Below are 57,671 nucleotides of genomic sequence, written 5' to 3' on the forward strand. Positions count from 1 at the left end.
TAGCTCCAAACCATGATGGTCCCTCTAAACCAACATAAATACCTGTTACAAGTCTTGAAAAAACATCAATTATAGCATAAACTACAGGCCTACCTATAATCCTATTTCTATCTAAAGAACTAACTAAATAAATGTCTGCAATTGTAGCATCCACCTGGAATCTTGTACCCGGTCCATCTGTTTCAATTGTTGAGTTACTAAGCAGTTCTCTATTTTTTAATTCAAATTCCTTCGCACTTTCTCTTAAAACTATATCCTTCTTTGGATCTTCATTTTTTTTGAACCAATAATAAAATTGGTCATAGGTAGGTATTCTTAACTTATCCCATACTATAAAACTTTTCTCGCCATCTTTTATAACTACATCAGAAAAAAAATCTCTTAAAATATAATTATAAGTATCCATAATACTTACTTTTTTATTATTTCTATAGTACTTATTTACTGCTAATTCAAACTGCCTTTTTAGATCTTTAGTAACATTTACGCCTTCCTTTGCCTCTTCTATATAGCTTATTTTTTTAGGTCTACCAACCTTACTATCTGATGGATTTCGTTCTTTTCCCTTACCTCCGGAATTTTTATAATCTGGCAACAAAGAATTTTTATTCATCCCTCTTTGCCAAAACCTATTTAAGAGTCTTCTTAAGGTAATAACAGTGATATTTAAAGAGCTTGATACCTCCTTCAAAAGCGTGCTCCTTGTTCTTCTATCTAAAAGTTCTATTTTTCTATCCTCCCACACTTTAGTTATTATGGGCCAATATAAATCTCGCTTTTCCTTTTCAACCATTGAAATCTTGCTTTCATCTACACTTTTTAAATATGGATCATTTATCTTTACCAATATATTATTTTTAATTTCTTCCTCTAATTTATCCAAGTTTTCCATTTTTGGAGTACATAAATTAATATCTAAATTCACGTAAAATACCTTACTATTCTCGCTATCAATATAAACTACTCTAATTCTTTCTCCTTTTTCATCAAAATACTTAAATATCTCATTTTCCATTATCATGATATATTAAACTCCTTATGCAGCAGATTTTCAGATAAATTAATTTCCATTTTTTTATTTATATTAATAGCTTCTAAAAGATCAGTAAAAATAATTTTCTTGGCTAATAAATGCTTAAATATTGCTATACCTGTACCCTTTTGAAGACTCATATCCTTATCAAAAATTGAAGATACCTCTCTAACTGAAGCTTTTGCATCAACTATCCTTTTTATATATTCTAGAATTGGGTCTTCAAATTCTGCTTCATCAATATCTGCAAAGGAATCCAGTTCATCAATATTATAGTAGCCATGAAAAAAGCTTATATTTTTAGTAAGCACTTTATCTATTTCTTGATCCGTTACTATTCCCCAATCAATTTTTCTTCTTTCCCAATAAACACGCTCAATTTCAAATTTTTCAATTACTCTTTTATTCATGAGCATATCCTTTGGTTTTATGGTTCTTGCTATGTTAATCGTTTTGCCTTGGACTTCTTTAGTTACTAAAAAATCCGTTGTCATAACTATATTTTCACCGTTCTTTGGATTTTTAGGAGGTTCAATTCCTAGTTCATTTGCTATAGTCAAAGTTTCTTCTATTGGCAGCAAAGGATACTGTTCTCTTATGTCTGTTACTAGGTCTGAATATTCTAAAATATAAAAATAGTTTTTTTCCATATCAGACAGAAATTCATGCTGTCTTCCTGTTTTTATTCCTTTTAGTCTAGTACTTCTACCTAAGGACGGAACATCCTGAATTTTAATCCATGGCTTATAAGCCTTCCCAACTCCTGTTCCACGGCCTTCCTTAATTAACTTATCAATATTAAGTTTCCTAGTTCTTTTTGCCATATAATCAACACCCTTTATATAAAAAAAGCCACACATTCTCACAAAATTTGAGACTGTGCGGCTTACTCTATTATATTTAGCTTTGTCTTAAATACTACACATCTCATGTATAGTATCTTTATCTTTAAAAATTTTATTCAAACTTTATTTTAAAATATCAAACTTTGTTTCAAAGTATCATACTTTATTTCAAAATATCAAACTTTATTTCAAAACTACAAAAATATTCTCTCTACCTAACTACCTATTCTACCGTAACTGACTTGGCCAAGTTCCTAGGTTTATCCACATCGCAGCCTTTCTTTATAGAAATATAATAAGCTAAAAGCTGCAGAGGAATTACGGAAAGTACTGGTGCAAATATATCATTTACTTTTGGAAGATACATTACAGAATCAACTGCCTTGCTAACTTCGTCACTGCCTTCAAAAGCAAAAGCCAATACATTAGCTCCCCTTGTAGTTACTTCCTTAATATTGCTTATCATCTTCTCAACTAAATATCCTTGAGTAGCTCCTACAATTACTACAGTTCCATCTTCTATAAGAGCTATAGGTCCATGCTTTAATTCTCCACCAGCATAAGCTTCAGAATGAATATAAGATATTTCTTTAAGCTTTAAAGAACCTTCTAATGCAACGGCATAATCCAATCCTCTTCCAAGGAAAAATACATCCTGCTCTTTATAAATCTTTTCTGCAAACTCCTGTATAATATCCTTATTTGAAAGAACTTCTTCTGCCTTAATAGGAAGTGTAAGCATATCCTTTTTTATTTCTTCCATCTTTTCTTCGCTTATAGTTCCCTTGTGCTGTGCAAAGAACAATGCAATTATATACATTGCTATAAGCTGTGTTACATAAGCTTTTGTAGATGCAACTGCTATTTCAGGTCCAGCCCAAGTATAAAGCACGTCATCTGCTTCTCTGGATACAGAACTTCCTACTACATTTGTTATAGCTATTACTCTAGCACCTTGTGCTTTTGCTTCTCTCAAAGCTGCTAAAGTATCTGCTGTTTCTCCAGACTGGCTTATAATTATCATAAGTGTCTTTTCGTCTATTATAGGATTTCTATATCTAAACTCTGAAGCAATATCTACTTCTACAGGCATTCTAACCAATTTTTCTATTACATATTTTCCAACTATTCCTGCATGGTAAGCAGTTCCGCAGGCTACAATATATATTTTATTTATATTCTTAATTTGTTCTTTAGTTATCTTTATATCATCTAATGTTATAGGCTTTCCAGGCATAATTCTCGATGTCATTGTATCTTTGATTGCCTTTGGCTGTTCGTGTATTTCCTTCATCATGAAATGATCAAATCCACCCTTTTCAGCTGCATTTGCACTCCAGGTAACGTGGTATACATCTCTCTTTATTTCCTTTTTATCTTCTGATAAAAGTTTTACACCATCTTTAGTTATGACAACAAATTCATTGTCATTTAAAAGATATATATCTCTAGTATGATTTAATACAGCAGGTATATCTGATGCTATATAATACTCATCTTTTCCAAGTCCTACTATAAGAGGGCTGTCCTTTCTTACTGCTACTAATTTCCCAGGTTCTTTTGAGCAGATAACTCCTACAGCATAACTTCCCTTTATCTTAGATATTGCACGCATAACTGCTTCAACTATATCACCTTTGTAAAAATATTCTATGAGCTGTGGAATAACTTCAGTATCAGTTTCAGATACGAATTTGTATCCCTTTGAAGTGAGCCATTCTCTAAGTTGTACATAATTTTCTATTATACCATTGTGAACTACACTTATAGTTCCGTCCTGGCTGTTATGGGGATGCGCATTTAGATCAGATGGTTTTCCATGAGTTGCCCACCTTGTGTGACCTATACCTACTATCCCTTTTAGAGGATGTTCTGACAATTTATTTTCAAGGTTTTTAAGCCTTCCTTTACATTTTACTACATTGATATGATCATTATCTATTATGGCAACGCCTGCAGAGTCATAACCTCTGTATTCAAGTTTACTCAGTCCTTCAACCAAAATAGATGATGCTTGTTTCTTTCCAACAAATCCAACAATTCCGCACATAATCAATTCTTCCTTTCACATTTTAATATAATAAATCATAATTTACCTATAAAACACTGCAGCTTTATTAATAAAAAAATTATAAACAAATAAAACCTGCACTGACATTAAAATTTTACAGGTAAACATATTTTTGGAATCATATATTTTGATTCCTATTAAAGGTTTTAACACCAAACTGATGTTGTATCAGAAATCACTTCCTGGTTTTATCAGTTGTTAACGGTAGTGCGATACCGTGGGGCACCCGCCGAAGATTCGATACTCCCCATCCTCGTCAGCTCAAAGTGTTGTTTAAATTAAGCCTTGAGCTCTGGCGCTTTATATTCATATTTTTCTTAAATTCAACCACCTTCTTTTTAAAATATAACAGTATTAAAAACCTGTCAATCTATTATATTCTTTAATCTTATTTTATGTCAACTAGATAGCTAAAATTAACTTTTTGTTCTTATTTTCATATTATGGAATTGAGATTGGAATGTGCTATATACCCTCAAAATTGTAAATTTATAAAAATAAACCGCCTTTAAATTTTACTTTAAAGGCGGTTTTTTTAACTGTGTTTTTTAAACACTATTAAATCATCTTCTAATTTATCCTGATTTCCAAGTGTAGCATAATGTCTTTGTAAAACTCCTGTAAGTTCCCAATCTTCCTTACCATACTTATTTAATTTTTCTTCTAAGTTTAAATTATCAGTTGAATTTAAAAAACGCTCCACTGTAAATATTCTATATTGCCACGACATTGGACTCACTCCTCTAATAATTTATATCTTAATTATTAGAGTGTCCAATTTTTAAGATATTTAAAACATTTAATTTTTACAAATAAAAAATGCACTTTTAAATTCAATTACAGTACGCTTTTATATTTTTAATTCACTTTTGATTCAATAAGCTCAGCCAATTTATGCGCAATTTTATCTATTTCACTTTGATTTTGACCTTCCAACATAACTCTTACTAATGGTTCTGTTCCCGAAGGTCTTATAAGCACTCTTCCACAACCATCTAATTTTTCTTCTATTTTCTTTATCTCAGATATTATTTCTTCATCTTCTGCATATATATTCTTTTTATCATTTGGAACATTAGCATTTGCAAGTACTTGAGGTAAATTTTTCATCATAGAAGCACATTCAGATAACTTCTTTCCAGTCTTTTTTACTATAGAAGCTATTTGTAGTGCTGTTACAAGTCCATCTCCTGTAGTATTATAATCCAGCATAATTATATGACCTGACTGTTCTCCACCTAATTTATAGCCTTGTTTTTTCATCTCTTCAAGCACATACCTGTCTCCAACTTTAGTCTTTACAGTACTCATTTGCTCTTTTTTGAGTGCTATATCAAGTCCAAGATTACTCATTACAGTAACTACTACCACATTTTTATAAAGTTTTCCTTCATCTTTTAAATGCTTTCCTATTATAGCCATTATAAAATCTCCATTTATGAGATTTCCCTTTTCATCCACTGCAAGACATCTATCTGCATCCCCATCAAAAGCAAGTCCTAAATCATAACCTTCTTTTACTACAGTTTGCATAAGTTCTTCAGGGTGAGTTGAACCACATTTTCTATTTATATTTATTCCATCAGGTTCATTATTTATAACTTTCACTTCTGCTCCCATTTCCTCAAAGGCTTTCACAGAAGTTACGTAGGATGCTCCATTTGCACAATCTAAAACTACCTTTAATCCTTTTAAATCTATATCTATAGTGGATTTTGTAAATTCTACATAGTCTTTTAGTGCTTCTCCTGTTTCCACTACTTTTCTTCCAATTTCAGCTCCAATAGGCATAGATACATCTTTAAAATTACTTTCAATTACTTCCTGTATCCTATCTTCTAATTCATCTGAGAGTTTATATCCCTCACTGTTAAAAAATTTTATTCCATTATATTCTACAGGATTGTGGGAAGCAGATATAACTACTCCTGCATCCATCTTATATTTTCTAGTCAAATAAGCAACTGCTGGAGTTGGTATTACACCTACACAAACAGCTTCTGCTCCTACAGAAAGTATACCCGAAACCAGGGCACTTTCTAGCATATCTCCAGATATTCTTGTATCCATTCCAACTAATATCTTTGGTTTATGTGCCGTTTCTGTAAGCACATATGCTCCTGCCCGTCCTAATTTATATGCTAGTTCTGCAGTTAACTCCTTGTTTGCAATTCCTCTTACTCCATCAGTTCCAAACATTCTCTGCATATTATTAATACCTCTCTTATTAAAAGTTAATTTTTCTATAGGTTATCACACTAAATCTAAAATCTGTGCTCCTCTCTTACACTCAAAATATTCATCTTTTATTATATTACATTAAAAATTTTTCCACAACGCAATTTTTAGCGATGTTTTGCTTTAGTAAAACAAGCTTAAAAATAAATTAGTTTTCTGACGTAAGGAGGAAAACTCACCTTCATTGTCCTCTGTCCTCTGTCAATTGTCCTCTGAAAAATTATTCCGCAAAGTTTTCATATTAAGTCAAAATTGTATATATGCGAAAGTTGAGTTAATTATATTTATAAAAGTGGACTGTATTTTTGTATTATACTCTCTGCAGTTTTTAATCCATCTACCGCCGCTGATATTATACCTCCTGCAAAGCCTGCACCTTCTCCACAAGGATATAATCCTTCTAAAGATACACTCTCAAAGTTGCTGTTTCTCATCATTCTTATTGGAGATGAAGTTCTGCTTTCAATGGCTGTCATTACACCATCACCTTCAGAAAACCCTTTTATCTTTTTTTCAAAATCAATAAATCCTTCTTTTAATGCAGATGAAACAGCGGATGGCAAACACTTTCTAAGATCTCTAAATTCATATCCAGGTTTGTAAGTAGGTTTTACTTCTCCAACTTTATTTGAAACCGTGTCATTTAAAAAGTCTTTAATTAACTGTACTGGAGCAGCATAATTGCCTCCTCCTAACTTATAGGCCAGGTTCTCATAATGCCTCTGAAATTCCATTCCTTTTAGAGGGGAATTTCCTTCAAAATCCTTTTCTCCTACAGTTACAACTACTGCAGAATTTGCATTTTCAAAATCTCTTTTATAGTAACTCATTCCATTTGTCACAAGCCTATTTTCCTCTGAAGCTGCCGCAATTACTTCCCCTCCGGGGCACATGCAAAAACTGTAGACTCCTCTTCCCTCTTTACTATTATAAGCTAGCCTATAATCTGCAGCTCTTAATTTAGGATGGTCTGCAAATTTCCCATATTGATTTACATTTATCATATGCTGGGAATGTTCTACTCTAACTCCTATAGCAAACGCCTTAGGTTCTACTACAACATCTTTTTTTAATATCATTTCATAGGTGTCTCTTGCACTATGCCCTATAGCTAATATTAAATTGTCACAGCCTATCTCATTTCCATTTACTAATACTGCCTTTAATTTTTTATGCTCTATTATTAAATTATCCAATTTACTATCAAATAGTATATCTCCGCCCAATTCAAGTATTCTATTTCTTATATTTTTTACAATTGTTTTTAAATTATCCGTTCCCAAATGGGGCTTTCCATTATAAATAATCTCTTCTGGAGCTCCATACTTTACAAAAGCTTTCAATATAAATTGGCATCTCTCATCTTTTATCCTGGTAGTTAATTTTCCATCTGAAAATGTCCCTGCCCCACCTTCTCCAAACTGTATATTGGACTCTAAATTTAACTTTCCACTTTTCCAGAATTCATCTACAGTTTTTGTTCTATCTTCAACTTTTTGTCCCCGTTCTATTATTATTGGTCTATAACCATTTTCTGCCAGCAAGAGACCTGCAAACATACCTGCAGGTCCCATGCCAACAACTATAGGTCGATATTTCATCTTTTTTGTACCTAAAACTAACCTTTTTTCTACTACCTTTTCTTCTATCTTTATATTCCCATCTCTAATTTTTGATACAATTTTTCTTTCTCCATCACAGCTTAATTCAACAGAGTAGTTAAACCTTATATTGTTTTTTCTTCTGGCATCCAGAGATTCTCGAAGTATTTTAAACTTCTTAATATCCTTCTCACTTATTTTAAGCTTTTTTGCAGCTTTATTTTTTAATTCATCTATACTTTCATCTATGTTTATGCTTAAATTATTTATTCTAATTGCCATTTTGTCCCTCCGACGTTTTTTTCTTAATTTCTATGCTAATTTTTTGTGGGTCTTGTGATACTAAAGACACTCCCTGAGGCATAGATACAACTACATTTACCGTATGAGTTCCTTCTGATAGAGAACTTGCATCCACAAAACAACTTATATTATTTCCATTTAGACTATTTATATTATTAGTAGGTCCATTAAATACTGCAGATACACTGTTACTGCCTAAGTTAGCCGTATACCCAGCATTTAAATTTCTAACCTGTATATTAAGATTCATTGTCTTTTGGCCACTTTTATCGGAAGAAGCCGCAGCCTCATTATTTATATTTACATTTAATTCTACCTTTCCTGAGTTATTAACTAATTTTACCCCTTTAGGTACTACTAGCTTAACTTCTATACTACCTGAACTACCAATTTTACTTAAATCAACTGGCTCTGTATCTAAACTACTTATGTTCTTTATTACATTTTCATCCCCTGACACATCTACTTTATCTGGATTACTTACTATTGAATTAGGAACTGATCCATTTCCTGTATTTCCTTGAATTTTTACGTTTACAGGTACAGTCTTTACTTTTCCTATGGGTACAGTAACTTTAATAGGAGATGGATTTATTGTAACATCCTTTACCACATTTCCAAATGAGTCCTGAGCCTGAAGCTTAACAGATGTATTTATATCACTTCCAGCATATTTCACGTCACATGTGGCTGCAGCATACTTTACACTATTTACCGCATCTGCTGCTCCACTTATTTCCACCTTGTCTGTATTTAAGACAGGATCTAGTGCATAATATCCTTCTTTTGGTTTACCTACTACTCCTATTCTTACAGGCACGCTTTTCAGTTTTAATTCATCAAGTTGTACCTTTATCCACAAATTTTCATTATTTAATATACTTATGTTATCAGGGCTTTTCTTTACTTCTACAGGTATATTATTTTCCCCTTTTTTCATAACATAAGCATTTAAATCTGATTGTAATTTAAAATCTGATGGTTTTACTGAGTATACATTGGAAGCATTACCCTTTATTAAAAGAGATATATTAGCGGATTGATTATCTATTTGTACAAGTTTTGATTGAGCAAGTGCATCTTTATTCACTATAGTAACAGGTACCACAATCTTTCTTTCCCTCATAGGATCTTCTACGTTGAATATGTACAACCATAAAATAAATGACGCTATTACGCAGCATATTTTTACTAGGATTTGGTCCCTTTTATTTTTTCTTTCCACCCAATCACCCTCTCTCTCCATGTACTCTTTTTCTGAAATCTATTTTTCATTATATTTATAAGAACTTTTTTCAACCTATCCTTTGTATAATTCCTTGTAATCCTTCCATTCATGGCAAGAGAAATAGTACCAGTCTCTTCTGAAACCACTATGATAAGTGCATCAGAATTCTCTGATATACCAATTGCAGCCCTATGTCTCGTGCCTAACTTTTTGTTTAAATCGTTATTACTAGTAAGCGGCAAAAAACACCCTGCTGAAACTATTCTATTATTTCTTATTACAGTTGCACCGTCATGCAGTGGAGTATTTACTACAAATATATTTTCTAGAAGTGCAGATGATACCAAAGCATCTATCTTAGTACCAGTATTTATTATATCTCCAAGCCCAGTAACTTGTTCTATTACAATAAGTGCCCCTGTTTTGCTTTCAGATAAATTACCTACTGAATTTGCAATTTCTGTTATAACCTTTTCCATAGTCTCTTCGTCCTCTAAAATATGTTTATCATTAAAAGCGGTTCTTCCTAACTGTTCCAGTGCCCGACGAATTTCCGGCTGAAATATAATAACAATAGAAAGGACGCCTATGGTCAAGGTCTTGGTAAGTATCCAATTGAGCATAGTTAAATTAAAAAAGCTGCTTATTGGTATAAGAAATATTATGAGTATAATTCCCTTTAAAAGCTGTTCAGCTCTAGTTTCTTTTATAAGCATGTATCCTTTATAGAGTATATATGATACTACTAATATATCCATAACGGAAGATATACTTATATTTCTTATTGAATTAGCTGTCATTTGCAATAATTCCACCCATCTCACCACCCTGTCAATAAATATATATTTAAATTATACACTATTTGATATTGTTTATATCACGTAATAGATTATTTTATAAAATTTTAATAAAATACATTTTTATCGTATTTTATTTTTTTATATGGGTACAATATCATTAGCCTAAGTTTTACTAAAAACGCGGGGAAACCAGTAACATTGGGGTGAATCGTATTTACGTAGGTTATGCCTTTACCGAACCCGTCAGCTAACCCCGTCGGTAATAAGGAGAGGATTAGATTGAAAAAAATTTTTTGTTTAATACTTTTTTCTTTGCTGTTACTTATTCCTTTTTCTAAAGTAACTGCAAAGAATTTCGACAGTACCAGTTCCAATTTATTTAATGGTCAAGAAGAAGTCGTGCAAGTGTTTAATTACTCTGATCAAAAGATATATATAACTCAAAATGATGTTGATTTAATGGCCAAAGTTGTTTATGCTGAAAGCAATTCAGAACCCTTTGAAGGCCAGGTAGCAGTAGCTTCCGTAATACTAAACCGATTAAAATACCCTGAGTTTCCAAAGACAGTAGAAGGTGTTATAAAACAAAGGGGTGCTTTTTCCTGTGTCAAAAATGGTACTATAAATGCATCTCCAAATGAAAGCAGTTATAGTGCAGTTTCTCAGGCTCTAAAGGGTATAGATCCTTCAGGTAAATCTATTTTCTTTTATAATCCCCAAATAGCCACATCTCAATGGATGAAAAACATAGATAAAAGAAATATGAGAACTATAGGGCATCATGTATTTTTTGTAGCTAATTGAAAAAGCTCCCCTTATCTTTTTTTAAAAGATGAGGGGGCTTTTTTAATTAATTTTTATCAATGTAAAAGACAGCATTTAGTGCTGCTACCTGTCCCTGTCCTGCGGCTTTCATATACTGATAAGGTTTCCCCACACAATCTCCTGCTGCAAAACAACCTTCAATATTTGTCTTCATATTCATATCTACTTTTATGTGTCCATTTTCCATAATAAGTCCTGGTACCAATTTATCTGGCGCTATACTATCCTTTAAAACAAATACTCCATCTGTAACTATTTCCTTGCTTTTCAAAATTACCTTTTCTACTTTATTTCCTCCAGATATCTCCACTACCTTATCTCTTACTATTTCTACATTTTCATTTAAATTTAAGCTTTCTCTATACATTGGTATATAGTATGTTTTTTTAGCCAGTTCATTTACATAATTGGCTTCTGCTTCAGCTTCTTTATTATATCCTATTATAGTAACGATCTTCCCTCTATAAAGAGGGGCATCACAGGTAGCACAATATCCAACTCCCCTGCCTAGGAATTCTTCTTCTCCTTTTAATGCTTTTGTATATTCAATGCCAGTTGCCAATATGACTGCACTTGCTTCATACATTTTTTCATTTACAGCAATACCAAAATATTGTCCCATAGCATATATAGTATTTATTCTTTCATAAGTTATATCTATCCCCATGTTTGCCACATGGTGCTGAAATCTATCTTTTAACTGTATTCCTGTTATATCAGGAAGCCCTAGGTAATTATCTATTTTAGGTGCTTTTATCAATTTACCACTGAGCTCGCTGCTTCCAAAAATAATTATGTTCTTATTTCTTATTTTCGCATTAATTGCTGCTGACAGTCCCGCAGGACCACTGCCTACTATAGCAATATCATATCTATTACTCATAACTACCACCTCCAGTTTTTGTTTTCTAATTCCATAGTTAAAATGACAAATTAACTAAATTGTCAATTTGCCATTTTAACACGTAAACAGAGTTTAAACTATATATGTTTTTCCAAAGCATCTTTTATTGCATCTTTTGGTCTGAATCCAACAAATTTATCTACCATATTTCCGTTTTTAAATACCATTACAGTTGGAATACTTGCAATTTTAAATTGCGCTGCTGTAACAGGATTCTCATCTACATTTAACTTAAAGAATTTTGCTTTTCCCGACAACTCATCTGAAACTTCTTCTATTACAGGAGAAAGCATTTTACATGGTCCACACCATGAAGCCCAGAAATCTACAACTACAGGAGTAGGTGCATTTTCAATTGATTGTGAAAAATCTTGATCTTTTATTTCCTCTACCATTATTTGCCCTCCTTATACCCCGTAGGGGTATTATCTTTAATTATATTTTATAATATATTATCTACTAGGTCAACGTTTTTAGTCTATAAATTTAATTAAAAAATAAAAATTTTAGTCATTTATCAAATTACTTATTATAGAATTATTGTAAATAGAATTAGGATATTTATCTACCAATCCTTGAGCATATTTTTTTGCTTGTGACTTATCCGTATCTTTATATATAACGGCAAGTCTGTACAGTACAGTTTCTTCATAATCCCCATCAGAAAAGCTTTTATCATATTGAATATAATAATTTATAGCATTTTTTGTATCTCCCGAGGAATCTAACGTTGTAGCAAGCATATATACTATGTCAGCATAAAGGTAATTTTCACTTCCAAACTCATAAGCTTTTGTGAGATAAGCTTTGGCATTATTATAATCTTTGCTATTTAGATAATTGGTTCCTAATTTATAAAAATAGGCAGATCCGTCTTGCTTTAAGAGATTAGTACCTTCTGAAAGAAGTGCTCCTTCATCAGTACTTAATTGTTTATCTTTCCACTTTTTAACCTCTATATATATAGAATCATAATCTTTATTTTGTATATAACCTTTAAATTTTTCCTGTGGGAAAACTTCTTTAATAGTTTCAGCTTTTGGTTTCGTCTTATTACTTACACCTGAAGGCTTTTGTCCATTATTTTTAATAGTAGAAGTTTTTACTTTTGCGAATTTTTTATTAAGCAAATTTTTATTTTTGACACCATTAAAAATTAACACAATTAGAATTACCAAACATATTATACTTGCTGAAATGCAAGCTATTTTCTTAAGTGGGAACTTCTTTTTTACTACATTTAGATCTTCAAGCAGCTTCATGGTCTTTTTAGCTTCATCATTGTTTATATCAACTCTTAATACATTGTTCAACTTTTCCAGAGCCTTTTTATACTCCCCTTTTTTTATATAACAAAGAGCACTATAATTATTTACTTTAATATAATTAAAATCACTTTCAGCACATTGTTCAAGTAACTCAAGTGCTTCATTTATTTTTAATTCTCTAATCAACCTTAAAGCCTTTACATACAAACTGAATCGAACATCATCTTCCTTTAAAGAATCGAGATATTTTTCTGAAACCCCATCTCCATTAACTTGATGGTTCATCTTCCAAAGTTTTTGAGCTTTATCTAAATCACCTTTAAGATAAAATAAAAGTCCCTTAAGATTAATAGATGCCCTATTTTTTATATTTAAAGATATACTTTCTTCACAAAGTTCTATTGCTTTATCTATATACCCATCATTATATTTTTTTAGAGCCTTATTGTATATTTTCTGAGACTTATCCATTTATCGTATATACCACTTTCCCATTAGAATTTTTAACTTCCATCTTACTATTTAAATTTGTGCTAAAAGAATTTATAGTCCAATTTTCTACATGACATTTATTATATACATCATCGTCATATACATTGACTTTTAAGTTTACAATATCTCCATTTTTCTCTGCAGACATTATCTGTTGTTTTTTACTTGGCATCTTTATTAAGATTTCATTATCCCTCGTATCTACATTTAGCATATAAAGGTCTCCACCTTTTGAAATGGATCCACTTGAATATCCTATAACCACCAATAAATTTTTATCATCAGCCCATTCCAAGTATTTGGGAGATAATTTAGAGTTGTTTTCAATTTGAAAACTATAAACTTTCTGAGGATCTTTTATGATTATTTTCCCTGTACCCTCTTCTAAGGCCTCACTGCCTTTTCCTTCTATACAAGCATTATAACTTCCATTTTTGCTACTTTTCCAGGTAGTGTTAAAACTAACTGTAGAATTATTATCCATTTCTTGCTTTACAAATTTTATTTCACTTGAACTTTTAACAGTAGGAGAAGAAGTTTTCATTTCCTCCTTTGGTTTTTGAGTTTCTTTATTATTAGATACATTACTTGAATCTATTTTTTTACTATTACTACCGCTGCTTTGAGTGGAAGTAGAATTGCCTTTGCTGTCAAAACAGGCTGTAAGTCCTAAAGTAAAAATAACTAATAATGAACACATTATAAAACTCAATCTATTATTTTTCATGTATAATATATTCCTCCTTGTATAAGATTATATTGTTATTTTTCGGGCTATGCAGTCTTAGACATTTTCAAATTAATAACCAGTCAGTATGCTAGCTTATTTTTTATCATACTGACTTAATATTTAATTAAATTATACCATAATAATTCTATGCTAAAAACTACTGGTATGCCATTCTACCAGTAGTTTTTAATATTACTTTTTCATTATAAGTTCTTTTGCCTTTAATATAGAGGAAGCACTCATAGAGAATTCATCTAATTCGTATTCTACTAAAGTTTCAATGGCATTTTCATCTCCAGCCATTTCTCCGCACATTCCACATATTTTTCCCTGCTTATGTGCAGCCTCTATAGTCATTTTTATAAGTTTCAAAACTGCTGGATGCATTGGATTGTAGAGATAAGCTACTTTTTCATTCATCCTATCTGCCGCTAAGGTATATTGTATTAAATCATTAGTTCCAATACTGAAAAAGTCCACATACTTTGCAAGTTCATCTGAATTTACTGCCGCTGCAGGTATTTCTACCATTATTCCCGTTTGTAAATCCCTATTAAAACTCTTTCCCTCTTTAGTAAGTTCATCCATACACTCTGTCAATATTTCCTTGGCCTTTAAAAACTCTTCCAAAGAACTTATCATTGGAAACATTATTCTTAAATTTCCAAAAACAGATGCTCTCAAAAGAGCTCTTAGCTGGACTTTAAATATATCCGTTCTGTCCAAACAAAGCCTTATGGCCCTATACCCTAAGAAAGGATTCATTTCCTCAGGTACCGGTAAATAGGAAAGCTTTTTATCTCCTCCTATATCTAATGTTCTTATAATTACAGGTCTTTTACCCATTTTCTCCACTACAGTTTTATAAGCATTAAATTGTTCCTCTTCTCCAGGCATACTTTCCCTATCCATATATAAAAACTCAGTCCTAAAAAGTCCTATGCCCTCTCCGCCATTTTTTAGCACCTGATCTACATCTTCTGGCTTACCTATGTTTCCAAAAACCTCTACTTTCTTTCCATATTTCGTAAATACTTCTACATCTATTAAAGCTTTAAGTTTTTCTTTTTCTTTTTTATAATTTTCTTTTTTTATCTTATAAGTATTTAAAGTATCTTTATCTGGGTTTATTATAACTTCACCCTCTACTCCATCTACTATAATAAGATCTCCATCTTTAACTGAATCTGTTATATCGTTTAGGCCAACTACTGCTGGTATTTCAAGGGTTCTAGCCATAATTGCACTGTGAGAAGTTCTCCCTCCAATGTCCGTAACAAAAGCTATTACTTTACTCTTATCCAGCTGTGCTGTATCTGAGGGAGTTAAATCATGAGCTACAACTACCGTATTGTTTTCCATGTCAATTATAGAGGAGTTGTTTCCTGTAAGGTTTGCAAGTATTCTACTACCTACATCTTTTATATCTGCTCCACGTTCTCTCATATACTCGTCTTCCATAGCCTGAAAGGTTTTCATATACAAATCTACTATATCATAAAGTGCACTCTCTGCATTCACATGATCATTTACTATCTTTACTGTTACTGCACCTGCAAATTCTACATCATCTAAAAGCATGATATGACTTTCAAATACTTCTGCCTTATCTTTTCCTACTTCTTTTTCAGCTTTTGCCTTAATTTTCTCTAATTGACTTTTTGATAATTCAAGAGCTTTTTGAAATCTTTCTTTTTCTTGTATTACATCATCTATATGCTTTCTTTCTATACTTATTTCAGTTTTCCTTTTTACAACTACTTTTCCTATTGCATAACCTTTAGAAGCAGATATACCTTTTTTCATTTATTTTCCTCCTAAAATTGTATATTTATACAAAGTTATATATAACTGTTGCTATAAATATTTATTTTTTACATAATTATATCTCATATTTAAAAATTTTTAAATATATGTACCATAAATTAACCATTTCAATATAAACAGAGTTCTTGGCATCAGATCGAGTTTTGGACTCCACCTGATGACTAGAACTCGTTATCCAGGGACGTAGCTGCTCTTTACTCACACTTGGAGAAGTGGGAGTATTAGAGCAGGTAGTCATCGAATAAAATATTACAATTTGGAAAATAACTGTCTAAGTTATGCATAAATAGTATCTATTTAATTAAATCCTGAAATTGACTTGAACCTTTTACAGGATCAAAATCCTTCTCTTCTCTAGCAATAGACTTAATATCTGGTGACATATCTACAGCTATTTTTAAAAATTTAACTGTATTTTCAACGTCTCCCCGTCTGCCATATATGCTAGCCTTTCCATAATAACTCCAAATATACTTTTCTATCTCCAAATCCTTATCATACCAATTAAGTGCATCATCGTATTTGCCATAAAGTTCATAAGCCAGGGCTTTATTGAACCTAGCGTATCCAAAATTAGAGTTGATTTCAAGTGCCTTATCTATATTTTTCATACCTTCTTCATAGTTATTACTGTAACATAATGCTATACCCTTTATATTATAGGCTTTGTAAAATTCCTTATCCTCATTTATAATTTCATCTGCTTTTGCAATAGTATCAGAATACTTTTTATTGCTAAAAAGCTTTTGTGCTTCATCATACTTTTTCTCTTCATCTTTTTTTTCATCTACAGGTTTTATAACTGAATTTTCTGTTATATTATTAGATTTTTGTATAACGTTTTCATTTTTTTTATTCATATAGATGTCTTTTCCTATAAGGGCTATGGAAAATATGCAAAGAACACAAAATATTATCACTTTAGTCTTTAAAGAAAATTTTCCGAATAATCTGGAACCTATTCTTTTTCTATTTTTAAAAGCCATCTATTTATCCCCCTAAAAAGCCTTATGAAGTTTATTCTTGATAATGTCTCTTCCTCTATCAGAATTTAAAAATTGCCAGGTAGATTCTGGAACAATTTTCTCTATTACATCCATTCTACCTTCACATAAAAGCTTCCTTACCTTGGAAGCACTTATATATTCTCCATTATACTTTTCTCTTTCAATTTCTACAACCTTTACATTATAGGTAGGCATAATTTTTTTCAAAGTTTCATTGTAAGTGCTAGTAACATCACAATAAGGTTCCTTTCCTACAAATCTTTTTTTTATATTAAACCTCTTACAAATATACTTCCCAAATATGCCGCTATCTATTTCTTCATAAGCCTGTAATCTTTCATCTGCTTTTTTTATAAAATAATTTGGGAATGTAGCTTGAGATATAATGTATTCTCCTGCTGGAATTACTTTAACATTTTTTAAATCTTGTGTTCCTGTTTTTACCATAGTATATCTATCAGAAAATGGGAAGTCAGATCTATCCTCCTCCACCAAAAATAATAAAACCTGATTACAGCTTTTAGCAGCTTCTTCTATCAAATACCTGTGTCCTTTTGTAAAAGGGTTGCAATTCATCACTAAAGCAGTACTTTCTATATTATTGTCTATAGAATATTTTTTATCTATACTATCTAAAAATTTATCTATATTGTATATACCATACTCTAAAAGGGCAGCTTTTTCTGCCCTATATAAAAGTTTAAAGTTCAAAGAAGTAAACACATTAATTCTATCTGGTTTTGTAAATATAAAATTATGAAATATTCCCTCATTAAAACTCTTGTCAATTAAATGGGATATAAGTGATGAAGTTAAGTTTTCCCCTCTCATGTCTTCTGACACTGCAAAACACTTGAATATGTTTCCTGCCTTAGAGCAAGTTGCCTTTATATTTCTATTATTGTCTCTAAGTACTACAGTGTAGTCTACATCTTTGTCCAGTATTAAATCAAATTTTTGTAAAAAACAAATTACCTCATTTTTTTCCTGCTCCGAACTCAAATCTATACTTTCAAGGGATAAACCGTACATAACTTCATCCTTCCTTCCCATCTTTTTGTAAAATTAAGATATAACTTTTCTAACTACATCAATTACAGTTCCATCTCTATACTCAACTACTGCTACTATTTCATCAGAAGTCTTTATAGCTTCTGGTTTTCCTGTCATCTTCTCAGCTGTTTCCTTTAATTCTTCTATAGTCATAACTGGTAAATTAGCTTTCTTTAATTTTTCTATTAAATCTTCTCTTTTTGGATTTACTGCTATTCCTCTATCTGTTACAACTACATCTATACTTTCTCCTGGTGTGGTTACTGTAGTTACCTTGTCCTTTATTATTGGCAGTCTACCCTTTATAAGATTTGTAACAACTATGGCAAGCTTTGCTCCTGCTGCAGTATCACTGTGTCCACCTGAGCCTCCCATTATCATACCATCTGATCCTGTTGTTACATTTACATTAAAATCTGTATCTATTTCTGTAGCTCCTAGTATCATCACATCTAGATTATTTACTACTGATCCTCTGTTATGTGGGTTGCCATACATAGAACCTGACATTGTCTGGTGTTTTGGATTGTCTCTATAAGATTCCACTGCTTTTAAGTCAAAACACTGTACATCAAAAATGTTTCTAAACAATCCTTCTTGAAGCATATCAACTATATATCCTGTTATTCCTCCTGCTGCAAAACTGCCTGTAACTTCTTTTTTCTTCATTATATCTTTTAATTCCATAGCTACTGCAAGAGAAGTTCCTCCTGCTCCTGTCTGAAAAGACATTCCTTCTTTTACAAGTCCTGATGCTTCTATTACCTTTGAAGCCATCTTTGCTATTTTAAGTCCTACAGGATCTTTTGTTATCCTGGTAGTTCCTGATACTATTCCTTCAGGATTTCCTATGGAATCCATTTTTACTACATAATCTACATATTCCTGACTTATTTCTATTGGGCATGCAGGATAAGGTACTAAGTTATCTGTAACTGCCACAACTGTATCTGCATACTGTGCATCTGCTATTGCATATCCGAGAGATCCACAAGCAGATTTACCATATACTCCATTTACATTTCCATAGGTATCTGCTGTAGGGGCACCAATAAATGCCACATCTATATGAAGATCACCGCTTTCAATTGCCCTTGGTCTTCCACCATGGGTCATCATGATTGAAGGTTTCTTTGAATATCCCTTTGATATTGCTTCTGCTACTGGTCCTGATATATAATCCGCTATAATCTGGGTAACTACTCCATTTTTCATATGCTCTACCAGCGGTTCATGTATTGGAAATATACTACTTGCTGCTACAGTTATATCCTTTATTCCTCTTTTGGCAAGTGCATATATTACATTGTTAAGTACAAAATCTCCATTTCTCAAGTGATGGTGAAATGACACAGTCATCCCATCTTTTAATGTTATTTTGTCCAGTACTTCATCTATACTATTTAATACTTTATTTTCTCCAGGTTTTACACTTTTTATTTTTACTCCTGCCTTTTCTCTTATTCCATAGTTTGCAAAGGCACCTTCAAAAGGCTTTACCTTTCCATAACCTTCTATGTAATCAGGAACTTCTCTTCCGATTGAATTTTTCACTGTAATCCCTCATTTCTACTTATTATTCTTAATTTATCCCAATCAAATAAACAGAGTTCTTTGCATCAGATGGAGTTTTAACTCCACCTGATGCTTAGAAATCGTTATCCAGGGACATAGCTGCTCTTTACTCCCTCTTGGAAAAGCGGGAGTATTAGAGCAGGTAGTCATCGGATAAATCCAAGTAATTTTGCTAGTTCTACAGTAGTTACTGCCCTGCTTATTACTGGAGCATCTACCATTTTCCCATCTAATGAAAATACCCCTAGTCCTTTTTGTTGTGCTTCATCTCTTGCTTTTAGTACTCTAACAGCATGGTCTATTTCTTCTTTTGCAGGTGCAAATACTTCGTGTATACTGTCAATTTGTCTTGGATTTATAGCTGCTTTTCCTGTAAATCCTAACTTTTTCGCTGTTGTTGTATCTTTTTTCAATCCTTCATAATCATTTGTATCTGTAAATGGTGTGTCTATAGCATCTACCCTAGCTGCCCTACAAGCTGTAGAAACCCTGTTTCTTGCATAGAATATTTCCTGACCTTCCTTTGTTCTCTTTATTCCAAAATCAGAAGTCAAATCTTCTGCTCCTAAGAGTACAGCTACCACTCTTTTTGATGAGTTTATTATGTTATATACATTTTCAAGTCCATAGGCAGTTTCAACTATAGGTATTAACTTTATTGAACCTTTTTCAAATGATTCTTCTTTCTCTATACCTGTTAGTATTTTATCTATTTCTTCTAATTGTTTCTCAGTTGCCTTCGGAATCATTAGTGAATCAGGTTTAACTCTAGCTATAGTATCTATGTCCTTCGGCCCATATTCTGTATCCAGAGGATTTACCCTGACTACAAGTTCTACCTTAGAATAATCTACATTGCAAATGGCTTCTTTTACAAGCAATCTTGCACTATCTTTTTCTGTAAGACTTACTGCATCTTCCAAGTCAAGTATGACAGAATCTGCTCCAAGTATAGGTGCATTTTGAAGCATACCTGGATTGTTTCCTGGCATAAAAAGCATTGTTCTTCTCAATTTTTTCATTACAATCACCTCTCTATAACGCTCTTCTCAAAGCTGTTTCAACTCTTGCTTTAATAGTATAGTCCAGTGCTCCCTTATCCTGAGCTTTTATCACTGCACTTTTTACTCCCAGCTCATTTACTTTATCTAATATGGTCTTTTTTATTTGTTTTCCAAATTGTTTCATAACTACACTCTCAAGTTCAAGCTCTATACCATCCTTATCATTTGGCATTACCATGATGAGTATATCGTTTGACTCAAGAGTACCTGCCTTTGCTGGTTTATTTATTTTCATAAAATGCTACCTCCTTAAAATATGGATTACCCTGCATAATTGCAACATAATCCACATCAATTGTTTGCTTCTAAAATCTATCAATAAATCTTACTTAGACTGGCCCACAGAGTCCAAGTACTCTTTTCGTCCTGATTCATATAAATTATTGCCCTCTGAATCTATTACTACAATTACAGGTAAATCTTTTACTTCTAATTTTCTTATAGCTTCAGAATCCAAATCTTCATAAGCTACTACTTCTGCTTTCTTTATGGATTTTGCTACAAGTGCTGCAGCCCCGCCTATTGCAGCAAAGTAAACAGCTCCATTTTTCTTCATGGATTCTATAACTTCTTTTGAACGAAGGCCTTTTCCTATCATTCCTTTTAACCCTATATCAAGCAGTCTTGGTGCAAATGGGTCCATTCTATAACTACTTGTTGGTCCAGCTGAACCTATTACATGGCCTGGTTTTGCAGGACTTGGTCCTGCGTAATATATTATTGCATCTTTTACATCTATAGGAAGAGATTTACCTTCATCTAATAACTCGACCAATCTCTTATGAGCAGCATCTCTAGCAGTATATATTGTCCCTGATATTAAAACACTATCCCCTGCTTTTAAAGTTTTAACCTTTTCTTCCGTTAACGGAGTAGTTATCTTTTTTTCCATATACATGCCGTTAAATAAAACGGCTTTTCAACTCCTCTCTGAATTTCAACTTGAAATTTAATATTACAATTCTATTTCCTTATGTCTTGTAACATGGCAATTTATATTTACGGCTACAGGTAATCCTGCTATATGCGTAGGATAAGTTTCTATATTTACTGCAAGAGCTGTAGTCTTTCCCCCTAGTCCTTGAGGTCCTATACCTAGGAAATTTATTTTGTCTAAAAGTTCATTTTCTAAATCTGAATAAAACTTATTTTTATTTCTTTCAGATAATGGTCTTACAAGAGCTTTCTTTGCAAGATTTGCAGCCTTGTCAAAAGTTCCTCCTATACCTACTCCTACAACCATAGGAGGACATGGATTTGGTCCTGCGTCCTTTACTACTTTTATTACGAAATCTTTAACACCCTTAAGTCCATCTGCTGGTTTAAGCATTTTTATCTGGCTCATATTTTCTGATCCAAATCCTTTAGGAGCCACTTTTATGTTAAGTTTATCTCCTGGAACTATTTCATAATATATTACTGCAGGAGTATTATCCTTAGTATTAACTCTATTTATAGGATCAGAGACTACAGACTTTCTTAAATACCCTTCTACATATCCCTGACTTACTCCCTTATTTATTGCGTCTTCTAAACTTCCTCCTACTATATGAACATCCTGGCCAATTGTTACAAATACACAAGCCATTCCTGTATCCTGACACATAGGCACATCTTCATTTTTAGATATATCTATATTTTCAAGTATTTTACCTAAAATGTCTTTTGCAGTAGGCCATTTTTCGTCCTCTTCACATTCTTTTATCTTTTTCTTAACATCCTCCGAAAGATAATAATTGGCATCTATACAGAGATTTCTAACAGCTTTTGTTATAGTGGATACATCTACTTCTCTCATAATTTAACACCATTCTCCTTAATTGTATTTTTAATGTATAACAAGCTCATTATATAAGGTTTTAAAGCGAAAAATCAACTCGTTTTACGTATACTAATTTTTAATTACTAAAATATATCTAAAAATTAATAAAATATATTTTAGGTCCAATAAAGTATATATGAAAAGGCAGTTTAAAAAACCGCCTTTTCATATATTTTCTATTTTCTTCTATTTACCAATGCAACTACTCTATTCATTTCATTATTAACTATCATATATCCTTCATCTACACCCATACCTGGTTTTGCAAGAACTTGTTTTGCACCACAAGCCATTCCTATGTTGGTTGTAACTTCTGCGGATCTGTTTGTTTCATTACAAGTTCCTCCACAATAAGCTCCCATATCATGATCTTTACAATACATGATAGCATCAGCTATATTGTTAACTCCACCTAGATCTGGAGTTTTTATTTGAACCATATGACCTGCTTTATTGTCTGTAAAGAATTTAACATCATCTACTGTATTACACCATTCATCTGCTACTAATTCTGCATCTATTTTTCTGCTATCTATTTCTGCTCTCAAATCCCTTAGAGCTTCCATTTGTTTTTGTCTATCTTCTACATCCATTGGTCCTTCAATTCTCAAATGGAATGGATTTGCTGCTTCTGCAAGTGAAGCTATATAATCAGCCATAGCTTTTGTATCATATTTAAAGGCAATACCTATAGTTCCATATACATCAATGTGGAATATTGGGCTGTAATCTTTAGAAGTTCTAAGTTCTATTACTCTATTTCTAAGCCACTTAACATATTCTAAAAGTTTTTCTCCATGCATTCCAAGTTTTTCTTCTACATTGTTTATAAGGGCATGTGGCATAACATCTGCACCTTTTATTATCATCTTATCTACATTATCATATCTGTCATCCCCGGATTGTGCAAATATTGGAACCCTCTTTATTTCACCCTTTGGATTATATTCATTTCTTATAACTTCTGCCATTGTTATTTTCTTTGATTTTGCTACAGCATCTAATATAGCTTGTGTTATACCATATCTTATAGCTGTATGAAGTCTCTTACCATTTACCTTCATACTATCAAATTCTTCTGCTAGTGACTTAAACTCGTTTAATTCTCTTCCTACTAATTTTGGAGCTATTTCTTTTTCTATAACTGGTATAAAATCTTTAGCTAAAAATAATGGATCTCTTCCACCTGCACCTGAATATTGAACAGCGGCACAATCACCATAAGCTACCTGTCCATCTTCTAGTACTAGCATTACGGATATAGCTTCTCCTGCCTGTCTAACTTTAGCAAATCCATCTGTTACAGGTTCGCCTACATAAGTAAATCCATTATGTTTAGCTCCTTTTTTTATAGCTCTCTGATCATCAAAATAAAATCCTGTTTTTCCTTCTGAGCAAATTACGTCAACTATTTTCATTTTAAGTCCTCCTTGAAAATTAAACTGTTTTTTAATTATTTTTCTTTTGGTCTTCCTATAAGTACTCCCTGTCCAACTGCAAATATATCATCTATAGTCATTTGGAAGCTTACTTCTCTATTTTCAAATTTTCCTCTTTCTTGTAGCTTTCTCTGATTAAAATCTTTTAATTCCTGGCTAAAAGGAACATTTCCAAAGTGCAAATATCTAACTGCTCCTGTATTATCTCTTGCTGGCATCATCTTGCCTGCATTATATTTACTTGGTGCAAATGGTACATCTATAACTCCATTTTCAAATGCTTTTACTGTTCCTACAGCTAAATCTCCCTTTCCAAGTTCAAATACTTTATCCAATATGCATTTTACTTCTGCTTTAATTACTGATATTTCATCTTCCAAATCTTTTGACATAGGAAGTCTCTGTCCACTTAACATATTTAAAGCCATTTTTGTAGCTTTTATTCCTGCTGCATTAGCTTCTTTAGTAGGAATTCCTATAGCTTCATGAGGTGTCTTAACTATAACTTTTGTTGCTCCTGCAAGGGCTGCTGTAGCTGCTCCTGTAGATATAACTCCAAAAGCTTTTGCTTCATCTGCAGGGAATCCTCCCATCCACTGATGAAATACTGTAGTTATATAAACATCATTGTATCCATACTTTTTCAAATATTCATCTATCTGCTGCTCTAATGATCGCATAGCTGCCACATCCTGAATTACATTACCACACTCGCCATATCCTACAGTTATATTCTTAACACCTTGTTCTGCTGCAAGTAACCCCTCTATTATAGCTACTGCATTTGAAGTACTTGGTGGTACTAATGTTCCTGTAAGTGGTCCAAACGGTTCTCTATTTATAGATACTCCATTTTCTTCATAGAATCCAACTAATCTATCACAATACTGCCAATCTACAAGTGACTTAGCTATTGAAACATTCTTTGCATAAGGTACATTATAGGATATACATCCTCCTTCATTTGAAGTAAATCCACCTGCATGAATTATTTCTGCTAAAAGTCTTGAATCTGGAGTACCATGTCTAGCCTGTACTGGTAAATCCAATGCTTCTACTACTTGTCTACATCCCTTAACTCCGTGATTTACTCCTGGAAATCCATTTAAAAGTGACCTTCCCTGAGCTTTACTTTCTTTTATACCTACTTCACATTCATCATATCTATTTTGTCTCGTATAACTATCTATAGTTGTTGGAAGGAGATCAGCTCCACCTTCATCTTGTAAATGTTTTAATAATGTAATATGATCATCTATAAGTGCAACTCCAGCTCTTGGTTGGGCTAAAGTAATTCCCTGTTCTTTTGCCTTTATTAACTTTTTAGGAAAGCTCTTATGCTCAGGTAATTTCTTTAAATAATCTACTGCTTCCTTAAGATCAACTTCCTTACCTGTTGGCCATTGACTTAAAACTTCTTCTCTATCTTTAAAAAATCGTTCTTCTGACCATTTTTTATTTTTAAGTTCCATATCTTTACCCCCTTATATTTTCTATTTTGTTATACAACATATTTTTTTAGTGTTAACTAAATATTTTTTCATTATTCTAACTGCTATATCCGGATACTCTTCTGAAAGCAGTCCCATAGCAGATAATATATAACTTCTATCTACTAAATACTCTGGATTCTTTGGTTTCAAATGCATAGGATCTTCTGTAGTAAAAATTCCTGCTTTTAATATTTCTTCAGGATTTTCACTGTGAACCAATACTCCACCTGTTCCTATGAGATATTTGGTATTCAAAAGATCTTTTCCTATTTGAGAATATACAACTCCACAAGGGGTATACACACTAGTTAAAACTCCAACGTGTCTTTCCATAGCCATTTCTGTAGCTACCTTTGCCATTGCTTCATCAAATTTTATATCCCTTTCATTATCAGGAATCATTCTTATATTCTCACTTCTATATTTACAGCCAGCCTCTATATCTATACTTTTATCATCTAAATATTTGAGTACCCTTTTGGTACTTGCAGCTTCCCACAAGGACACTGCGGAATATCTCATTCCTAGATCTCCTTCTACAGTTCTCTTTGCAAAAGGTTCCTGTAAGCCTCTTAAAGTTACTGCTGGTTTTGTAGGCTCTCCATCAGCCAAAGAATGTATATCCGTAGTAGCTCCACCTATATCTACTACTACTAAATCACCTATACCCTCTTCTTTATCACTTCCAAGGCTCAAAGTTTTAGCAGCTTTTAATACAGCAGCTGGTGTAGGCATAAGAATACCATTTATATATTTTTCAGCATTTTTCATTCCTTTAGCTTCAACTATTTTTTCCATGAATATTTTTCTTATTTCTTCCCTAGCTGGTTCAACATTCAAGGTATTTAGCTTAGGCATCACATTTTCAGCTACTTTATAAAACATTCCTGCATCTTCTAATATTTGTGATACTTCATCTTCTGCTACTTTATTTCCTGCTACAACTATTGGAATGTCCATTCCACTTTTAGCTAACAATTTAGCATTGCCAATTATACACTCTTTATTTCCTCCATCTGTTCCGCCGGCTAAAAGTATCATGTCTGGATTTGAATTTTTTATCTCTTCCATCTCTTTTGAGCTCAAATCATAGCTATAAACATGCATAACTCTTGCTCCAGCACCAAGTGCTGCCCTTTTAGCAGCTTCAGCGGTAAGTTCTGGTACAAGTCCTATAGCAACCATTTTTAGCCCACCTGCAGCAGATGAACATGCTAGTTTCTTTACAAAATCAACTTTTTTATCTTTTAATTTACTTTGTAATTCTGCATAGGCATTATTAAAGCCTATCATTATGTCATCTTCCACTGTAGTTATAGCTTTAGCTGTACCTAAAATCTCTTCATTTTCTATATCTACAGCTGTCAACTTCGTATAGGTACTTCCAAAATCTATAAGCAAATATCCTTTCATAATTTACCACCTCTGTTCTCTTAAAGAGGATTCAATAATCAAATTACTTTTCTACTAGTTTTGTACATTTAAATCTTTTTTCAAATCATCAATTGTAACTTCAGGTAATGTTCCTGGTGGATATATTCTATCAAATCCCATACTCTTAAATTTATTGTATACATCTTCCCACTTTTGTTTTCCAACTACTAAGTTTCCACCTGCATAAATTAGTATACCTTTAAGACCTGATTCATCACATTTTTCTCTAAGTCCCCTGCAATCCATTTCTCCATGTCCATAAAGTGATGATACTAAAATAGCATCTGCTTTAGTCTCAATTGCAGCATTTATAAAATCTTCTTGTGGTGAAAGAACTCCTATATTTATTACGTTAAATCCAGCTTCTGTAATGGCATGATCTAATATTTTATTTCCAACTGCATGACAATCAGAGCCAATTACTCCTAAAACTATGGTTTTCATTATAAAACACCTCCAAATTGCATAAATACCAATTAATTAAAATCTTTATTAACATATATTAATCGTATATTAAAAAATAAATAATATTTATTAAGTAAATAATATTATGTATTTTCAATCTAATTAAATACCAACTTGCATACTTTAGTTCAATTATTTTGATTGAGTTCAACTATTTTTGATTTTAAGTCTTTAATTGAATTATCATCGAGATTATATAAAAATCTCATTATATGCTTATTGTCCACATTATGTGCTTCAACATCTTTATATCTTCCTGGTGAAACTATCAATATATCTACATTATTTATAACTCTTTCAAGTTCCTGATCATTAAAAGTATTGGTAAACTGAATATCAATATCTCCTAGGCCTGCTCTTTCAAGTGCTCCTCTTGCTTTGAACATAAACTCCTTAGAAATACATACAAAAGCGAATTTAGTATTACTTGGATATCTAGCAATCTTAACTATTGTTGCCAAATCTACATTTATAGCTACACCTATTACTTCTTTGTGTAATCCTTCTGTTAGTTTAATTACTTCATTTACATGGTTAAAAGTTGCTATTATAACTTGGCTTTTTTCTATAATCTGCTTAGTTTCGCTGCTTATATTCCTTATGTCATCAAGAGTAAAAGGTACTATATTCATGTCCGTGCTTTCCATAAGCTGTTTACTAAACATTCTAGATTGCTCTATGTTACATTCCACATATACTGCACTAATTTTACTTATAAGTTCTTTCTTTTCTCTTATTCTTTGAGTGACAATTTCTAAAAATACATCTGGATCTATACCCGATTCAATAGCTTCTTCAAACGCAAGATCTATAAACTTTGTTATTTTTTCCTTTGTATTTTGAACTTTCCAAGGATTTGCTTCTTCTGCTACAAAAGTTCCTCGTCCCTGGTAAGATTTTAAAACGCCATCCTGTTCTAATTCATTATAAGCTGTGCTTATAGTATTTCTACTTACATTAAGTTTTTCAGATAATTCTCTTTCTGTAGGCATTTTTTCGCCTACCTTAATGAGGTTACCTTTAACTAGGTCCATTATTTGGCTTTTTACTTGTAAATATAATGGTACTCCACTATCTTTATTTATTTTAATGTTTATGGCAATCACCTCAAATTATTGGATTAATGGATTAATCCATTACTTTACCTAAAGGGTACCATAATGCAAGATTAAAATCAATAGCTTTTTGTTAACTTTCAATTTTCAGAAAATTCTTATGAAATTGTTTTCAAAATGTGTTTTTAAAGGATTAGGGACTAAATAAACTACTTCTTTAATTAGCCTAAATTTAAGGATGGCTGCCATTAATTAGTCCAATTTTACTTAACGCAAACTTAAAGTCCAATTTTGAGAAATGTCTCCTAAAATAAAAGATTTGAACAATTCCCCTTTAAGAATTGCATATTCCTATGCAATTCTTAAAATCACCCCCTTATAAGGGTCATTTTGCTGTAAATATTAGGGAACATAATTTTTTCAGTATAGATATGTTAAATTTTTTTATTTAATTATGATTTTCTTGAACAATACTGTCCTTTTTTTTAGCTGCATTTTTATTAACACCAAATACATAATAAAGAATAATTAAAGCTGCTATCCAAATAGGTCCTAATACAACTGCTATTAAAGTATCTGGATTAAATGCCATCATTATAAATACAAATACTAGATATGCCAAACTAATATAATTTACATAAGGATATCCTTTAGCCGGGAATTTTAATTTTCCTACTTGTTCCTTTGTAAGAGTTTTTCTAAATTTCGTCTGTCCAAGTATTATCATAAACCAGGCAAAAAGTCCTGCAAATGTTGCAATAGATGCAATATATGTAAACACTTGTGCTGGAAGGAAATAATTAAGTATAACACCTATAAGCATACATGATGCAGAACCTAATATTGCATTTTTAGGTACTTTCGTACTACTAAGCTTGTTAAATATTTTAGGTGCTCCCCCTTGAAGAGATAAATTATATACCATACGTCCTGTCGTATAAATACCACTATTACATGAAGACAATGCTGCAGTAAGTACAACAAAATTTATAATCCCAGCTGCAGCTTTAATTCCTATTTTATTAAATGTTAAAACAAAAGGACTTCCCATTGTTCCTATTTCATTCCAAGGATAAAGTGACATAATTACTGTTAATGATCCAATATAAAATATGCAAATTCTCCAAAAAACCTTATTAATAGCTGATGGTATGGTTTTTTCAGGATTCTTTGCTTCTCCTGCCGTAATTCCTATAAGCTCAGTTGCGAAAAAAGCAAAAGTAACTAGTGGTAGTGCCTTTAGTAAACCTTTTATTCCATTTGGAAAAAATCCTCCATTTTTCCACAAGTTTGTAAATCCTACTATCTTTCCTCCATTTCCTATTCCAGTAAATATGACAACTAAACCTAAAATTATCATGGCAACAATAGCAACAACTTTTATAATTGCAAACCAAAATTCAAACTCTCCATAAGCTTTTACATTAATTAAGTTTACAGTTATCATTAAAGCAAGTGCTGCAAAAGCAGATACCCACCTTGGAACTGATGGAAACCAAAAATTTATGTAAATACCAATAGCTGTAATTTCTGCCATACAACATGAAATCCAATTCAGCCAATAAGTCCATCCTGTTAAATATCCAGCAAGTGGTCCTATATACTCATTGGCATAAGCACTAAAAGAGCCTGCAAGCGGCTGTTCAACTGACATTTCACCAAGTGCACGCATGATAAAAAATAAAATAATGCCGCCTATGGCATAATCCAGCAGAATTGACGGTCCTGCCATATTAATTGTACTTGCAGATCCTAAAAATAATCCAACCCCAATGGCACCACCCAGTGCTATTAACTGAATATGCCTTTCTTCCAATCCACGATCAAGATCTTCATGTAAACCAGAATTTTTATTGCTCATTATAAAATCCTCCTTATATTTTGTATATTTTTTAACTTGTTATCATTAAGTTTTGTTTAATCCAAATCTATAATCTTGAAAACATTTACTTAGAACATAAAAATTACTCTATTTAAGATTGTAGTTTTATAAATTATATCTTTTTATATCCCTATATAATGTGGAAAGACTTACTCCTAACTCTTTTGCAATCATCTGTTTTCCTAAAAAAGTATTACCATATTTAAGGAGTAATTTCTCAATACAATTTTTTCTCATTGATTTCAAACTGCTGCATTGATTATTCTCTTTATTACTATTTATATTATTGTTAAGCTTTGCTGGAATACAATTTGGCATCAATATATTAGTACTAGCCATATTAACTGAGTATTCAATAACATTTTCTAATTCTCTTACATTTCCGGGCCAATTATATAATAGTAAATGTTTTTTTACTTCTTCTGATATACTAACAATATTTTTTTTAAATTTTTCGTTATATTTCCCCAGGAAATATTCAGCTAACAATATGATATCCTCGGGACGTTTTCTAAGAGGTGGTATCATTATCGGTATCACACATAATCTATAGAAAAGATCTTCTCTAAATTCACCATTTTTCATCATTTCTTCAAGATCTTTATTAGTTGCTGCAATTATTCTTACATCTAGTTTTATTGATTTTACACCTCCAACCCTTTCCAATTCGCCGCGTTCAATAACTCTAAGTAATTTGGGTTGTAAATGCAAAGACAAATCTCCAACTTCATCAAGAAAAATAGTTCCACCATTGGCAAGTTCAAATTTACCTGGTTTTCCTCCCTTATTAGCTCCTGTAAACGCGCCCTTTTCATATCCAAAAAGTTCGCTTTCGAGAAGGTTTTCAGGTATAGCAGCACAGTTTATTGCTATAAAGGGTTCATTTTTTCTTCTACTCATCTTACAAATCGCCCTAGCAAATACCTCTTTCCCTGTGCCACTTTCACCTAAAATTAAAATGTTAGATTCACATCCTGCAGCTTTTGCAGCAAGATTTTTAGCCTCATTGATAAGTTTGCTATTTCCCTTTATGCTGTCAAAGTTTATATTCAAATGTGAAGCATCTGCTAAAAGTTTATAGGCTATATTCCCTAGTTCTTTCTTTTTCTTAAATACAAAAAGAATGTCTATTTTTTCATTACTGTTATTAATAAACTTTACGCTTAAAAACATTCTATTATTAGGAATTGGATATTTTAAAACTACCTCAAATTCCTTATCATATTCTTTTGCATCCTTCATAATATATTCAAAATAGTTTTCTGAAAAAATATTTTGAATATTTTGTTCATCTTTTATCATTTCTTCCATAACACTGTTATAAGTAAGTATATTTCCAATATAATCAGTTAATACAACACCTTCACTTATAGAATTTAAAACCGTTAATAATCTATCTTTTGTCTCTTTTTCTTTTATTTTAATTAGAATTGTTTCCCCTAATTTTTTAGCAAATATACTTAACTTATCTCTCATTTTAATTTGCTTTTCTTTAAGCTTGGGAGTAAGAGATAAAATAGTAATAGCTCCTATACACTTCACATCATTTTTTATAGGATAATATATGGAATATTCATTGAAGCATTTCCCATATGCAGTAATTGGGCAAGTCTTACAAATTTCACTTCCATTAGGGCTGTCAATGATTAAAGGCTTACCATTTTTAATAACATAATCATTAGCACAACCCTTAGGAAGAGCTTGCCCAATTGATTTTTTGAATAATCCACTTGCTGCAACCCTTACTAAATGGCTATCTACAACATAGATATCAAATTCAATAACCGAACTCGTCGTCTCTATTAAATTTTGTATAAATTCTCTTATCTCATACATTGAACTATACATATTATTTCACTATCCTGCCTAAACCTGTATGCTACTTTATATTAATTAGCATGACATAGTAATGAGTAAATATCTTCTGTCATAATGCCTGATAATATGACATAATTACATTTTATACTGAAATATACCTAAAACTATATAATTATACTTAAATATACTTTATACATAAAATATACAATTAAGCCATAGTAACCTTACTTTTTCTAGACATCTTGTTTTCTCTACATGCCTCTATAAACGCGCTAAAAATAAGGAGTTGTTCATTGTGTTTTTCCTCTAACATTTCAGGATGCCACTGCGTTCCTAATATAAATCTATCTTCTTTCATTTCAATAGCCTCTACTATTCCATCTGGTGACATTGCAGCAACATTAAAAATACTAGCAACATCTTTTATTGCTTGATGATGGTAAGAATTTACCTCCAGTGTATTTCTATTTAAAATTTTATGTAATTTGCTCTTTTCATTGACTAAAACTTTGTGTACAGTATTATACTTTGGCGAACCTATTACAGAATGATTTATAGTAGAATTGTTTTTTAAGTTTGATAAATCCTGATAAAGTGTTCCCCCACAAGCGACATTTAATAGTTGATATCCCCTACAAACACCCAAAATAGGAACATTACTTTTATTAATAATTTTTTTAGCCAAATATAACTCCTGTGTATCCCTTTCTGGAATAACTTCTCCTATTTCAGGTCCTATTTCTTCTCCATAATACTTTGGTTCAATATCAGCTCCTCCAGCAAAAATTACACCGTCTACAATATCTATAGCGTTTTCAATATTGCTTTTATTAGTAAATACGGGAATAATCACAGGAACCCCTCCTACTGTTTCAATTGCCTTAACAAAATCATTCGCTGCAATTTGCCAATCCAGTTTACTTCCAAGACCATTATAAATTTCATCTAATCCATAGCAATAATCTGCACATATACCTATAATTGTTTTCATATCTTATCTCCTCCATAAAAAATGTAATTACATACTATTTATTCAATGCGTGTGCCTCACCCCTTTAATCATTTCTTAACTAATCTTATAAATAATATGAGCAATAATTGTGCCAAAAAGTAAATTAACTAAATGTTACACTATATCAAGTGATTTTTAGGTTCAGATGAACCTTGCTTTATAAGGATGACTTTCTCCAGCTGAACCTTAGAAGAACTTATCCAGGCGCGCAGCAGTGCTTATCCCCCCACTTTGATAGTCGCTTTCGCTGTGTGCGATAGGGGTGTTAGCAATGGTAGTGATCGGATAAAGGATATAGACATGCTATTAAAGTACTATTGTCAAAATGCTTTATCATTCTGACAATAGTACTTTAATAATTTTTTTAACACACTATATACTTTTATTTTAGAAATAAAAGTCACTTTCATTCTGATAATAAGTTTGTCAAAATGAAAATTGCTCTAATTACACAAAAATAAAGTAGACTTTGCCTGTGTAGCAAAATCTACTTTATTTTTGTTGATTTCTAATTAGAAGAATAATATTCTTTCACTGATCTAGCTATAGAATCCGCTATTTTACTCTGATACTCATCCGTAATCAATTTACTTTTTTCCTGAACATTAGATAGGAATCCACATTCTATCAATACAGAAGGTCTGGTGTCTTCACATCTAAGTACCTTATAACAATTTTTTGCTGATTTTTCTTTTCTATTATTGTTCTTGTCGAGATCATTCACTAAATTTTTTTGGAGAATATGAGCTAACTTTTTACTATTATCATTTTTAGAGTACCACACCTGGGCTCCATAGTATTTAGCCTGAGGGAACATATTTAAGTGTATACTTATAAACATATTACAATTTGTACTTTTTTTCAATTCACATCTATTATTTAAATCTTCAACTTTCTTTTTTCTTATTCTCCCATCATCTGTATATAACCCCTCGTCTTTTTCTCTAGTCATAACAACTTTAAATTTTTCTTTTAGTAACTTGTCCTTAAGTTTATTACTTATTTCTAAATTTATTTCCTTTTCCATTATTCCATCTTTTGATATTGCTCCACTATCTATTCCTCCATGACCAGGGTCTATAAGTATAGTACTACTTTCTTTGGTAACATTTTCATTACCCAATACTAGACATGGACATATCATGCTTATACTGCATATTATCAATATCAACAATATAACTCTTGCTTTTTTTATGTTCAATATACACCAACTCCTTATAATTATTTAGAGCCTTAATATATATTTACCCAAAACATAAAAAGTTATTAAATTATTTTCAATAAAAAATAGCTTATACATACACAAATTTTGTATGTATAAACTATTTTGAATTCCAATATTATCTCTTTGAAAATTGTGGAGCTCTTCTTGCTTTTTTAAGACCATATTTCTTTCTTTCTTTCATTCTTGGATCTCTTGTTAAGAAACCAGCTTTTTTAAGTTCCGGTCTTAAATTTTCATCTGCTTTTAAGAGAGCTCTTGATATTCCATGTCTTATAGCTCCAGCCTGACCTGTAAATCCTCCTCCATGAACATTTACAAGGACATCAAACTTTCCTTTAGTTGAAGTCAATTCCAATGGTTGGTTAACTATAACCTTTAAAGTATCCAATCCAAAGTAATCATCCATATCTCTCTTATTTATAGTTACTTTACCTTCTCCAGGTACAAGTCTAACTCTTGCTATTGACTTTTTTCTTCTTCCTGTTCCAAAATACTGAACCTTAGCCATTTTTTATCCTCCCTCCAGCTCTAACCTAATATTTTAATTCTAATACTTCTGGCTTTTGAGCTTCATGATCGTGCTCAGCACCTCTGTATACTTTCAACTTTTTGAACATTTGTCTTCCTAGTGGTCCATCTGGAAGCATTCTTCTTACAGCTTCCTGGAATACAAATTCTGGCTTCTTTGCTAAAGCATCTCTATAAGAAGTTTCCTTTAATCCACCTGGATATAAGGAATGATGTCTCAACATCTTTTGATCTAATTTTTTACCAGTTAAAACTACTTTTTCAGAATTTATTATTATTACAAAATCTCCTGTATCAACATGCGGTGTATATATAGGTTTATTTTTACCTCTTAATATTGAAGCAACTTGACTTGCTACTCTTCCAAGAGGTTTTCCTGCAGCATCGATAACATACCATTTTCTTTCAATTTCTTGGGGTTTTGCTATATATGATTTCATGGCTTTCCCGTTATATTACTAACGGTTTTCAACTCCTCTCACATTCTAGTTTCTTTTAATCTCTAAAAAGAGACTTTTAAATTTTGATAAACGATTCTCTATATAAAGACCCGGGGCTGGTGGATCCTTTATATCCAAAATACAAACAATTTATATTATAATACAATGTGCCTGGTGTGTCAATCTAGTAAAATATTTTTTCTAAACAAAGTCCTAAGGCTGGTACAGGCTTCCCGGCTTTTGACCTATCCTTAGACTCTAAAATGTCTTTCACATATTCTGGCGTAAACCTTCCTAACCCTACTTCTAATAAAGTACCTACTATTATCCTTACCATATTGTACAAGAATCCATCTCCAACTATGCTAAACTTAATCAAATTATCTTCTTGCATAATAGTTAACTCTCTCACTGTCCTAACAGAAGATTTAGCAGAACTGCCTTTTTTCTTAAAAGCAGAAAAATCATGAGTGCCTATAAAATACTTACATGCATTTTTCATTTTATCAACATCTAATTTTCTTCTAAAGTAATAAACATATTGTCTTCCAATAACAGGCCTATTATTTCCCGTTACTATTGTATAAACATATTTTTTACCTAAGCTGTGATACCTAGAATGAAAACTATCATCCACTTCTCTGGCGTTTAATACAACTATATCTTTAGGTAATACGCCATTTAGCGCCATTTTAAAATTAGGACTTGGTATTTTACTGTTAGTAAAAAAGTTGCACACAAATCCTCTTGCATGAACTCCTGCATCAGTTCTGCTTGCACCTATAACTTCAGAAAAACTTCCTGTAATTTTTTTAATAGCTTCCTCTAATCTTTGCTCAATTGTCATAGCATTATCTTGTTTCTGCCATCCAGAATAATTTGTACCATCATATTCTATTGTAAGCATTACATTCTTCATTAATGCCACCACATTCTACTTAATATAGACACACACACCAATGCAAAAACACACACTGATGCCATAAAGTCCTTATTAGTTAACTTAAGCTGCTTCATTCTAGTCCTGCCTTCTCCACCTGTGTAACATCTAGCTTCCATTGCCATTGCCAGTTCATCTGCACGCCTAAAAGAACTTATAAAAAGTGGCACTAGGATTGGGATAAGATTCTTAGCTCTCTGAATTATGTTTCCAGATTGAAAATCCGCTCCTCTTGCCATTTGAGCTTTCATTATTTTATCTGTTTCATCCATTAATGTCGGTATAAATCTAAGTGCTATAGTCATCATCATAGCCAGTTCATGAGCAGGCACCCCTATCTTTTTCATTGGATTTAAAAGTTTTTCTATTGCATCTGTGAGTTCAATAGGAGATGTAGTCAAAGTTAGTAGTGAAGTTCCTATAATTAAAAATATAAGTCTTATTGCCATAAATGCAGCCATAACTAATCCTTCTTTATAGACGACTAAAAATTTCCACTTAAATAAAGGTGGATTAATCCCCGTTGTCATAAATATATTCAGTACTGCAGTTATAATAACTAATATAAATATTGGTTTAAGTCCTTTATAAATGTATGAAAACTGTATCTTAGATATAAGTATTGAAATTATAGTGAATAATACTATAAATATATAGCCTTTAAAGCTGTTTACTATAAATAAATCTACAATATATATTAAAGATATCAATATCTTAACTCTTGGATCCAACTTATGAACAAAAGAATTCCCAGGTACATATTGACCTATTGTAATATCTTTAATCATTTACTAGCTCTCCTAACTTTTACTTAATATTTTGAGTATTTCTTCTTTTGCCTGCTTCACTGTAAATACATCTTTTGATATATTTATGCCCTTTTCCCTAAGCTTTTTTACCATATATGTTACTTGAGGTACTGCAAGTCCTACACTTTCCAAAGTGTCAACCTCATTAAAAACTTTTTCAGGAGGGCCATCAAGTATACATTTTCCCTGATGCATTACGATTATTCTACCAGCCAGCTTAGCTACATCTTCCATGCTGTGAGATACAAATATTATAGTCATATTGTATTCCCTATGTAAATTTTTTATTTCTGAAAAGATGTCATCTCTTCCCTTGGGATCAAGGCCTGCTGTTGGTTCATCTAATACGAGTACTTTAGGTTCCATAGCAACTACTCCTGCTATAGCAACTCTCCTCTTTTGTCCCCCGCTTAATTCAAAAGGAGATTTATCCTTGTAATCTTCATATTTTAATCCCACCATATTCATGGCTCTCTTCACTCTTTTATTTATATCATCATCACTCAATCCCAAATTTTTGGGACCAAAAGCAATGTCTTTTTCTATAGTTTCCTCAAATAACTGATATTCAGGATACTGAAATACAAGTCCTACTTTTTTTCTTATAAAATTTAAATTTATCTTTTTATCAGTAATATCTACTCCATCTACTATTATCTTGCCTGAACTTGGTTTTAAGAGTCCATTTATATGTTGAATAAGTGTTGATTTTCCCGAACCCGTGTGTCCTATCAAAGCAACAAATTCTCCATCTTCTATTTCAATATTTATGTCATCTAGGGCTTTTTTTTCAAAAGGTGAACCTTTCATATATATATGAGTTAAATTTTCTATTTTAATCGGCATAATTCACTCACCATCTCATCTATAGTTAATATATCAGGTTTAATATCTACACCACTATTCTTAAGTTCATAGGCTAATTCTGTCATTTGAGGTACATCAAGTCCTATTTTTTTCATCTTAGATACCTGACTAAATATGTTTCTAGGAGATCCTTCCATTATAATTTTACCTTCATCCATAACAATTATTCTATCTGCTTCTACTGCTTCTTCCATATAATGTGTAATTAGAATTACTGTCATATTGTACTTACTATTTATATCTTTTATTGTACTCATTACTTCACGCCTACCAGACGGATCAAGCATTGCAGTTGATTCATCAAATATTATACAATCAGGTCTCATAGCAAGCACTCCTGCTATAGCTACCCTTTGCTTTTGTCCACCTGAAAGTAAATGAGGTGCATGTCTCCTATATTCATACATATTTACCCTTTTTAAACACTCATCAACTCTTGCTCTTATTTCCTCTGATGGAACTCCTAGGTTTTCTGGTCCAAAAGCAACATCTTCTTCTACTATAGTAGCAACTATTTGGTTATCTGGATTTTGAAAAACCATTCCTGCCTTATTTCTTATCTTCCAGGTACTTTTTTCATCTGAAGTATCTATATCTTCTACATATACTTTTCCATCAGTTGGAACTAAAAGAGCATTTATATGTTTAGCCATAGTAGATTTTCCAGATCCATTTCTTCCAAGCACTACAAGGAATTCTCCCTTTTTTACTTGGAAATTCACATGATCTACAGCTAATTTTACATTTTCATTATCATTGTCCTTATATTTATAGCTTACATTATCACATACTATTATATTTTTTTCCATAGAAACACCTCACTAATTTGATGAGCAACAAAATTGAAACAGTATTTTATAGAAAAACAGGGATTAAGCTAGTCTTTACTTAATCCCCTTAATTTTATACTAACTCTAGTATAACTAATTCGGCTCCGTCGCCTCTTCTTGGACCCATTTTATACATTCTAGTGTATCCACCATTTCTTTCAGCATATTTAGGAGCTATATCTGTAAATAAATTTTTTACAACTTCTTCTTCAGTTACAAAAGAAAGTACCTGTCTTCTAGCATGAAGATCTCCTCTTTTTGCAAGAGTAATCATCTTTTCTGCTAAACTTCTTGTTTCCTTTGCTCTAGTTACAGTTGTCTGTATTTTACCATGCTTTAAAAAGTTAGTAACAAGACTTCTAAGCATTGCTCTTCTTTGGTCAGATGGACGTCCTAATTTACGATACTGTGCCATTTATATCCCTCCTTACTGTAGGTAATAAGTTTATCCGTTCGTTATTTTAACAAATTTTAGTCTTCACTTTGCTTTAATGATAATCCTAAGGCATCAAGCTTTTGCTCAACTTCTTCTAAGGATTTTTTACCTAAATTCCTTACCTTCATCATATCATCCATTGTTCTTTCTGTTAACTCTTGAACTGTATTTATTCCAGCTCTCTTTAGACAATTATAACTTCTCACTGAAAGGTCTAATTCTTCTATTGTCATCTCAAGAACTTTTTCTTTTTTATCCTCTTCCTTTTCAACCATTATTTCCACATTATTAGCATGATCAGTAAGAGTCATAAATAGTTTGAAATGTTCTATGAGAATTTTAGCTGATAAACTTACAGCTTCATCTGGTAATATAGTTCCATTAGTCCAAACTTCTAATGATAATTTATCATAATCAGTTATTTGACCAACTCTTGTATTCTCTACAGCAAAATTAACTCTTTTAATAGGAGTGTATATTGAATCTACAGGAATAGTACCTATTGGCATGTCTTCAGACTTATTCTTTCTTTGAGAAACATATCCTCTTCCTCCGTTGACAGCAATCTCCATATAGAGTTTACCATCATCATCTAAGGTAGCTATATGTAAGTCCTTATTAATTATTTCAACATCACCATCTGTTTTTATGTCTCCTGCAACAACTTCACCTGGTCCTTGTGCATCTATATATATAGTTTTAGGACCTTCTCCATTCATCTTTAAAGCTAATTCTTTTATATTTAGAATTAGCTCTGCAACATCCTCTTTTACTCCACGAATAGTTGAAAATTCATGAAGTACACCATCTATTTTTATATGATTAGCAGCAACTCCTGGAAGGGAAGAAAGAAGAATCCTTCTAAGTGCATTACCAAGAGTAATACCATAGCCTCTTTCAAGGGGCTCCACTACAAACTTTCCATAGTTACCATCTTCACTAGTTTCAACACATTCTATTTTGGGTTTTTCTATTTCTAACATGAATATAACCCTCCTTCTATTTATCTAATAATGTATTCTGAGGGCAACTGATTCTATATTAACTACTTGCTGTATAACTCTACGATTAATGTTTCGTTAACAGGAACATCTATATCCTCTCTTGTTGGCTGTCTAAGAACTTTTGCTTGGAAATTTTCTACATTTCCTTCTAACCAAGTTGGTAAAGTTTTTGGGTTTTCTGCAAAAGTTTTAAACTTCTCTGATGACTTGCTCTTATCACTTACAGTTATATTATCATTAATTGATACCTTAAAAGAAGGTATATCCACTTTTCTTCCATTAACTAAAAAATGGCCATGAGTTACCAATTGTCTAGCTTCTGCTCTTGACTGTCCATATCCTAATCTATAAATTACATTGTCAAGTCTTGTTTCAAGTAAAACTAATAAATTTTCACCTGTTATTCCTTTTTTCCTATCAGCTGTTTCATAGTATTTTCTAAATTGTCCTTCTAATAGTCCATATATTCTCTTAGCCTTCTGCTTTTCTCTCAATTGTAAACCATAGTTTGATACTTTCTTTCTTCTTTGACCATGTTGTCCTGGTGCATATCCTCTTCTTGAAAATGCACACTTATCTGTATAACATCTATCCCCTTTAAGGAATAATTTTAAGCCTTCTCTTCTGCAAAGTCTGCATACTGATCCAGTATATCTTGCCATTAAAACTTACACCTCCCGTTACTAAACTCTTCTTCTTTTTGGTGGTCTGCATCCATTATGTGGAATTGGAGTAACATCTTTGATCAATGTAACTTCAAGTCCTGCTGCCTGTAATGACCTTATTGCGGCTTCTCTACCAGCACCAGGTCCCTTAACATATACTTCGATGCTTTTTAATCCATGTTCCATAGCTGCTTTAGCTGATGTTTCAGCTGCCATTTGTGCAGCAAATGGAGTGCTCTTTCTAGAGCCTCTAAATCCTAGACCACCTGCGCTAGCCCAGGATAAAGTGTTTCCCGCAGCATCGGTAATTGTAACTATAGAATTATTAAAAGTTGATCTTATATGTGCACAACCATGTTCAACATTTTTTCTTTCTTTTTTTCTCTTAGTTGTCTTTCTAACTTTTCCAGCTGCCATCTTTTTACCTCCTTATATTATTTTGCTACTATTTTCTTCTTACCTGCTACCATTTTCTTAGGTCCTTTTCTTGTTCTTGCATTTGTCTTTGTTTTCTGTCCTCTAACTGGCAGACCTTTTCTATGCCTTATTCCTCTATATGAACCTATCTCTATTAATCTTTTTATATTAAGAGCAATTTCTCTTCTCAAGTCACCCTCAATTGTTACATTCTTTACGTAATTTCTCAAAGAGTTAACTTCTTCTTCTGTTAGGTCCTTAACTCTAGTGTCTGGATTTACTCCAGCTTCTTTTAGAATTTTTTGAGAAGTTGATAACCCTATGCCATATATATAAGTTAGACCTATTTCAACTCTTTTTTCCTTTGGTAGGTCGATACCTGCTATTCTTGCCATTAAAATTTACACCTCCTAAAATCTGATTGGTAAGGATTAATTTACTTTATTTATATTATATTAAGCTTTAAAGCCAACAAAGTAAATAACTTTACATTGCTGCAGCCGCACCTTAAAACGTTATTAACTCATAAATCATACATTAAGTATTAATAACGTGTTTTACTAATACTTACTTTTCTATTAGTTTAGCCTTGTTTTTGTTTGTGCTTAGGATTTTCACAGATAACCATTACTCTTCCTTTTCTCTTTATGATTTTACACTTTTCACACATAGGCTTAACTGATGGCCTTACTTTCATAGCTAACCCTCCTTATTACTTCGCTCTCCAAGTTATTCTCCCACGAGTCAAATCGTAAGGAGAAAGCTCTACTGTAACTTTATCACCTGGTAGTATTCTTATAAAATTCATTCTTAATTTACCAGATATATGTGCTAATATCTTATGTCCGCTTTCTAATTCTACCTGAAACATAGCATTTGGTAAAGCTTCTAAAACAGTACCCTGAATTTCAATAACATCATCTTTTGACATAAGGTATAATCAAACCTCCTTGTTATTGCTGACTGCAAAAAATCTGTTTAGCACCGAGCTTATAATCACTTTCAACGTAGCAGTAAATCATGCTTCATATACTTACAGTCCATATTAATCCATAATACTAACACTTTAAATTAAAGTCAATATTTCCGGAGTATTTTCTAAAACACTATCGTCTTAATATGTACTCCTCTGAAATTCTATCCAATTATTTAGTAGTTATTCTAGATTTTACTGTATCATCAGCTTTTGCTTGGTTTTCAACTTACAGGTTCCAGCATATCTATCTCTATTTGTGTTAAATTATTTGCAAATAGATTTTAAACTTTCTTTTACTCTTTGAAAAACCTCATTTATTTCTCCAGTTCCGTCTACTATAGAAAGTGCTTTCTGCTTTTTATAGTACCCAATCAGAGGTTGAGTTTGCTCATCATATACATCTAATCTATCCTTAACAGTTGACTCGGTATCATCTTTTCTTTGTATAACATCACTATGACACACATCACACTTTCCCTCAACTTTAGTAGGATTAAATTTTACATGATAACTTGCGCCGCAAGATGGACAAACTCTTCTACCTGTCATTCTTTCAAGAATTAATTCTTTAGGAACATCTATAAGGAGAGCTGTATCTATCTTTTGCCCTTTATTATTTAAAAATAAGTCTAGAGCTTCAGCTTGATTTACGGTTCTAGGAAATCCATCTAATAAAAATCCTTCTTTGCAATCATCCTTGCCTAATCTATCTTTAACTATATTTATAGTAACCTCATCTGGTACTAACTGTCCGTTATCTAAATACTTTTTTGCCTCAACTCCAAGTGGAGTCTTCTCTGAAATATTCTTTCTAAAAATATCTCCAGTAGATATATGAGGTATGGAATATTCTTCACTAATAAATTTAGCTTGAGTCCCTTTTCCAGCTCCTGGAGGACCTAATAAAATTATTTTCACCAGCACCATCTCCAAAAATATTTTATCAATTCAAAAATCCATGATAATGACGCATTACTAGCTGCGATTCTAATTGTCTTATGGTTTCAATAGCTACATTTACTATAATTAATAGCCCTGTTCCGCCAAAATATATGCCCTTAAAACTAGTATAAGTTTCTGCTACTATAGGGGATATTGCTATTATCCCTGCAAAAGCTCCTCCTAATACTGACACTCTGGCTAAAACTCTTTCAATAAATACAGCCGTAGGTTCTCCTGGTCTTATGCCAGGTATAAATCCTGAAGACTTATTCATATTCTCGGCCATTTCTTCTGGCTTCATAGTAACTTCGGTATAAAACCATGTAAAGAAAATTGTAAGCAAGAAATAAAGCACTAAATATGTCCAATTACTTTCTTTAAATGGACTATACACACTTCCCGTTATAAACTTGTTAAAAGCTGAGTCAGGCCAAAATTGACCTATAGTCATTGGAAACTGCATAACTGATATAGCAAATATAATTCCTATAACAGCTGCTCCATTTACATTAATTGGAATATTAGTAGACTGCCCTTTATACATTCTTCCTGCATTTGTTTTCCCTGCATACTGTATAGGAATTCTTCTCTCAGATAAACTTGAAATTACAACTCCTAAAAATAGCAAGAATATAACTGCTGCAAGTCCTATTACTTCCACAAAGTTAACTGTTTCAACTTGTTGCATTTTAAAAATTCCAGATACTGCAGAAGGAAACCTCGAAATAATGTTTATAAATATTATAAGAGATATTCCATTTCCAATACCATGCTCAGTAATCTGATCACCAAACCACATGAGAAAAGTTGACGCTACAGTAACAGTAAATATTATCATAAATACGTTGAATTTATCAGATGGGTTTGCAAGTGCACCTGCTCTATTTATAATAACATATATGGTTATTCCTTGAATTACACCTAGTGGTACTGAAGCATATCTAGTGTATTCCTGTATCTTCTTTCTACCTTCTTCTCCTTCTTTAGATAATTGCTCTAAACGAGGCAAAGCAACCGTAAGAAGTTGGAATATAATGGAGGAATTGATAAATGGAATAACTCCCATAGCAAATATACTAAATCTGCTAAATGCGCCTCCTGCTAAAAGATCATAAAAGCCAAACAACGAGCCATTGCTAGTTAGACTACTTAACTTTGTAGTATCAATTCCTGGAACAGGAATAAAATTTCCCATTCTAAAAATTATAATCATAAATAAAGTAAACAGCAATCTTTTCCTTAGTTCAGGAACTTTCCAAGCATTACGCAAGGTTGATAGCACTTTATATCACCTCTACTTTTCCTCCAGCTGCCTCTATCTTTTCCACTGCAGTTTTAGTAAACTTAGCTGCTTTTACTGTGAGTTTCTTTTGTAATTCACCATTTCCAAGTATTTTTAAACCATCTTTAGACTTTTTAATTACCTTTTTCTCTAAAAGTAATTCTGGAGTAATTTCTGTTCCATCTTCAAATGCATTTAGTCTTTCAACATTTAATTCATAATATTGTTTTGCAAATATATTAGTGAAGCCTCTTTTAGGAAGTCTTCTATACAATGGCATCTGTCCGCCTTCAAATCCTATTCTTACTCCACCACCGGATCTAGCTTTCTGTCCATTTTCACCTTTTCCAGCATTTCTTCCCCAACCAGAACCAGTACCTCTTCCAAGTCTTTTTGGTGATTTTCTTGATCCTTCTGCTGGTTTTAATTCATGAAGTTTCATTCGTACTTACACCTCCTTCGTATTATGCCTCTTCTACCTTTAAAAGATAGCTAACTTTTTGGATCATTCCTCTGATTTGAGGATTATCCTCTTGCTCTACAACTTTTCCTATTTTTCTTAATCCAAGAGCATTTACAGTTGCTATATGATCTTTTTTTCTTCCTATTAAACTCTTTTCTAGAGTTATTTTAAGTTTAGCCAAGGTCATTCACTCCTAACCTAAAATCTCTTCGACAGTTTTTCCTCTAAGACTAGCTATATGTTCTGCTGTCTTTAGTCTTGATAAACCGTCAATAGTAGCATTTACCATATTTCTTGGATTATTAGAACCAACTGATTTTGCTCTAACATCCTTTAATCCTGCAAGTTCAAGAACTGCTCTAGAAGGTCCACCGGCTATAATTCCAGTACCTTCAGGAGCTGTCATTATAAGTACTCTTCCTGTTCCAAATTGACCAGCTATACTATGAGGTACTGTTGTACCTATAATTGGAACTTCAATTAAATTCTTCTTAGCATCTTCTATTCCTTTTCTGATTGCTTCAGGTATTTCTATAGATTTTCCAGTTCCTACGCCTACGTGGCCATCTTCATCTCCCACTACAACTAGGGCACTAAATCTAAAATTTCTACCACCTTTAACAACCTTAGCAACTCTATTTATGAATACAACCTTCTCTTTAAGATTTAAAGCGCTAGGATCGATTCTCATTTATTTCCCTCCTTATTAGAATTCTAAGCCAGCTTCTCTTGCACCTTCAGCAAGATTCTGTACTCTTCCATGATATATATATCCGCCTCTATCAAAAACTACTTCTTTGATTCCTTTTTCAATAGCTTTCTTAGCTATTGTCTGACCAACAACTTTTGCTGCTTCTTTATTACTTCCAACTCCTTGAAAATCTTTATCTACACTTGAAGCAGAAACTAGAGTTGTTCCCTTTACGTCATCTATTATTTGAGCATATATGTTTTTTGCACTTCTATATACTGCAAGTCTTGGTCTTTCATTTGTTCCAGAAATTTTTCTACGAACTCTAAGATGACGCTTTGATCTTAGTTTTTTCTTATCATCTTTTTTAAACATAAGGTTCACTCCTTTCTACTACTTCTTACCTGTTTTTCCTTCTTTACGTCTTATAACTTCATTTTCATATTTAATTCCTTTTCCCTTGTAAGGTTCAGGTTTTCTCCAATTTCTTATATCTGCTGAGACATCGCCTACTAATTCTTTGTCGATACCTTTTACTATAACTTTTGTAGGTGCAGGTGTTTCAAAAGTTATTCCTTCAACTGCCTCTACTTCAATTGGATGTGAAAATCCTAAGTTTAAAACTAATTTTTTTCCTTGTAACTGAGCTCTGTAACCAACACCTACTAATTCTAATGTCTTTGCATATCCTTCAGTTACACCAATAACCATATTATTTATTAATGCTCTAGTCAATCCATGAAGAGCTCTAGATTCTTTTTCATCATTATTTCTTTTAACTACTATTGAGTTATCCTCAACAGCAATATTCATATCTTTTCTCATAGCCTTTACAAGTTGGCCTTTAGGTCCTTTTACAGTAACAACGTTGTCTGGTGTTACTGCAAAGGTGACACCACTTGGAATAGCTATTGGAAGCTTTCCTATTCTTGACATCATTACACCTCCTGTATTCCTAATAGGTTCATAATAAATATCATTTACTACTAATCTTAGTTCATTTTTAAAACTACCATATGTAGCAAAGTACTTCTCCACCTACTCCTAATTTTCTTGCGTCTCTATCTGTAACAATTCCTTTAGAAGTTGATATTACTGCAACTCCAAGTCCATTTAAAACCTTAGGAATTTCTTCTTTTCTACAATAAACTCTTAATCCAGGTTTAGATATTCTCTTGAGTCCTGTTATAACCCTTTCTTTATCTTTACCATACTTCATTGAAAGTCTTATCATGTTTACAGAACCATCTGTATATTCCTCTACATTCTTTATATATCCTTCTTGAAGCATTATATTTAATAGTGCCTTCTTAATAGTTGAAGAAGGTACTTCTACTATTTCGTGTCTAACAATATTTGCATTTCTTATACGAGTAAGCAAATCTGCTATAGGATCAGTCATTACCATTTATTGTGCCTCCTTTCATCAATAACTAACATTTACCAACTTGCTTTTCTGCAACCAGGTATTTCACCCTTATACGCAAGTTCTCTAAAGCATATACGACATATACCATATTTTTTTAATACAGCATGAGGTCTTCCACATATTCTACATCTTGTGTAAGCCCTTGTTGGATATTTAGGTTCTTTTTTCCACTTTTCTATCAAAGCTTTACGTGCCACGTTTTTCCCTCCTTATTTTTGAGTAAATGGCATTCCAAGAAGTTTAAGCAACTCTCTTGCTTCTTCATCAGTATTTGCAGTAGTGACAAAGATAACATCCATACCTCTGACTTTGTCTATCTTATCATATTCTATTTCAGGGAATATTAATTGCTCTTTAATTCCTATGGAATAATTTCCTCTACCATCAAAAGATTTATCCGGAACTCCTGAGAAATCTCTAACTCTTGGTAGTGCTATATTAATTAATTTATCTGCAAATTCATACATATATTGTTTTCTTAAAGTAACTTTACATCCTATAGCCATATTTTCTCTTATTTTAAAGTTTGCTATAGATTTTTTTGCTCTAGTTAAAACTGGTTTTTGTCCTGTAATTAAAGTTAAGTCACTAACTGCTGATTCTAAAACCTTTGGATTATCCTTAGCTTCTCCTACACCCATATTTATAACTATTTTATCAAGTTTTGGTGCCTGCATTATGTTCTTATATTTAAACTTATCCATTAAAGCAGGAATAACTTCCTTTTCATATTTCTCTTGTAACCTTGAACTCATATTTTTGCCCTCCTTTCAAAGATTAAAATGTTTCTCCGCACTTTTTACATACTCTTACTTTTGTTCCATCATCTAATATCTTGTGACTTATTCTAGTTACACTTTTACATTTGTCACAATATAGCATTACTTTTGAACTATATATAGGAGCTTCTTTTTTAATTATGCCACCCTGCATATTTTGCTTGTTTGGTTTCTGATGTTTTGAAACTACATTAACATCTTTAACAATGACTTTACCTGTTTTAGGCATAACCTTTAAAACTTCTCCTGTTTTTCCTTTATCTTTACCGGATATAACCATGACTGTATCCTTTTTTCTAACGTGTACCTTTGCCATTATAGCCACCTCCTTATCTTATAGAACTTCAGGCGCTAGTGATAATATTTTTGTATAATCTTTATCTCTTAGCTCTCTCGCAACTGGTCCGAAGATACGAGTTCCCTTTGGTTGCTTATCATCTTTTATTATAACAGCAGCATTTTCATCAAACTTTATATATGAACCGTCTGCTCTTCTAAGTCCTCTTACAGATCTAACGATAACAGCCTTTACAACTTCTCCTTTTTTAACAACACCGCCTGGTGTTGCACTTTTAACGCTAGCAACTATTGTATCACCGATGTTTCCCCATTTTCTCTTGGATCCACCTAAAACTCTTATACACATAATTTCCTTAGCTCCGGAATTATCTGCAACTTTCAATAATGTCTGTTGCTGAATCATTGAAAATACCCTCCTTTCAGCTATTAACTATTTAGCCTTTTCTACTATTTCCACAAGTCTCCATCTCTTATCCTTCGATAAAGGTCTTGTTTCCATTATTAATACTCTATCATTATTCCTTGCTTCATTGTTTTCATCATGAGCTTTAAATTTAGTAGTTCTGTTAACTGTTTTTCCGTACAGTGGATGACGTACTTTAGTTTCAACTGCAACTACTATAGTTTTATCCATTTTATCTGAGATAACTCTTCCTGTTCTTGTCTTTCTGTATCCTCTTTCCACAGAATAAACCTCCTTTCAAACTATTGTTCAAATGATCTTAGCTCTTCTTCCCTAAGGATGGTTTTAATTTGGGCTATAGATTTTTTGACTTCCTTTATTCTCATTGGATTTTCTAATTGACCTGTAGCCAACTGAAATCTCAAATTAAACAATTCTGACTTAAGATCTTGTACTTTTGCCTGTAAATCTTGAGTGCTGCTTTGTCTTAACTCTTGCAATTCTCTAGCCTTCATTGCTTTCACCACCCACTTCTTCAAAATCTTTTCTTGTAACGAACTTAGTCTTTATAGGCAATTTATGTGATGCAAGCCTCATTGCTTCTCTTGCTACTGGTTCAGGAACACCTGATAGTTCAAATAATATCCTACCTGGTTTAACAACTGCTACCCAATATTCTGGTGATCCTTTACCTGATCCCATACGTGTTTCAGCAGGTTTTTCTGTAATTGGTTTATCTGGGAAAATCTTTATCCAAAGTTTTCCTCCTCTTTTGATATATCTATTTATAGCTATTCTGGCTGCTTCTATCTGATTTGCTGTTATCCATGCACATTCTGTAGCCTGTATAGCGTAATCTCCATATGCTATAAAATTACCTCTTGTAGCTTTGCCTTTCATTCTACCACGTTGTACCTTACGATGCTTAACTCTCTTAGGCATTAACATATGCTATTCCTCCTTCCCTATGCTTTAACTTCTTCCTTGTTTTCAACAGATTTTTTAGCAGGGAGCACTTCTCCTCTATATACCCATACTTTTACACCTATTTTACCATATGTGGTATTTGCTTCTGCAAATCCATAATCTATGTCGGCTCTTAATGTCTGGAGTGGAATTGTACCTTCATGGTATGACTCAGCTCTTGCAATTTCTGCACCACCAAGTCTTCCTGAACATGTAGTCTTAACACCCTTAACGCCAGACTTCATAGCTCTCTGTATTGTTTGTTTCATAGCTCTTCTAAAGGAAATTCTCTTTTCCAATTGCAAAGCTACATTTTCTGCCATAAGTTGGGCATCAGCTTCTGCCTGCTTTACTTCAACGATGTTTATAAGCACAGTTTTTTCTGTAACCATTTTTTGAATTTCAGCTTTTAAAGCATTAATTCCTTGGCCGCCTTTTCCTATTATCATTCCAGGTTTTGCTGTAAATACATTTAGCTTAACTCTTTTTGCTGCTCTTTCAATTTGAATTTTTGAAACTCCAGCAATAGCAGTTTTTGCTTTTACAAATTTTCTAATTTTATTATCTTCAACTATATTGTCTGCAAAATTTTTCTTATCTGCATACCATTTAGCATCCCATTCTTTAATAACACCAACTCTTAGGCCATGTGGATGTACTTTCTGTCCCATCTGTTTCCCTCCTTCTTATTACTCTCTTTCCTTAACTACCAAAGTTATGTGACTACTTCTCTTATTTATTCTAAATGCTCTACCTTGAGCATGTGGTTGAAATCTCTTTAACGTTGGACCTTCACAAGCATAAGCTTCTGAAACATATAGATTATCCTTATCTAAATCCAAATTATTCTCTGCATTAGCAACTGCTGATTTAAGAACTTTATTAACCACTACAGCTGCATCTCTTGGAGTATATTTTAATATAGCAAAAGCTTCATTTACATTTTTACCTCTAACTAAATTAAGTACAACTCCTACTTTCATTGAAGACATTCTAACATATCTAGCTATAGCCTTAGCTTCCATTTATTCTACCTCCCTTCCTAACTACTTTTGAGGAGCAACACGAGTTGTTTTTTCAGTTTTGTCTGCGACGTGTCCCCTGTATGTTCTAGTTAGTGCAAATTCTCCTAATTTGTGTCCTACCATATCCTCTGATATATATACAGGAACATGCTTTCTTCCATCATGAACTGCTATAGTGTGACCTATCATCTGAGGAAATATCGTTGAACTTCTTGACCAAGTTTTTATAACTTTCTTCTCACCATTTTTATTTAATTCATTTATTTTCTTTAAAAGCGCTTCTTGGACATAAGGTCCCTTTTTAACTGATCTGCTCATTCATTTTGCCTCCCTTCATACAATTTGCATGATATAACTTTTTTGTTTATAGCTAAAAGCAACTGGTTCATTAAATAGAAGTCAGTGAAGAGAACATATATTCTCTTCAAACTATTTACTATTTCTTCTCTTAACTATAAATCTGTCTGAATACTTATTATGTTTTCTAGTCTTATATCCTAATGCAGGTTTGCCCCAAGGAGTAAGTGGTCCTGGATGACCTACTGGAGCCTTACCTTCACCACCACCATGTGGATGGTCATTAGGGTTCATAACAGAACCTCTAACTGTAGGTCTTACTCCTAAGTGTCTCTTTCTTCCTGCTTTACCTATGCTAACTATCTCATGAGTTAAGTTTGAAACTGTTCCAATTGTAGCTCTACATGCTATTCTTACATGTCTCATCTCACCACTTGGAAGTCTTAATGTTGCATAATTTCCTTCTTTAGCCATAAGTTGAGCTGAAGCTCCTGCAGATCTTACAAGTTGTGCTCCCTTTCCTGCTTGTAATTCTACATTATGAATTATAGTACCAACAGGTATATTTATTAATGGCAAACAATTTCCAACTTTTATATCTGAATCTGCTCCTGAAACTACAGCATCTCCAACTTTTAATCCAACTGGAGCTATTATATATCTCTTTTCTCCATCTGCATAAACTACCAAAGCTATATAAGCTGATCTATTAGGATCATATTCTATAGTAGCAACCTTTGCTGGTATGCCATCTTTATTTCTCTTAAAATCTATTAATCTATACTTTTGTTTTGCTCCGCCACCTATATGACGAACTGTTATTTTACCGTGAGCATTTCTACCACCACTTCTTTTTAAAGGTGCAAGAAGTGATTTTTCTGGTACATCTGTAGTTATTTCTTCAAATGTACTTACAGTCATATTCCTTCTTGAAGGTGTAGTAGGTTTAAATCCTTTAACTGCCATAACGGTATTCCCTCCTTTTTTCGCTTATCTGGATTTCTCCAATAACTGCTTTAATTATTGTTCCATTCCATCAAAAAATTCTATTGTCTTACTATCTTCTTTAAGTTTTACAATAGCTTTTTTGAAATCCGCTCTTTTTCCAATATGAACGCCAACTCTTTTTTTCTTTCCTATATATCTTGCTGTTGTTACATTTTCAACGCTTACTCCGAAAACATCTTCTACAGCTTTCTTTATCATTGATTTGTTTGCATGTATGTCAACTATAAAGGTGTATTTCTTCTCATTCATACCAGCCATGCTCTTTTCTGTTACAACAGGCCTTCTTATGATATCATAATTAGTATATTTCATTATGCATACACCTCCTCAATTTTTGATACAGCGTCCTTTGTTATTATAAGTTTTTCATATTTTAACAAATCATAAACATTTAAATTGTTAACAGGTATAACTGATACGCCCTGTATATTTCTACCTGATACATATACATTTTTATTTGATTCAGCTGTAACAATTAATGCCTTCTTTGCATTAAATGCACCTAACATCTTTACTATTTCTTTTGTCTTTGGAGCTTCTAATTCTAAGTTTTCCAAAACAACCATTTCATTATCTGCTACTTTGCTTGACAATGCTGATTTCATGGCTACTCTTTTCACTGATTTTGTAAGTGAGATTCTATAGTCTCTAGGTTTTACAGCAAAAACTATACCACCGTGAATCCATTGTGGTGCTCTTATAGATCCTTGTCTTGCTCTACCTGTTCCCTTTTGTCTCCATGGTTTAATTCCACCTCCAGAAACCTCAGCTCTAGTCTTTGCTGACTGAGTTCCCTGTCTCTTGTTAGCAAGTAATGCTACAACTACTTGGTGAACAGCATTTTCGTTTACTTCAACTCCAAATACTTTATCTGATAATTCAAAATCTCCGACTTTTTGACCTTCTTTATTAAATAATCCTACTTTAGGCATTCTGCATCCTCCTTTCTACTAAGACTAAGCCTTAACTGTATTTCTTATTGCTACAAGTCCTTTGTTAGGTCCTGGTACTCCACCTTTTATTAAAATAATGTTTTTCTCAGGAATAACTTTTGCAACTTCTAAATTTAACACTGTTGTGTTTCTATTTCCCATATGTCCTGCCATTTTCATATTCTTGAATGTTCTAGATGGATCTGAGCAAGCTCCCATTGAACCTGGTGCTCTGTGGAATTTAGAACCATGGGACATTGGTCCTCTTTGAGCATTCCATCTTTTTATTGTGCCTTGGAATCCCTTACCTTTAGAAACTCCAGATACATCAACTTTATCTCCTGCTGCGAAAACATCTGCCTTTATTTCCTGGCCTTCCTTGTATTCACTAGCATTTTCAAGTTTGAATTCTTTTATAAATCTCTTTAATGTAACTCCTGCTTTTTCAAAATGTCCCTTCATTGGTTTGTTTACCAACTTTTCTCTTATGTCGCTAAAACCAACCTGTACAGCCTCATACCCATCTTTTTCTACAGTTTTCTTCTGTATAACAGCACAAGGTCCTGCTTCGATTACTGTAACAGGAATTACCTTTCCATTTTCATTAAATATTTGAGTCATACCAAGCTTTCTACCTAATATAGCTTTTTTCATTTACATACACCTCCTAAACATATTAGCGGATCGCCAAAACGGTCATAATAGTTAGTAATAAACCACTTATTACAATTTTATTTCAATATCAACACCTGCTGGTAAGTCAAGTCTCATTAACGCATCAACAGTTTTTGGTGATGGGCTTATTATATCTATCAATCTTTTATGAGTTCTTATTTCAAATTGTTCTCTTGAATCTTTATATTTATGTGGGGCTCTCAAAATTGTAACCACATCTTTTTCTGTAGGCAGTGGCACTGGTCCTGCTACTTTTGCCCCTGTGGACTTAGCAGTTTCTACTATCTTTTCAGATGATTGATCTAATATTGTATGATCAAAAGCCTTTAATCTTATTCTAATTTTTTGTTTTGCCATTGTTATTTCCCTCCTTTTCATGCACGCTATGCTTCTTACGTACAACAGCGGATATATTCTGTAAACTGTTCCAGGCGTTTCTTTTATTTTATGAAAGCACTGCCTTTACAAAATCACCGTCGCCTAAGTTCAAGACCTAAGCATACTCAGTCAAGAATTACCCGGAAGCCCGGCAACCTCTTGCCTCATCGCTGTTATAACATCACAACTTCTTAATTATACAATAAATTTATATACATGACAAGTAAAAATTTATATTTCTGCCTATTAAAAAGGAAAGAGTGCACTCTTTCCCTTTTAATACAACATATTTAGTAAATTTTACAAGTAATATATTTCTAATTTAATTACTCAGTTATTGTAGTAACAACACCTGAACCAACTGTTCTTCCGCCTTCTCTTATTGCAAATCTTAATCCTTCATGCATTGCTACTGGTGTTATAAGTTCTACGTTCATGTCTATATGATCTCCTGGCATTACCATTTCTACTCCTTCTGGTAGTGCGATTGATCCTGTTACATCTGTTGTTCTAAAATAAAATTGTGGTCTGTATCCATTGAAGAATGGTGTATGTCTTCCGCCTTCTTCTTTCTTAAGTACATATACCTGACCTACAAATTTCTTATGAGGATGTACTGTTCCTGGTTTTGCTAGTACTTGACCTCTTTCTACTTCTTCTCTCTGTATTCCTCTTAACAGTACTCCGATGTTATCTCCTGCCATTGCCTGGTCTAGAAGTTTTCTAAACATCTCTACTCCTGTACATGTTGTCTTCTTCTTCTCTTCCTTTAATCCTACTATCTCTAATTCGTCTCCAATTTTTAATACTCCACTTTCTACTCTTCCTGTTGCTACTGTTCCTCTTCCTGTTATTGTGAAGACATCTTCTATTGGCATTAAGAAGTCCTTATCTGTTGGTCTTTCTGGTGTTGGTATATATTCATCTACTGCGTCCATTAATTCATGTATGCACTTTGTTGTTTCTGGATCATCTGGGTTCTCTAATACCTTTAACGCACTTCCTACTATTATTGGTACATCGTCTCCTGGGAATCCATACTCACTTAATAATTCTCTTACTTCCATCTCTACTAATTCTAGTAATTCTGGATCGTCTACCTGGTCTGACTTATTTAAGAATACTACTATATACTGTACTCCTACTCTGCTTGCTAACAATATATGTTCTCTTGTCTGTGGCATTGGACCATCTGCTGCACTTACTACTAGGATTGCTCCATCCATCTGTGCTGCTCCTGTTATCATGTTCTTTACATAATCTGCATGTCCTGGACAATCTACATGAGCATAGTGTCTCTTATCTGTCTCATATTCTACATGCGCTGTATTTATTGTTATTCCTCTTTCTTTTTCTTCTGGTGCTTTATCTATTTCATCATACTTTGTTGCTGCTGCTTTTCCCTCTTTTGACAATACCATTGTTATTGCTGCTGTTAATGTTGTCTTACCATGGTCTACGTGTCCTATTGTTCCTATGTTTACATGTGGTTTTGTTCTTTCATACTTTTCTTTTGACATTACTCTTCCTCCTTAAATACACTAATATATTAACTAAAATTAGCTATTTCTATCTCCTACAATTTTCTCTTGAATACTCTTTGGCACTTCTTCATAATGGTCAAATGTCATTGAATAAACTCCTCTACCTTGTGTTCTAGATCTAAGTGTAGTAGCATATCCAAACATTTCAGACAATGGAACAAAAGCTCTTATAATTTCAGCTCCTGATCTTGGATCCATTCCTTCGATCCTTCCTCTTCTGGAATTTATGTCTCCCATTACATCTCCCATATATTCTTCTGGTATTGTGACTTCAACTTTCATCATTGGCTCAAGTAAAACTGGGTCTGCTTTATTCATAGCATTCTTAAATGCCATAGATCCAGCTATTTTAAATGCCATTTCTGATGAGTCTACATCATGATAAGATCCATCATATAACTTAACTTTAAAGTTTATAGTTTCATATCCGGCAATTACACCATTTTGAGCAGCTTCTTGAATTCCATTATCAACTGGTCCAATGAATTCTTTAGGAATTGCTCCTCCTACAATGGCATTTTCAAATGTATATCCTTCTTCTGAAGGTGACATCTCTATGGAACAATCACCATATTGTCCATGTCCACCAGACTGTCTAATAAATTTACCTTGTGCTTTAACAGTTTTTCTAATAGTCTCTTTATAGGCAACTTGTGGTTCACCAACGTTACATTCTACCTTAAATTCTCTTTGAAGTCTATCCACAATTATTTCTAAGTGAAGTTCTCCCATACCTGCTATAATTGTTTGACCTGTCTCTTGATCTGTATAAGTTTTAAATGTTGGATCTTCTTCAGCAAGTTTAGCTAAAGCTATACCCATTTTCTCCTGACCGGCCTTTGTCTTTGGCTCTATAGCTACACGTATAACTGGGTCAGGGAATTCCATACTTTCAAGTACTATAGGACTGTTTTCATCGCAAAGAGTATTACCTGTAGTAGTATCTTTCAATCCTACTATAGCACCTAAATCACCTGCACGAAGTTCGTCAACTTCCTGTCTATGATTTGAATGCATCTTTACAAGTCTTGCAATTCTTTCCTTTTTCCCTTTTGTTGAGTTATATACATAAGTACCACTCTTCATAATTCCTGAGTAAACTCTTGTAAATGCTAATTTTCCTATAAAAGGGTCTGTAGCAATTTTAAATGCCAGTGCAGTTAATGGTGCATTATCATCAGCTACTCTTTCCATTTCCTCTTTAGTATCAGGATCAGTACCTTTTACAGGTGGTACATCAAGAGGTGATGGCATAAAATCAACTACAGCATCTATCATTGGCTGAACACCTTTGTTCTTATAAGAAGACCCACATAAAACTGGAACTATTTTATTTTCAATAACACCTTTCCTCATAGCAGCTACTATTTCTTCTTGTGTTATTTCTGCTCCATCTAAATATTTCATCATTAAATCTTCATCTACATCGGCTACTGCTTCAATTAAAGCTGTTCTATACTCTTCTGCCTTATCTGCTAACTCATCAGGTATTTTAACTTCATCCATAACAGTTCCAAGATCATCTTCATATATTATAGCTTCACTTTTAATAAGATCTACTATACCTTTAAATTTATCTTCTGTTCCAATTGGAATTTGAATAGGAACTGCATTACAGTGTAATCTTTCTCTCAAAGTATTTATACACATGTAAAAATCTGCTCCTACTGAATCCATTTTATTTACATAAACCATTCTTGGAACACCATAATTATCTGCCTGTCTCCATACAGTTTCTGTTTGTGGTTCAACACCACTTTTGGCATCTAAAACAGTAACAGCTCCATCAAGAACTCTAAGTGATCTTTCAACTTCTACTGTAAAATCTACGTGTCCTGGTGTGTCTATTATGTTTATTGCATGGCCTTTCCATTTACAAAAAGTAGCCGCAGAGGTTATAGTTATTCCTCTTTCTTGCTCCTGAGCCATCCAATCCATTGTAGCTTCACCATCATGTACTTCTCCTATTTTATGGGTTATTCCCGTATAGAAGAGTATACGCTCCGTAGTAGTAGTTTTTCCGGCATCAATATGTGCCATTATTCCTATATTACGGAACTTCTCTAGCGGATATTCTCTTTCCACTTAAATTTCCTCCTCACAAGTGTAAATTTAGGATTTGACAAAACTGCTTTA

The 57,671-nt window shown here is 32.7% G+C and carries 68 protein-coding genes and 1 riboswitch (1 of these 69 running past the window's edge); of the genes, 1 reads left to right on the plus strand and 67 read right to left on the minus strand.

The genetic code is table 11. The features are described from left to right. The 8 genes from CLRAG_RS11130 to cdaA all read right to left on the minus strand — a co-directional run. On the minus strand, positions 1-1,021 hold the start of the coding sequence (locus CLRAG_RS11130; protein WP_065078505.1) for a Mu transposase C-terminal domain-containing protein. Its footprint begins 1,136 nt before the window's first position; the window shows 1,021 of its 2,157 coding nt (coding positions 1-1,021); it begins with the start codon at positions 1,019-1,021; the stop codon falls past the left edge of the window. Next, complete coding sequence (locus CLRAG_RS11135) at positions 1,018-1,857, minus strand: heteromeric transposase endonuclease subunit TnsA (protein ID WP_065078506.1); 840 nt, start codon at positions 1,855-1,857, stop codon at positions 1,018-1,020. The genes CLRAG_RS11130 and CLRAG_RS11135 overlap by 4 nt, the downstream gene beginning before the upstream one ends. A 244-nt stretch (positions 1,858-2,101) precedes the next feature. Then, positions 2,102-3,928, minus strand: coding sequence for a glutamine--fructose-6-phosphate transaminase (isomerizing) (gene glmS / locus CLRAG_RS11140; RefSeq protein ID WP_065078507.1), 1,827 nt, complete (start codon positions 3,926-3,928; stop codon positions 2,102-2,104). Between the two features lie 556 nt (positions 3,929-4,484). Continuing rightward, a complete protein-coding gene (locus CLRAG_RS11145; protein ID WP_013240632.1) occupies positions 4,485-4,679 on the minus strand; it encodes a DUF4177 domain-containing protein in 195 nt (64 codons plus the stop codon). Positions 4,680-4,807: 128 nt separating this feature from the next. Further along, a complete protein-coding gene (gene glmM, locus CLRAG_RS11150; protein ID WP_065078508.1) occupies positions 4,808-6,157 on the minus strand; it encodes a phosphoglucosamine mutase in 1,350 nt (449 codons plus the stop codon). A 314-nt stretch (positions 6,158-6,471) separates the two neighbouring features. Next, positions 6,472-8,070 carry an NAD(P)/FAD-dependent oxidoreductase gene (locus CLRAG_RS11155; protein WP_065078509.1) on the minus strand — a complete coding sequence of 533 codons (1,599 nt, stop codon included), beginning with the start codon at positions 8,068-8,070 and terminating at the stop codon, positions 6,472-6,474. Continuing rightward, positions 8,060-9,316 carry a CdaR family protein gene (locus CLRAG_RS11160; RefSeq protein WP_065078510.1) on the minus strand — a complete coding sequence of 419 codons (1,257 nt, stop codon included), beginning with the start codon at positions 9,314-9,316 and terminating at the stop codon, positions 8,060-8,062. Before CLRAG_RS11160 ends, CLRAG_RS11155 begins: the two co-directional genes overlap by 11 nt. After that, positions 9,283-10,134: a diadenylate cyclase CdaA gene (gene cdaA / locus CLRAG_RS11165; RefSeq protein ID WP_065078511.1), complete on the minus strand. Its 852-nt coding sequence runs from the start codon at positions 10,132-10,134 to the stop codon at positions 9,283-9,285. Before cdaA ends, CLRAG_RS11160 begins: the two co-directional genes overlap by 34 nt. A gap of 134 nt (positions 10,135-10,268) precedes the next feature. Continuing rightward, positions 10,269-10,396, plus strand: a riboswitch (cyclic di-AMP (ydaO/yuaA leader). Positions 10,397-10,398: 2 nt separating this feature from the next. Here cdaA and CLRAG_RS11170 point away from each other — a divergent pair. Further along, entirely contained in the window at positions 10,399-10,923 is a 525-nt protein-coding gene (locus CLRAG_RS11170) for a cell wall hydrolase (protein WP_065078512.1), read from the plus strand. A 46-nt stretch (positions 10,924-10,969) separates the two neighbouring features. Here CLRAG_RS11170 and CLRAG_RS11175 read toward each other — a convergent pair whose 3' ends face one another. From CLRAG_RS11175 to fusA, 59 genes are all read right to left on the minus strand, one after another. Beyond that, positions 10,970-11,827 carry an NAD(P)/FAD-dependent oxidoreductase gene (locus CLRAG_RS11175; protein WP_065078513.1) on the minus strand — a complete coding sequence of 286 codons (858 nt, stop codon included), beginning with the start codon at positions 11,825-11,827 and terminating at the stop codon, positions 10,970-10,972. Positions 11,828-11,925: 98 nt separating this feature from the next. Next, on the minus strand, positions 11,926-12,243 hold the full coding sequence (gene trxA / locus CLRAG_RS11180) for a thioredoxin (RefSeq protein ID WP_065078514.1): 318 nt from the start codon (positions 12,241-12,243) through the stop codon (positions 11,926-11,928). A gap of 111 nt (positions 12,244-12,354) precedes the next feature. After that, positions 12,355-13,587, minus strand: a complete 1,233-nt coding sequence (locus CLRAG_RS11185; RefSeq protein ID WP_065078515.1) for a tetratricopeptide repeat protein — start codon at positions 13,585-13,587, stop codon at positions 12,355-12,357. Further along, positions 13,580-14,335, minus strand: a complete 756-nt coding sequence (locus CLRAG_RS11190; RefSeq protein WP_065078516.1) for a DUF4652 domain-containing protein — start codon at positions 14,333-14,335, stop codon at positions 13,580-13,582. The genes CLRAG_RS11185 and CLRAG_RS11190 overlap by 8 nt, the downstream gene beginning before the upstream one ends. A 195-nt stretch (positions 14,336-14,530) precedes the next feature. Further along, positions 14,531-16,144: a phosphoenolpyruvate--protein phosphotransferase gene (gene ptsP, locus CLRAG_RS11195; RefSeq protein WP_065078517.1), complete on the minus strand. Its 1,614-nt coding sequence runs from the start codon at positions 16,142-16,144 to the stop codon at positions 14,531-14,533. A gap of 314 nt (positions 16,145-16,458) precedes the next feature. Further along, positions 16,459-17,151: a tetratricopeptide repeat protein gene (locus CLRAG_RS11200; RefSeq protein WP_065078518.1), complete on the minus strand. Its 693-nt coding sequence runs from the start codon at positions 17,149-17,151 to the stop codon at positions 16,459-16,461. Positions 17,152-17,163: 12 nt separating this feature from the next. Further along, positions 17,164-18,204, minus strand: coding sequence for a [citrate (pro-3S)-lyase] ligase (gene citC, locus CLRAG_RS11205; RefSeq protein ID WP_065078519.1), 1,041 nt, complete (start codon positions 18,202-18,204; stop codon positions 17,164-17,166). A gap of 33 nt (positions 18,205-18,237) precedes the next feature. After that, positions 18,238-19,779 carry a citrate lyase subunit alpha gene (citF, locus tag CLRAG_RS11210; RefSeq protein ID WP_065078520.1) on the minus strand — a complete coding sequence of 514 codons (1,542 nt, stop codon included), beginning with the start codon at positions 19,777-19,779 and terminating at the stop codon, positions 18,238-18,240. A 167-nt stretch (positions 19,780-19,946) separates the two neighbouring features. Further along, positions 19,947-20,822 carry an HpcH/HpaI aldolase/citrate lyase family protein gene (locus tag CLRAG_RS11215; protein ID WP_065078521.1) on the minus strand — a complete coding sequence of 292 codons (876 nt, stop codon included), beginning with the start codon at positions 20,820-20,822 and terminating at the stop codon, positions 19,947-19,949. A gap of 13 nt (positions 20,823-20,835) precedes the next feature. After that, positions 20,836-21,099 carry a citrate lyase acyl carrier protein gene (citD, locus tag CLRAG_RS11220; protein ID WP_013240647.1) on the minus strand — a complete coding sequence of 88 codons (264 nt, stop codon included), beginning with the start codon at positions 21,097-21,099 and terminating at the stop codon, positions 20,836-20,838. A 90-nt stretch (positions 21,100-21,189) separates the two neighbouring features. Further along, on the minus strand, positions 21,190-21,756 hold the full coding sequence (locus CLRAG_RS11225) for a Fe-S-containing hydro-lyase (RefSeq protein WP_065078580.1): 567 nt from the start codon (positions 21,754-21,756) through the stop codon (positions 21,190-21,192). A gap of 63 nt (positions 21,757-21,819) precedes the next feature. Further along, positions 21,820-22,662, minus strand: coding sequence for a fumarate hydratase (locus CLRAG_RS11230; RefSeq protein WP_065078522.1), 843 nt, complete (start codon positions 22,660-22,662; stop codon positions 21,820-21,822). Positions 22,663-22,862: 200 nt separating this feature from the next. Then, entirely contained in the window at positions 22,863-24,104 is a 1,242-nt protein-coding gene (locus CLRAG_RS11235; protein WP_065078523.1) for a methylaspartate ammonia-lyase, read from the minus strand. Between the two features lie 35 nt (positions 24,105-24,139). Then, positions 24,140-25,597, minus strand: coding sequence for a methylaspartate mutase subunit E (locus tag CLRAG_RS11240; RefSeq protein ID WP_065078524.1), 1,458 nt, complete (start codon positions 25,595-25,597; stop codon positions 24,140-24,142). 21 nt (positions 25,598-25,618) lie between these two features. After that, complete coding sequence (gene glmL / locus CLRAG_RS11245; RefSeq protein WP_065078525.1) at positions 25,619-27,031, minus strand: methylaspartate mutase accessory protein GlmL; 1,413 nt, start codon at positions 27,029-27,031, stop codon at positions 25,619-25,621. Positions 27,032-27,085: 54 nt separating this feature from the next. Further along, entirely contained in the window at positions 27,086-27,496 is a 411-nt protein-coding gene (gene glmS, locus CLRAG_RS11250; RefSeq protein ID WP_065078526.1) for a methylaspartate mutase subunit S, read from the minus strand. A gap of 149 nt (positions 27,497-27,645) precedes the next feature. After that, the gene (locus CLRAG_RS11255) at positions 27,646-28,623 is read right to left on the minus strand and encodes a GntR family transcriptional regulator (RefSeq protein ID WP_065078527.1); all 978 of its coding nucleotides are present in this window, start codon (positions 28,621-28,623) and stop codon (positions 27,646-27,648) included. Positions 28,624-29,020: 397 nt separating this feature from the next. Beyond that, positions 29,021-30,433: an amino acid permease gene (locus tag CLRAG_RS11260; RefSeq protein WP_065078528.1), complete on the minus strand. Its 1,413-nt coding sequence runs from the start codon at positions 30,431-30,433 to the stop codon at positions 29,021-29,023. A gap of 126 nt (positions 30,434-30,559) precedes the next feature. Further along, positions 30,560-32,302 carry a sigma-54 interaction domain-containing protein gene (locus CLRAG_RS11265; protein WP_065078529.1) on the minus strand — a complete coding sequence of 581 codons (1,743 nt, stop codon included), beginning with the start codon at positions 32,300-32,302 and terminating at the stop codon, positions 30,560-30,562. A 178-nt stretch (positions 32,303-32,480) separates the two neighbouring features. Next, positions 32,481-33,263: a gamma-glutamyl-gamma-aminobutyrate hydrolase family protein gene (locus tag CLRAG_RS11270; RefSeq protein WP_065078530.1), complete on the minus strand. Its 783-nt coding sequence runs from the start codon at positions 33,261-33,263 to the stop codon at positions 32,481-32,483. Between the two features lie 529 nt (positions 33,264-33,792). Beyond that, complete coding sequence (cwlD, locus tag CLRAG_RS11275) at positions 33,793-34,428, minus strand: N-acetylmuramoyl-L-alanine amidase CwlD (RefSeq protein WP_083985686.1); 636 nt, start codon at positions 34,426-34,428, stop codon at positions 33,793-33,795. 196 nt (positions 34,429-34,624) lie between these two features. Beyond that, entirely contained in the window at positions 34,625-35,017 is a 393-nt protein-coding gene (gene rpsI / locus CLRAG_RS11280) for a 30S ribosomal protein S9 (RefSeq protein WP_065078531.1), read from the minus strand. A 25-nt stretch (positions 35,018-35,042) separates the two neighbouring features. Beyond that, positions 35,043-35,477 carry a 50S ribosomal protein L13 gene (gene rplM / locus CLRAG_RS11285; RefSeq protein ID WP_065078532.1) on the minus strand — a complete coding sequence of 145 codons (435 nt, stop codon included), beginning with the start codon at positions 35,475-35,477 and terminating at the stop codon, positions 35,043-35,045. A gap of 184 nt (positions 35,478-35,661) precedes the next feature. Continuing rightward, the gene (truA, locus tag CLRAG_RS11290; RefSeq protein ID WP_065078533.1) at positions 35,662-36,396 is read right to left on the minus strand and encodes a tRNA pseudouridine(38-40) synthase TruA; all 735 of its coding nucleotides are present in this window, start codon (positions 36,394-36,396) and stop codon (positions 35,662-35,664) included. After that, complete coding sequence (locus CLRAG_RS11295; protein ID WP_065078534.1) at positions 36,396-37,205, minus strand: energy-coupling factor transporter transmembrane component T family protein; 810 nt, start codon at positions 37,203-37,205, stop codon at positions 36,396-36,398. Before CLRAG_RS11295 ends, truA begins: the two co-directional genes overlap by 1 nt. A gap of 12 nt (positions 37,206-37,217) precedes the next feature. Further along, positions 37,218-38,072 (minus strand): energy-coupling factor transporter ATPase, encoded by an 855-nt coding sequence (locus tag CLRAG_RS11300; protein ID WP_065078535.1) that lies wholly within the window; start codon positions 38,070-38,072, stop codon positions 37,218-37,220. Beyond that, complete coding sequence (locus CLRAG_RS11305; RefSeq protein WP_065078536.1) at positions 38,057-38,902, minus strand: energy-coupling factor transporter ATPase; 846 nt, start codon at positions 38,900-38,902, stop codon at positions 38,057-38,059. Before CLRAG_RS11305 ends, CLRAG_RS11300 begins: the two co-directional genes overlap by 16 nt. Before the next feature lie 94 nt (positions 38,903-38,996). Then, positions 38,997-39,338, minus strand: coding sequence for a 50S ribosomal protein L17 (rplQ, locus tag CLRAG_RS11310; protein WP_013240665.1), 342 nt, complete (start codon positions 39,336-39,338; stop codon positions 38,997-38,999). A 56-nt stretch (positions 39,339-39,394) separates the two neighbouring features. Next, positions 39,395-40,342, minus strand: coding sequence for a DNA-directed RNA polymerase subunit alpha (locus CLRAG_RS11315; protein ID WP_063553721.1), 948 nt, complete (start codon positions 40,340-40,342; stop codon positions 39,395-39,397). A gap of 62 nt (positions 40,343-40,404) precedes the next feature. Next, the gene (gene rpsD / locus CLRAG_RS11320) at positions 40,405-41,025 is read right to left on the minus strand and encodes a 30S ribosomal protein S4 (protein ID WP_063553720.1); all 621 of its coding nucleotides are present in this window, start codon (positions 41,023-41,025) and stop codon (positions 40,405-40,407) included. Positions 41,026-41,046: 21 nt separating this feature from the next. Continuing rightward, complete coding sequence (gene rpsK / locus CLRAG_RS11325) at positions 41,047-41,445, minus strand: 30S ribosomal protein S11 (protein ID WP_013240668.1); 399 nt, start codon at positions 41,443-41,445, stop codon at positions 41,047-41,049. A gap of 17 nt (positions 41,446-41,462) precedes the next feature. Further along, on the minus strand, positions 41,463-41,840 hold the full coding sequence (gene rpsM, locus CLRAG_RS11330; RefSeq protein ID WP_065078537.1) for a 30S ribosomal protein S13: 378 nt from the start codon (positions 41,838-41,840) through the stop codon (positions 41,463-41,465). Positions 41,841-42,028: 188 nt separating this feature from the next. Next, the gene (rpmJ, locus tag CLRAG_RS11335) at positions 42,029-42,142 is read right to left on the minus strand and encodes a 50S ribosomal protein L36 (RefSeq protein ID WP_007062395.1); all 114 of its coding nucleotides are present in this window, start codon (positions 42,140-42,142) and stop codon (positions 42,029-42,031) included. 15 nt (positions 42,143-42,157) lie between these two features. After that, the gene (gene infA, locus CLRAG_RS11340; RefSeq protein WP_013240670.1) at positions 42,158-42,376 is read right to left on the minus strand and encodes a translation initiation factor IF-1; all 219 of its coding nucleotides are present in this window, start codon (positions 42,374-42,376) and stop codon (positions 42,158-42,160) included. A 309-nt stretch (positions 42,377-42,685) separates the two neighbouring features. Next, the gene (locus CLRAG_RS11345) at positions 42,686-43,339 is read right to left on the minus strand and encodes an adenylate kinase (protein WP_065078538.1); all 654 of its coding nucleotides are present in this window, start codon (positions 43,337-43,339) and stop codon (positions 42,686-42,688) included. A gap of 25 nt (positions 43,340-43,364) precedes the next feature. After that, the gene (gene secY, locus CLRAG_RS11350; protein WP_065078539.1) at positions 43,365-44,645 is read right to left on the minus strand and encodes a preprotein translocase subunit SecY; all 1,281 of its coding nucleotides are present in this window, start codon (positions 44,643-44,645) and stop codon (positions 43,365-43,367) included. Position 44,646: 1 nt separating this feature from the next. Then, entirely contained in the window at positions 44,647-45,087 is a 441-nt protein-coding gene (gene rplO, locus CLRAG_RS11355) for a 50S ribosomal protein L15 (RefSeq protein WP_013240673.1), read from the minus strand. Between the two features lie 22 nt (positions 45,088-45,109). Further along, on the minus strand, positions 45,110-45,289 hold the full coding sequence (rpmD, locus tag CLRAG_RS11360; protein ID WP_063553716.1) for a 50S ribosomal protein L30: 180 nt from the start codon (positions 45,287-45,289) through the stop codon (positions 45,110-45,112). Between the two features lie 12 nt (positions 45,290-45,301). Further along, positions 45,302-45,799 carry a 30S ribosomal protein S5 gene (gene rpsE / locus CLRAG_RS11365; RefSeq protein ID WP_065078540.1) on the minus strand — a complete coding sequence of 166 codons (498 nt, stop codon included), beginning with the start codon at positions 45,797-45,799 and terminating at the stop codon, positions 45,302-45,304. Between the two features lie 15 nt (positions 45,800-45,814). After that, positions 45,815-46,174 (minus strand): 50S ribosomal protein L18, encoded by a 360-nt coding sequence (gene rplR, locus CLRAG_RS11370; protein ID WP_013240676.1) that lies wholly within the window; start codon positions 46,172-46,174, stop codon positions 45,815-45,817. Between the two features lie 18 nt (positions 46,175-46,192). Beyond that, positions 46,193-46,735, minus strand: a complete 543-nt coding sequence (rplF, locus tag CLRAG_RS11375; protein ID WP_065078541.1) for a 50S ribosomal protein L6 — start codon at positions 46,733-46,735, stop codon at positions 46,193-46,195. Positions 46,736-46,808: 73 nt separating this feature from the next. After that, positions 46,809-47,207 carry a 30S ribosomal protein S8 gene (rpsH, locus tag CLRAG_RS11380; protein ID WP_013240678.1) on the minus strand — a complete coding sequence of 133 codons (399 nt, stop codon included), beginning with the start codon at positions 47,205-47,207 and terminating at the stop codon, positions 46,809-46,811. 32 nt (positions 47,208-47,239) lie between these two features. Then, positions 47,240-47,425, minus strand: coding sequence for a type Z 30S ribosomal protein S14 (locus CLRAG_RS11385; protein WP_013240679.1), 186 nt, complete (start codon positions 47,423-47,425; stop codon positions 47,240-47,242). 12 nt (positions 47,426-47,437) lie between these two features. Next, positions 47,438-47,983, minus strand: a complete 546-nt coding sequence (gene rplE, locus CLRAG_RS11390; RefSeq protein ID WP_065078542.1) for a 50S ribosomal protein L5 — start codon at positions 47,981-47,983, stop codon at positions 47,438-47,440. 22 nt (positions 47,984-48,005) lie between these two features. Next, positions 48,006-48,323, minus strand: coding sequence for a 50S ribosomal protein L24 (gene rplX / locus CLRAG_RS11395; protein ID WP_013240681.1), 318 nt, complete (start codon positions 48,321-48,323; stop codon positions 48,006-48,008). Positions 48,324-48,341: 18 nt separating this feature from the next. Beyond that, complete coding sequence (rplN, locus tag CLRAG_RS11400; RefSeq protein ID WP_013240682.1) at positions 48,342-48,710, minus strand: 50S ribosomal protein L14; 369 nt, start codon at positions 48,708-48,710, stop codon at positions 48,342-48,344. Positions 48,711-48,737: 27 nt separating this feature from the next. Further along, a complete protein-coding gene (rpsQ, locus tag CLRAG_RS11405) occupies positions 48,738-48,992 on the minus strand; it encodes a 30S ribosomal protein S17 (protein ID WP_013240683.1) in 255 nt (84 codons plus the stop codon). A 20-nt stretch (positions 48,993-49,012) separates the two neighbouring features. After that, the gene (gene rpmC / locus CLRAG_RS11410; protein WP_013240684.1) at positions 49,013-49,225 is read right to left on the minus strand and encodes a 50S ribosomal protein L29; all 213 of its coding nucleotides are present in this window, start codon (positions 49,223-49,225) and stop codon (positions 49,013-49,015) included. Beyond that, the gene (gene rplP / locus CLRAG_RS11415) at positions 49,215-49,658 is read right to left on the minus strand and encodes a 50S ribosomal protein L16 (RefSeq protein ID WP_065078543.1); all 444 of its coding nucleotides are present in this window, start codon (positions 49,656-49,658) and stop codon (positions 49,215-49,217) included. Before rplP ends, rpmC begins: the two co-directional genes overlap by 11 nt. 17 nt (positions 49,659-49,675) lie before the next feature. Further along, entirely contained in the window at positions 49,676-50,347 is a 672-nt protein-coding gene (rpsC, locus tag CLRAG_RS11420) for a 30S ribosomal protein S3 (RefSeq protein WP_065078544.1), read from the minus strand. 18 nt (positions 50,348-50,365) lie between these two features. Continuing rightward, the gene (rplV, locus tag CLRAG_RS11425) at positions 50,366-50,701 is read right to left on the minus strand and encodes a 50S ribosomal protein L22 (RefSeq protein ID WP_013240687.1); all 336 of its coding nucleotides are present in this window, start codon (positions 50,699-50,701) and stop codon (positions 50,366-50,368) included. A gap of 21 nt (positions 50,702-50,722) precedes the next feature. Further along, a complete protein-coding gene (gene rpsS / locus CLRAG_RS11430; RefSeq protein WP_063599799.1) occupies positions 50,723-51,019 on the minus strand; it encodes a 30S ribosomal protein S19 in 297 nt (98 codons plus the stop codon). A gap of 111 nt (positions 51,020-51,130) precedes the next feature. Continuing rightward, positions 51,131-51,964 carry a 50S ribosomal protein L2 gene (gene rplB, locus CLRAG_RS11435; RefSeq protein WP_065078545.1) on the minus strand — a complete coding sequence of 278 codons (834 nt, stop codon included), beginning with the start codon at positions 51,962-51,964 and terminating at the stop codon, positions 51,131-51,133. Positions 51,965-52,018: 54 nt separating this feature from the next. Then, positions 52,019-52,318 carry a 50S ribosomal protein L23 gene (gene rplW, locus CLRAG_RS11440; protein WP_013240690.1) on the minus strand — a complete coding sequence of 100 codons (300 nt, stop codon included), beginning with the start codon at positions 52,316-52,318 and terminating at the stop codon, positions 52,019-52,021. Next, the gene (gene rplD, locus CLRAG_RS11445; protein ID WP_065078546.1) at positions 52,318-52,938 is read right to left on the minus strand and encodes a 50S ribosomal protein L4; all 621 of its coding nucleotides are present in this window, start codon (positions 52,936-52,938) and stop codon (positions 52,318-52,320) included. Before rplD ends, rplW begins: the two co-directional genes overlap by 1 nt. A gap of 24 nt (positions 52,939-52,962) precedes the next feature. Next, the gene (gene rplC / locus CLRAG_RS11450; RefSeq protein WP_065078547.1) at positions 52,963-53,592 is read right to left on the minus strand and encodes a 50S ribosomal protein L3; all 630 of its coding nucleotides are present in this window, start codon (positions 53,590-53,592) and stop codon (positions 52,963-52,965) included. A gap of 69 nt (positions 53,593-53,661) precedes the next feature. Continuing rightward, complete coding sequence (rpsJ, locus tag CLRAG_RS11455; RefSeq protein ID WP_011988802.1) at positions 53,662-53,970, minus strand: 30S ribosomal protein S10; 309 nt, start codon at positions 53,968-53,970, stop codon at positions 53,662-53,664. Between the two features lie 347 nt (positions 53,971-54,317). Beyond that, complete coding sequence (gene tuf, locus CLRAG_RS11460; protein WP_065078548.1) at positions 54,318-55,511, minus strand: elongation factor Tu; 1,194 nt, start codon at positions 55,509-55,511, stop codon at positions 54,318-54,320. Between the two features lie 39 nt (positions 55,512-55,550). Further along, positions 55,551-57,620, minus strand: coding sequence for an elongation factor G (gene fusA / locus CLRAG_RS11465; RefSeq protein WP_065078549.1), 2,070 nt, complete (start codon positions 57,618-57,620; stop codon positions 55,551-55,553). Between the last annotated feature and the right edge of the window lie 51 nt (positions 57,621-57,671).

This window comes from Clostridium ragsdalei P11 (genome assembly GCF_001675165.1).
In the GTDB taxonomy this organism is placed as follows: domain Bacteria; phylum Bacillota; class Clostridia; order Clostridiales; family Clostridiaceae; genus Clostridium_B; species Clostridium_B ragsdalei.

Excerpts from the sequence above, each read along its gene's own strand:
- CLRAG_RS11135 (WP_065078506.1), bottom strand. The coding sequence starts at position 1,857 with ATGGCAAAAAGAACTAGGAAACTTAATATTGATAAGTTAATTAAGGAA.
- glmS (WP_065078507.1), bottom strand. The coding sequence starts at position 3,928 with ATGTGCGGAATTGTTGGATTTGTTGGAAAGAAACAAGCATCATCTATT.
- CLRAG_RS11145 (WP_013240632.1), bottom strand. The coding sequence starts at position 4,679 with ATGTCGTGGCAATATAGAATATTTACAGTGGAGCGTTTTTTAAATTCA.
- glmM (WP_065078508.1), bottom strand. The coding sequence starts at position 6,157 with ATGCAGAGAATGTTTGGAACTGATGGAGTAAGAGGAATTGCAAACAAG.
- CLRAG_RS11155 (WP_065078509.1), bottom strand. The coding sequence starts at position 8,070 with ATGGCAATTAGAATAAATAATTTAAGCATAAACATAGATGAAAGTATA.
- CLRAG_RS11175 (WP_065078513.1), bottom strand. The coding sequence starts at position 11,827 with ATGAGTAATAGATATGATATTGCTATAGTAGGCAGTGGTCCTGCGGGA.
- trxA (WP_065078514.1), bottom strand. The coding sequence starts at position 12,243 with ATGGTAGAGGAAATAAAAGATCAAGATTTTTCACAATCAATTGAAAAT.
- CLRAG_RS11185 (WP_065078515.1), bottom strand. The coding sequence starts at position 13,587 with ATGGATAAGTCTCAGAAAATATACAATAAGGCTCTAAAAAAATATAAT.
- CLRAG_RS11190 (WP_065078516.1), bottom strand. The coding sequence starts at position 14,335 with ATGAAAAATAATAGATTGAGTTTTATAATGTGTTCATTATTAGTTATT.
- ptsP (WP_065078517.1), bottom strand. The coding sequence starts at position 16,144 with ATGAAAAAAGGTATATCTGCTTCTAAAGGTTATGCAATAGGAAAAGTA.
- CLRAG_RS11200 (WP_065078518.1), bottom strand. The coding sequence starts at position 17,151 with ATGGCTTTTAAAAATAGAAAAAGAATAGGTTCCAGATTATTCGGAAAA.
- citC (WP_065078519.1), bottom strand. The coding sequence starts at position 18,204 with ATGTACGGTTTATCCCTTGAAAGTATAGATTTGAGTTCGGAGCAGGAA.
- CLRAG_RS11215 (WP_065078521.1), bottom strand. The coding sequence starts at position 20,822 with ATGAAAAAATTGAGAAGAACAATGCTTTTTATGCCAGGAAACAATCCA.
- citD (WP_013240647.1), bottom strand. The coding sequence starts at position 21,099 with ATGAAAATAAATAAACCAGCAAAGGCAGGTACTCTTGAGTCAAACGAT.
- CLRAG_RS11225 (WP_065078580.1), bottom strand. The coding sequence starts at position 21,756 with ATGGAAAAAAAGATAACTACTCCGTTAACGGAAGAAAAGGTTAAAACT.
- CLRAG_RS11230 (WP_065078522.1), bottom strand. The coding sequence starts at position 22,662 with ATGAGAGAAGTAGATGTATCCACTATAACAAAAGCTGTTAGAAATCTC.
- CLRAG_RS11235 (WP_065078523.1), bottom strand. The coding sequence starts at position 24,104 with ATGAAAATAGTTGACGTAATTTGCTCAGAAGGAAAAACAGGATTTTAT.
- CLRAG_RS11240 (WP_065078524.1), bottom strand. The coding sequence starts at position 25,597 with ATGGAACTTAAAAATAAAAAATGGTCAGAAGAACGATTTTTTAAAGAT.
- glmL (WP_065078525.1), bottom strand. The coding sequence starts at position 27,031 with ATGAAAGGATATTTGCTTATAGATTTTGGAAGTACCTATACGAAGTTG.
- glmS (WP_065078526.1), bottom strand. The coding sequence starts at position 27,496 with ATGAAAACCATAGTTTTAGGAGTAATTGGCTCTGATTGTCATGCAGTT.
- CLRAG_RS11260 (WP_065078528.1), bottom strand. The coding sequence starts at position 30,433 with ATGAGCAATAAAAATTCTGGTTTACATGAAGATCTTGATCGTGGATTG.
- CLRAG_RS11265 (WP_065078529.1), bottom strand. The coding sequence starts at position 32,302 with ATGTATAGTTCAATGTATGAGATAAGAGAATTTATACAAAATTTAATA.
- CLRAG_RS11270 (WP_065078530.1), bottom strand. The coding sequence starts at position 33,263 with ATGAAAACAATTATAGGTATATGTGCAGATTATTGCTATGGATTAGAT.
- cwlD (WP_083985686.1), bottom strand. The coding sequence starts at position 34,428 with ATGATATGTCCATGTCTAGTATTGGGTAATGAAAATGTTACCAAAGAA.
- rpsI (WP_065078531.1), bottom strand. The coding sequence starts at position 35,017 with ATGGCTAAGGTTCAGTATTTTGGAACAGGAAGAAGAAAAAAGTCAATA.
- rplM (WP_065078532.1), bottom strand. The coding sequence starts at position 35,477 with ATGAAATCATATATAGCAAAACCCCAAGAAATTGAAAGAAAATGGTAT.
- truA (WP_065078533.1), bottom strand. The coding sequence starts at position 36,396 with ATGAAGAATGTAATGCTTACAATAGAATATGATGGTACAAATTATTCT.
- CLRAG_RS11295 (WP_065078534.1), bottom strand. The coding sequence starts at position 37,205 with ATGATTAAAGATATTACAATAGGTCAATATGTACCTGGGAATTCTTTT.
- CLRAG_RS11300 (WP_065078535.1), bottom strand. The coding sequence starts at position 38,072 with ATGCCGATTAAAATAGAAAATTTAACTCATATATATATGAAAGGTTCA.
- CLRAG_RS11305 (WP_065078536.1), bottom strand. The coding sequence starts at position 38,902 with ATGGAAAAAAATATAATAGTATGTGATAATGTAAGCTATAAATATAAG.
- rplQ (WP_013240665.1), bottom strand. The coding sequence starts at position 39,338 with ATGGCACAGTATCGTAAATTAGGACGTCCATCTGACCAAAGAAGAGCA.
- CLRAG_RS11315 (WP_063553721.1), bottom strand. The coding sequence starts at position 40,342 with ATGTTAGAAATAGAAAAACCCAAAATAGAATGTGTTGAAACTAGTGAA.
- rpsD (WP_063553720.1), bottom strand. The coding sequence starts at position 41,025 with ATGGCAAGATATACTGGATCAGTATGCAGACTTTGCAGAAGAGAAGGC.
- rpsK (WP_013240668.1), bottom strand. The coding sequence starts at position 41,445 with ATGGCAGCTGGAAAAGTTAGAAAGACAACTAAGAGAAAAAAAGAAAGA.
- rpsM (WP_065078537.1), bottom strand. The coding sequence starts at position 41,840 with ATGGCAAGAATAGCAGGTATCGACCTACCAAAGGAAAAAAGAGTTGAA.
- rpmJ (WP_007062395.1), bottom strand. The coding sequence starts at position 42,142 with ATGAAAGTAAGGCCATCAGTTAAGCCTATGTGTGAAAAGTGTAAAATC.
- infA (WP_013240670.1), bottom strand. The coding sequence starts at position 42,376 with ATGTCAAAAGATGATGTTATTGAAATTCAGGGTACTGTTTTAGAAGCT.
- rplO (WP_013240673.1), bottom strand. The coding sequence starts at position 45,087 with ATGAAACTTCATGAATTAAAACCAGCAGAAGGATCAAGAAAATCACCA.
- rpsE (WP_065078540.1), bottom strand. The coding sequence starts at position 45,799 with ATGAGAATCGATCCTAGCGCTTTAAATCTTAAAGAGAAGGTTGTATTC.
- rplR (WP_013240676.1), bottom strand. The coding sequence starts at position 46,174 with ATGTTTAAAAAAGATGATAAGAAAAAACTAAGATCAAAGCGTCATCTT.
- rplF (WP_065078541.1), bottom strand. The coding sequence starts at position 46,735 with ATGTCAAGAATAGGAAAGCTTCCAATAGCTATTCCAAGTGGTGTCACC.
- rpsH (WP_013240678.1), bottom strand. The coding sequence starts at position 47,207 with ATGGTAATGACTGATCCTATAGCAGATTTGCTTACTCGTATAAGAAAT.
- rplE (WP_065078542.1), bottom strand. The coding sequence starts at position 47,983 with ATGAGTTCAAGGTTACAAGAGAAATATGAAAAGGAAGTTATTCCTGCT.
- rplX (WP_013240681.1), bottom strand. The coding sequence starts at position 48,323 with ATGGCAAAGGTACACGTTAGAAAAAAGGATACAGTCATGGTTATATCC.
- rplN (WP_013240682.1), bottom strand. The coding sequence starts at position 48,710 with ATGATTCAGCAACAGACATTATTGAAAGTTGCAGATAATTCCGGAGCT.
- rpmC (WP_013240684.1), bottom strand. The coding sequence starts at position 49,225 with ATGAAGGCTAGAGAATTGCAAGAGTTAAGACAAAGCAGCACTCAAGAT.
- rplP (WP_065078543.1), bottom strand. The coding sequence starts at position 49,658 with ATGTTAATGCCTAAGAGAGTTAAGCATCGTAAGGTACAACGTGGTAGA.
- rpsC (WP_065078544.1), bottom strand. The coding sequence starts at position 50,347 with ATGGGACAGAAAGTACATCCACATGGCCTAAGAGTTGGTGTTATTAAA.
- rplV (WP_013240687.1), bottom strand. The coding sequence starts at position 50,701 with ATGGAAGCTAAGGCTATAGCTAGATATGTTAGAATGTCTTCAATGAAA.
- rpsS (WP_063599799.1), bottom strand. The coding sequence starts at position 51,019 with ATGAGCAGATCAGTTAAAAAGGGACCTTATGTCCAAGAAGCGCTTTTA.
- rplB (WP_065078545.1), bottom strand. The coding sequence starts at position 51,964 with ATGGCAGTTAAAGGATTTAAACCTACTACACCTTCAAGAAGGAATATG.
- rplW (WP_013240690.1), bottom strand. The coding sequence starts at position 52,318 with ATGAAATATACTAATTATGATATCATAAGAAGGCCTGTTGTAACAGAA.
- rplD (WP_065078546.1), bottom strand. The coding sequence starts at position 52,938 with ATGCCTAAAGTAGGATTATTTAATAAAGAAGGTCAAAAAGTCGGAGAT.
- rplC (WP_065078547.1), bottom strand. The coding sequence starts at position 53,592 with ATGAAAAAAGCTATATTAGGTAGAAAGCTTGGTATGACTCAAATATTT.
- rpsJ (WP_011988802.1), bottom strand. The coding sequence starts at position 53,970 with ATGGCAAAACAAAAAATTAGAATAAGATTAAAGGCTTTTGATCATACA.
- tuf (WP_065078548.1), bottom strand. The coding sequence starts at position 55,511 with ATGTCAAAAGAAAAGTATGAAAGAACAAAACCACATGTAAACATAGGA.